Below are 49,004 nucleotides of genomic sequence, written 5' to 3'. Positions count from 1 at the left end.
GCCCCGGTTTCCCGGGGTTATCCCAAAGCCTAGGGCAGGTTGCTCACGTGTTACTCACCCGTTCGCCGCTCGAGTACCCCGAAGGGCCTTTCCGCTCGACTTGCATGTGTTAAGCACGCCGCCAGCGTTCGTCCTGAGCCAGGATCAAACTCTCCAACAAAAACTTGTTGAACAATCGTCCCGGCAACAAAAGTGTTGCCAAAGGAATCCCAACCAACCAGACACACCGAAGCATGCCCAGCCAGTCCGGGGTATAAATCATAATTGGCACTGGCTTATCAAGCACCCTGTTGAGTTCTCAAAGAACAACCACACACCATCCGGAACCCTCACCAGGCGCCATCCGGGGCAATCCGTTCCCACTCCCGCCGCTCTCGCGCCGGGCACTTCTACTACGTTACCTCACCGTTTCCGCCGTGTCAAACCGCTCTGTGGCGCTTTGTCGTGCTTCTATCCGGTTTGAGGCACCACAAATCCAGCTGGCGTCTCCGCCATCCGTCTCGTGGGTTTTGACAGGCCGGCCGCTGCGGTCTCCCGCTCGCTCGCCCGGTGCCCTGCCGGTCGTCAACCTTACCCGGCCGGTTCCGCCCCGCCAAATCGACCCCTCGGTCGACCGGTGGAGCACCACCCGGATCCCGGACCCGGAAGAGTCAGCCCCTCCGGTCCCGGCGCCATTCGCGAACCGAACTCTTCGGGCTTGCCCCGTTTCGTCCGTTCCGCGCTGGCAGAGAGAAAGTTACGCGTCCAGCGGTTTGATCGTCAAATCCGCTGGACGCGTCCCACGTCACATCATTGCCGTACGACTATCTGTGCAGCTCAACCCCGGCGAACGACCGCTTGCCCCGGCGCAGGACGAGAAACCGGCCGTGCAACAGGGACTCCGGGTCGACCACCGCGTCGGTCTCGGTGACGCGGTCGTTGTTGACGTACGCGCCCCCCTCGGCGATGACCCTCCGGGCCTCCTTCATGCTCGTGACCAGCCCGGACTCGCGGAACAGGCCGGCGACGTCCGGCAGCTCGTCGAGCTGGACCAGCCCGGCCTCGGTGAGGGCGGCGCGCAGGGTCGGCTCGGCCAGCTCCGTCAGGGACCCGCGACCGAAGAGCGCCCGGCTCGCGGCGACCGCCTGGGCGGTCTCACTCTCGCCGTGCACCATCGTGGTCAGTTCCTCGGCCAGCGCACGCTGGGCCTCACGTGCCGCCGGGCGCTCGACCGTGGCCTTCTCCAGCGCCTCGATCTCCTCCCGGGAGCGGAAGCTGAAGTAGCGCAGGTACCGGTCGACGTCCTTGTCGTCGACGTTGACCCAGAACTGGTAGAAGGCGTACGGGCTGGTCATGGCGGGGTCGAGCCAGACCGCGCCACCCTCGGTCTTGCCGAACTTCGTCCCGTCGGCCTTGGTCACCAACGGGGTGGTGAAGGCCTGCACCGGACCGGCACCGCGCCGTCGGACGTAGTCGACCCCGGCGGTGATGTTCCCCCACTGGTCGGAGCCGCCGAACTGCAACTGGCAGCCGTGGCGGCGATGCAGCTCGTAGAAGTCGTTGGCCTGGAGGAGCTGGTAGCTGAACTCGGTGAAGCTGATCCCGCTCTCCAGGCGGGCCTTGACCACCTCGCGGGCGAGCATCCGGTTGACCGGGAAGTGCTTGCCCACGTCCCGGAAGAAGTCGACCACCGACATCCGGCCGGTCCAGTCCAGGTTGTTGACCAGTTGGGCCGCGTTGGCACCGGTGTAGGAGACGAAGGGCGCGAGCTGGTCGCGGATGCGCTGGACCCAGCCGCTCACCACCTCGGGCGGGTTGAGCGTCCGCTCGGCGCTCTCCTTCGGGTCACCGATCTGCCCGGTCGCACCGCCGACCAGCAGCAGCGGCCGGTGCCCGGCGAGTTGCAGCCGGCGTGCGGTGACGACCTGCATCAGGTGGCCGACGTGCAGGCTCGGCGCGGTCGGGTCGAAACCGACGTAGTAGGTGGCGCCCCCGCCGTCGAGCAGAGCGCGCAGCTCGTCGGGGTCGGTGGAGTCCTGGATGATGCCCCGCCACCGCAGGTCGTCGGTCAGGTTTTCCCGGTTGGGCGACGGGAGGCTGCTATCGGTCACGGTCACCGATTGTCCCCCATCGCCGGGGCCGCCACGTAGCGGGTTTCCTCGGGGACCGGCCCGCTAGGCTGGCTCGTCGCATCGACCGAGGAGGACACCGTGGAGCAGCCGGACCTGAACGGTGGGCTCGTCGCCCTGCTCGGGCTGACGTTCGACGAGATGAGCGCCGACCGGGTGGTGATCCGCTGGCGGGTCCGGCCGGAGCTGCACCAGCCGTACGGCATCCAGCACGGCGGGGTGTACTGCGCGGCGGTGGAGACGGCGGCGAGCGTCGGCGGTTCGCTCTGGTGGGGTGACCGGGGCCGGGTGGTCGGGGTGTCCAACCAGACGGACTTCCTGCGCGCGGTGCGCGAGGGTGAGCTGACCGCGGTGGGCACCCCGGTGCACCGGGGACGCAGCCAGCAGCTCTGGCAGGTGGAGGTCACCGACGACGCCGGGCGCCTGGTCGCCCGGGGGCAGGTCCGGTTGCAGAACCTCGCCGCGGCCTGACCAGGCGCGGGCGCCGACGGTCGGTCAGCAAGCCGCCGGCGGGTCGGGGTCGAAGGCGGCGCGGAGCAGGCGGAACGCCCGGTCGGCCTCGGCCAGCGCGTCCGGGTACGCCTGGTCGGCCGCCACGCCGTCGACCAGGCGCCGCCAGTTGTGGCGGGCCAGCACGCGGTGGGTCGCGACCACCTGGGCCGCCGCCAGGCGGGCGGTTCGGCGCGACCGGGGCGGGAGCGGTTGCGGGCCAGGGTGGTGCAGCAGGTGCAGCAGCACGCCGAGACGCGGGACACGCCCGGCCCGGCGTGGGGCGGGGACCTGCTCGCCCCCGCCGAGCGGGCGGCGATCCGGTGGCCCCGGCCGCGGAGCCCCCGGACGGCGCCCTGGACCGAGGCGGACCTGGTGCTGGTCGACGAGGCCGCCGGACTGCTCGACCGGCCGGCCGGCTACGGACACGTGGTGGTCGACGAGGCGCAGGACCGTCTCTACGTGGTGCTCACCCGGGCGGTCTCCCGGCTGGACGTCCTGCACGCCGCACCGCTGCCCGCGGGGCTGCCGGTTGAGAGACGCGGGTCAGCGCTGGGCGGGATCCAGGGCCGGCTCGGCGTCGGCGGGCCGGACCGGCCGCTCGCCGGGGCGTACCCGCACCCGGGAGATGGCGTGGTGGTCGACGTCGGCGACCTCCAGCCGCCAACCGTCGATGGTCACGTGCTCCCCCGCCTCGGTGGGGATGTGCCCCAGGCAGGCCAGCACCAGCCCGGCGACCGTGGTGTAGTCCCCGTCGGGTCGGCCGGGCAGCTCGACGCCCACGTCGGCCAGGTCGTGCACCGGGAAGGTGCCGGGCAGCAGGAGCGTGCCGTCCGGTTCGGGGTGCACCGCGCGCACGTCCCGGTCGGTCTCGTCGTAGATCTCGCCGACGATCTCCTCCAGGATGTCCTCCAGCGTGACGATCCCCTCGACCGCGCCCCGCTCGTCCACCACCAGCGCGATGTGCTGGCGTTCCGCCTTGAACTGGCGCAACGCGTCGACCACCGGCAGCGAGTCCGGCAGCAGCATCGGCGGGCGGACGCACTCGTCGACCGGCCGGTCGGCCGGTACCCCCACCAGGTCGCGCAGGTGGATCACGCCGACCGCGTCGTCCAGGCCGCCGTGCCGGACCACCGGTGCCCGGGAGTGCCCGGAGGCGGCGAGCACCAGCCGGGCAGCCTCCGCGGTGGTGCCGCTGTCCAGGCAGAAGACCTGCAACCGGGGGACGAGCACCGCGCGCAGCCGCCGGTCGGCGATCTCCACCGCGCCGGCGATGATGGTCTGCTGCTCCTTGGTGAAACCGTGGTTGCCGGCGACGATGTCCCGCAGCTCGTCCGGGCTGATCTCGTCGCGTTGCGGCTTCGGGTCGACGCCGAGGAGGCGCACGACCAGGTCGCTGGTGGCGCCGAGCGCCCAGACCGCCGGGCGGGAGAAGCTGGCGATCACGTCCAGCGGGCGGGCGACGAGCAGCGCCCACCGTTCCGACCGCTGCATCGCGACCCGTTTCGGGGCCAGTTCGCCGAAGACCAGGGTGACGAAGGTCAACGCCAGGGTGACCAGCACGATCGCCGCCGTCTCGGCGGCCCCGCCGAGGAAGCCGAGCAGCGGTACGAGTGGCCGGGCCAGCGAGACGGCCGCCGCCGCGGAGGCGAGGAACCCGGCCAGGGTGATGCCGATCTGGATGGTGGCCAGGAACCGGTTCGGGTCGCGGGCGAGCTTCGCCAGCACCCGGCCGGAGCGGCTGCTGCGCTCCAGGCGTTGCACCTGGCTCTCCCGCAACGAGACCAGGGCCATCTCGCTGCCCGAGAAGACCGCGTTCAGCACGACCAGGACTCCGACCAGGGCCAGTTGGCTCCAGTAGCTCTGCACGCCGAGAATCTCCTCACGCAGCCCGCGCCGGCACAGCGGCGCCGCGGACCGGTGGTCCCGGTCAGCGTACGCGTGTCTTTGCCCCGTGGCCGGGGCGGCGAATCATCGCCCGGCGTCGTTCCCGGCCGGCAGGTCGAGCACGTACGAGTCGCCCTCCGGGCGGAAGCCGAGCCGGTGGTAGTACGGGGCGACCATGCCCGGCGGGCTGACCACCCGCTGGTACCCCCGGTCGGTGAACAGGGTGCTGCGGCGGAAGACGAACTCTCCCGGGGTCAGGTCGCGGAAGCGCTGGGTGACGTAGTCCAGGTCGATCTGGGCGACGTCGTTCCCCTCCGCGTGGGAGAGCACCACCCCGACCACCTCGTCGGAGCGGAGCACCAGGAACGCCTCGCCCCGGGCGCGTTGGTCGTCCCAGCGGAAGTCCGGGTTGAACCGGGCGATGTCCCGGGCGTGCACCCGCAGCGTGTGGGCGAGGAACTCGTCCCGGACGCCGACCTGCACCACCTGGTACGTCTGCTCGTCGTGCCGGGTGGCGAGCATTTTCCGCAGGTACCAGACGTTGATCACGGCGAGCACCACGTTGAGCCCGACCATGGGCCAGACCGACAGCGCGGCGTTGTACCAGATCAGGACCAGGCAGCCGACGAGGTTGAGCGCGCGCAGCCGCAGGATGCGCGCCTGGAGCAGGGACCAGACCAGCAGCGCCGATCCGGTCCACCCGATCATGTCCAGCCAGTTCACGCCGCGAGGGTAGCCGTGCCGGGCGGCGGTGTCGCGCGGTACCCGGGGCGGCGGCCCCGTCGGTGCCGGGCGGACACGGGCTGGTGACAGGGGGTGAGCCTGCGTGCCGATCGTCCCGACCGGCGCGGGACGGAGGTCCCGAACCCGGCGGTCCTGCGCCCCTGACCGTCGGCGGCGCGAGCGACCAGGCTGGGGACGGAAGCGAGAAAAGGGAGGCCCCACGATGCGCGCCACTGTCGTCACCGCGTTCGACCGTCCGCTGGAGCTGCGTGAGCTGCCGGTGCCGGAGCCGGGCCCCGGGGAGATCCTGGTCCGGATCGAGGCGAGCGGTCTCTGCCACACCGACATCCACGCCGCCCGGGGTGACTGGCCGGTCAAGCCGAACCCGCCGTTCGTCCCCGGCCACGAGGGTGTCGGCCTCGTCGAGCGGGTCGGCGAGGGGGTCACCGAGCACGCCGTCGGCGACCGGGTGGCCCTGCCCTGGCTCGGCTGGGCCTGTGGGAGCTGCGAGTACTGCGTCACCGGCTGGGAGACGCTGTGCGAGGCGCAGCGCAACACCGGGTACGCCATCGACGGCGCGCACGCCGAGTACGCGGTGGCGTCGGCCCGGTACGCGGTGCGCGTGCCCGACGGGGTCGACCCGGTCGAGGCGGCCCCGCTGACCTGTGCGGGGGTCACCACGTACAAGGCGGTCAAGGTGGCCGGGGTGCGACCGGGCGACCGGGTCGCGATCTTCGGCATCGGTGGCCTCGGGCACCTCGCCCAGCAGTACGCCCAACTGTTCGGCGGCGAGACGGTGGCGGTCGACGTGACCGACGACAAGCTGACACTGGCCACCTCGCTCGGCGCGGCGCACACCGTCGACGCGGCCGGCACCGACCCGGTCGCCGCGATCACCGCGCTCGGCGGGGTGGACGTGGCGATCGTCCTGGCCGCCAGCCCCACCGTGATCGAGCAGGCGCACCGCTGCCTGCGCCGCGGCGGTCGGCTGGTGCTGGTGTCGCTGCCGAAGGAGAACGACATCACCCTGCCGGTCTTCGAGACGGTGCTGAAGGGGATCACGGTGATCGGCTCGATCGTCGGCACCCGCGCCGACCTGGCCGAGGTGTTCCGGCTGCACGCCGCCGGACGGACCCGGGTGGTCCTGGAGACCCGCAAGCTCGACGAGATCAACGACGCGATCGAGGACGTGCTCGCCGGTCGGGTCGCCGCCCGGCTGGTGCTCCAGCCCTGACCACGGTCGTCGCCGCCCGGGAGCGGGCGGCCGGCGGCGAGCCGGGGCGCGGATGCCGCAGCGCTGGGGCGGGACGGCGCGGTCGATCGGACGCGTGACGAGAACGGGTGGAGGTCGGGGGTGGGCCAGGTGACGGTAGGGAACCGGACGGTGGCGGCGCGTCCGCCGTCGGGTCCGGTGGGTCTCGGCGCGGCGGAGGCCGCCGAACGGCTCCGCGTCGAGGGACCGAACTCGGTGGCCGCGCCGGTCCGCCGGCACCTGGTCACCCGGGTCGCCCGTCAGCTCGTCGACCCCCTGGTAGCGCTGCTGCTGGCCGCGGCGGTGGTCACCGCCCTGCTCGGCGACCTGCCGGACACCGTGGTGATCGTGCTGGTGGTGCTGGTCAACACCGTGATCGGCGTGGTCCAGGAGGTCCGCGCGGACAAGGCCATCGCCGCCCTGGACCAGTTGGCCGCCCCCACCGCCCGGGTGGTCCGCGACGGTGTCGACCTGGTCGTCCCCGCCGTCGACCTGGTCCGGGGCGACCTGGTCCGGGTCGAGGCCGGCGATGTCGTCCCGGCCGACCTGCTGCTCGGGGAGAGCAGCCGGCTACACCTGGACGAGTCGGCGCTGACCGGCGAGTCGGTACCCGTCGTGCGGGACGTCGGCGAGGAGGTGGCGGCCGGCACGGTGGTCACCACCGGGCGGGGCACCGGCACCGTCGTACGCACCGGCGCGGCGAGCGCCCTGGGCCGGGTCACCGCCCTGGTGGCGGCCACCCGGCCGGCGGCGACGCCGCTGCAACGCCGGTTGGTCGCGTTGGGCCGGGTCCTCGGCCTCGCCGCGGTGACCCTCTCCGCGCTGGTCTTCGGCGTCGGCGTCCTCGGTGGACAGCCGGTGGTGGAGATGGCGATCACGGCGGTGAGCCTGGTGGTCGCGGCGGTGCCCGAATCCCTGCCGGCGGTGGTGACCCTGGCCCTGGCCCTGGGTGCCCGGCGGATGGCCGGTGCCCGGGCGATCCCGCGACGGCTGCACGCGGTGGAGACCCTCGGCTCGGTCACCGTGATCGCGTCCGACAAGACCGGCACGCTCACCGAGGGACGGATGTCCGTGCAGCAGGCGGTCACGCCGGACGGCGCGGGCTACGCGGTCAGCGGCACCGGGTACGCGCCGCACGGCGAGGTGCGGCGCGACGGCGCGCGGGTGGACATACCGGACGAGCTGCGCCGGCTGGCCCGCGCCGGGCTGCTCTGCAACGACGCCGCCCTGCTCCCGCCGGAGCCGGACCGGCCCGAGTGGGGTGCGGTGGGCGACCCGCTGGAGGCGGCGCTGGTGGCGTTCGCGGCCCGCTGCGGACTGGACCCGCTGACCACCCGGACGGCCTGGCCCCGCGTGGCCGAGCACCCCTTCGACCAGGCGAACCGGCGGATGACCACGGTGCACCGGACCTGCGAGGGCCGGTACCTGGTGGTGTGCAAGGGTGCGCCGGAGAACGTCCTGACCCGTCCGGTGGTCGACGCCACCGACGACGAGCTGGCCGAGCTGACCGATGCCGCGCACCAGCTGGCCGGCGCCGGGCTGCGGGTGCTGGCGGTGGCGACCGCGCTGGTCACCGAGCTGCCCGATCCGGCCGACCCGGCCGGTCTGCGGCCCGCCGGTCTGGTCGCCGTCGGCGACCCGCTGCGCGCCGGGGCGGCCGACATCGCGGACCGCTTCGACGCGGCCGGGGTGCGGTTGCTGCTGATCACCGGCGACCACCCGGCGACGGCGGCGGCGATCGGCGGGCAGCTCGGGCTCTGGCGCGACGGGGACCCGCTGGTGCGGGGGGACGACGACGACCTGACCGACGTCCACCCGGCCGCGCGGGTCTTCGCCCGTACGCAGCCCGACCAGAAGCTCGACATCATCGCCGGCCTCCAGGCCGCCGGCCACGTGGTCGCCATGACCGGGGACGGCGTCAACGACGCGCCGGCGCTGCGCCGGGCCGACATCGGGGTGGCCATGGGCGGCGGCACCGAGGTCGCCCGGCAGGCCTCCGACCTGGTGCTGGTCGACGACAACCTGACCACCGTCGCCGCCGCGATCGGCGAGGGCCGCCGGATCTACGACAACATCCGCCGGTTCCTGCGGTACGCGCTCTCCGGCGGGGTGGCCGAGGTCGCGGTGATGCTGCTCGGGCCGCTGTTCGGGCTGCCCGTGCCGCTGCTGCCGGCGCAGATCCTCTGGATCAACCTGCTCACCCACGGGCTGCCCGGGGTGGCGCTGGGCGCGGAGCCGGCCGAGCCGGGCACCCTGCGTCGCGCGCCGCGCTCTCCGCAGGAGTCGGTGCTCGGCGGTGGCCTCGGCCGGGCCATCCTGCTCACCGGCGCGCTGATCGCCGCCGTGGCGCTGGCCGCCGGGGTGGCCGCCGCGGCGCTGGACCGGCCCTGGCAGTCGGTGGTCTTCGTGGTCCTCGGGCTGGCCCAGCTCGGCGTCGCCCTGGCGGTGCGGGCGCCACGTCCCGAGGGCCGGGGACACGGCAACCCGGGACTGCTCGCCGCCGTGCTCCTGTCGGCGCTGCTCCAGGTCGCCGGGGTGCTGCTGCCGCCGCTGCGGGAGTTGCTCGGCACCGCGCCGCTCGGCCCGGTCGACCTGCTCGCCTGCGTCGCGGTGAGCGCGCTGCCCGGCATGGTCCTCCGCCTGCTCCGCCGGCCCGCCGAGGCCGTCGTCGGCCGCGGGACCAACGGCCCCCGGGCCGGGACGTCGGCCTCTCCCCGCTGACCTGCCCGAACGGCCAGACTGGGACCGGACGAAGGAGGACAGCATGAGCAACAGGTCAGGTGCCCCGGTGGTGGTGGGAGTCGACGGCTCGCCCTCGGCACTGGACGCGGTACGGCTGGCGGCCCGGGAGGCGGCGACCCGGAACCGTCCGCTGCGGGTGGTGCACGCCTTCGTCTGGCCACTGCTGGGCGTACCGCTGGGTCCGGCACCGGACGCCCCGTCGGAGGGCGGGCTGCGGCACCAGGCGGAACGCATTGTCACCGAGGCGGTCGCCGAGGCCGGCAAGGTCGATCCGGAGGTGCCGGTGACCGGGGTGGTGGTCGACGGCGCGCCGACGGCGGTGCTGCTGGCCGAAGCCCGGGACGCCGCGCTGGTGGTGCTCGGCAGCCGGGGACTCGGCGGGTTCGCCGGCCTGTTGCTCGGCTCGTCGGCCGTGCAGGTCAGCTCGCACGCCGCCTGCCCGGTGCTGGTGGTCCGGGGCGAGCCCCGGGCGGACGGTCCGGTGGTGGTGGGCGTCGACGGTTCCGACCTGTCGGACCTGGCGGTCGCCTTCGCCGTGGAGGAGGCCGCGCGACGCGGGACGGAGCTGGTGGCGGTGCACGCCTGGCAGCACCCGACCCCGCTGGGCCCCGGTGACATGCTGCCGTTGGCGTACGACCTGGACGCGCTGGCCGACGACGAGGAGCGGGTGCTGGTCGAGGCGGTCGCCGGGTGGGCGGAGCGGTACCCGGAGGTGCCGATCCGGCGGCGGCTGGTCCGGGGCGCCCCGGCGCGGGCGCTGGTGGAGGAGTCGGAGACGGCCCAGCTGGTGGTGGTCGGGGCGCGTGGCCGGGGCGGCCTGGCCGGCCTGCTGCTCGGCTCGGTCAGCCACGCGGTGCTGCACCACACCCGGTGCCCGGTGGCCATCGTCCGGCACCAGGACGCCCCGTGAGTCGTACCGGCCACGGCAGTCCGTCCGGTACCGGTCGGGACGACACGGGCGACACCCGACCGGTTCCCGGCGGGCTTCCGCGTGGCGTGTCGGCGACCCGGGTGTCGGATAGGGCAGGGTACGTCCAGGACGAGGTGACGGACCGGGAACGGGAGGACCGATGAACCGACCTGTCGTGGTGGGGGTGGACGGATCACCGGCGAGCCTGGTCGCGGCGGCGCACGCCGCGCAGGTTGCGGCGCAGCGGTCCCGCCCGTTGCACCTGGTGCACGGCTATCTGCACCCGCTCGGCTACGGCGTGCCGATCAACCCGTACGACGTGGGTCTGCCGGAGCCGAGCGAGGAAGCCCGGAAGATGCTCGACGAGACCGCGGCCGACCTGCGCGGACGCTGGCCGGGGCTGACCGTCGAGGCACGCCAGGTGGCCGGTGGTCCGGGTGCCACGCTGGTCGAGGAGTCCCGCCGTGCCGAGCTGGTGGTGGTCGGCAGCCGAGGGCTCGGCGGCTTCGCCGGGCTGCTGCTCGGCTCGGTCAGCACCCAGGTCGCCGGGCACGCGCAGTGCCCGGTGCTGGTGGTCCGGCCCACCGACCGGCCGGTCCCGGCCGCCGGCCCGGTGCTGGTCGGGGTGGACGGCTCCGAGCTGGCCGAGCTGGCCGTCGGACACGCCGCCGAGGAGGCCGCCCGTCGGGGTGTACCCCTGGTGTTGGCGCACGTCGTCCCGCCCGACGCGCCGTCGGCGGACGACTCCGCCGGGGACGTGGGGACGGCCGACCGTCTGCTGACGGAGACGGCCGGGGCGGTGCGCCGCCGACATCCCGAGCTGACCGTCTCCACACGTGCCCTGTCGGCGGCCAAGCCCGCGCCGGCGCTCGTCGAGGCCAGCGCGGACGCCGCGCTGGTGGTGGTCGGGAGCCGGGGCCGGGGCGGCTTCGCCGGACTGCTGCTCGGCTCGGTCAGCCAGGCCCTGGTACAGCACGCGCAGTGCCCGGTGCTGGTCGCCCACCCGGACGCCCACGCCGCCGGCTGAGCCGCTGGCGGGCGTTCACCCGCGGCGTCGGGGCACGTGGCGGCGGTAGCCGCTGACCGTCGGGTCGCCGGTGATCCAGAAGCGCCACGGCACGTCGTGGGCGGCGGCCACGCCGACGCGCGGCCCCGCCGAGACCGACGACGGATCGACCGGACGGGTCGGCGGCGTCAGCAGGAGCGGGCCGGTCCCGTCGACCATGGAGGTGCCGTTCGCCTCGGCGCCGATGCCGAGCGCCACGCCCAGCCGGGCCGGGCCGCGCGCCAGATCGCGGTCCGGCACGTCACCGCGCCGCTTGCGGGCGAGTTCCGCCCCTTCGACGACCGCACCGGCGCGCAGCAGGACCGCCGCCGCCTCGCCCTCGGCGCCACAGACGATGTTGAAGCACCAGTGCGCACCGAACACGAAGTAGGCGTAGGCCATGCCGGCGGGCCCGAACATGATGCCGGTACGCGGAGTCGGCCCTCGGTGGGCATGGGAGGCGGGGTCCTCCCCCGTGCCGGCGTACGCCTCGACCTCGCTCAGCCGGATCGTGACCCCGTTGGCGGAGACCTCCCAGCCGAGGAGCGACCGGGCGACCGCCGGTATCTGCGCGGCAGGTGCGGTCAACCAGGAGTAGTCCACGTTGACCAGGAAACCCGGTGGGGGCCGGGAGCGCAAAACGGGCACCGGTGACCGCTGAACGCACGGACACGAGACGGGCGGGGCGCCGCGACGAGCGTGGTGACGTCGGTCAGGGGTGCGGGTCGCCGGTGCCCGCCGGGCCACCGGCACCGCCGTCCGGGGCGGGCGGGGCAGACCTGCGCTCCCGCCGGCCCCGGGCCAACTCGGTACCGAGGGCGTCCAGCCGTTGCTCCCAGAACCCCCGGTAACGCGCCAGCCACCGGTCGACCTCGGCCAGCGGGGTCGGGTCGACCGCGTAGAGCCGCCGGGTCCCCTGGGCGCGCACGGTGGCGAAGCCGTTCTCCCGCAGCACCCGCAGATGCTGGGAGACCGCCGGCTGGGAGATGCCGAACTCCGCCTGGACGACCGCACCGACCTCGCCGGCCGGGCGCTCGCCGTCGGCGAGCAACTCCAGGATCCGCCGGCGGACCGGGTCGCCCAGGACGTCGAAAGCGTGCACGACACCTCCACCTCCCGCACGCGCGCCCGACGACGGTACCGGGTGGTCAGCCGGCCGGCTGCTGGAGGCTGACCAGGTTGCCGCAGGTGTCGTCGAAGATCGTCGAGACGACCGGGCCGGTCGGCGTCGGGGGCATGGTGAACCGCACGCCGAGGGCGACGAGCCGGTCGTGTTCCCGCTGGATGTCGTCGGTACGCATGATGAGCACGGGTAGCCCGGCCGCACGCAGCCCCTGCTGGTAGGTCTTGGCGATCGGGTTGCCGTTCGGTTCCAGCAGCAACTCGACCCCGTCGGGCTGGTCGGGGGCGACCACGGTCAGCCAGCGCGCCCCGCCGCCCAGGGGGACGTCGTGGCGGACCACGAAGCCCAGCAGGTCGGTGTAGAACCGCAGCGCCTTCTCCTGGTCGTCGACGAAAACGCTGGTCACGGCGACTTTGATCACTGGCACGTCCTTTCGTCGGGATGACTCGGGGAAGTCTTTCAGCCTTCGGTTATATAAGTCAAGGTTTATAGGAATGAACATTTCGTTGACAACATCCTATTGGCATGCTGGTATGGCGGCATGACCGACAAGCCGTCCCCGTTCAGTCCCCCGCATCCCGGTGCCGAGCGCGCCCGCCGCGACCACACCGCGCTCTTCCGGATCACCGAGCGGCACGCCGACACCGACGAGCGGCGACGGCGGCACGCCCACGCCTACGTGCCCGAGCCCTACGAGGCGGTCAGCCTGGTGCTCGCGCTGGCCGCCGGCGCGGCCGAGGCGGCACCCGGCGAGGAACCGGTCGACCACGCCGACCTGATGGCCGCGCTGACCCTCGTGCCTCGGGTCCGCGCCGACGTCGACACCCTGGAGGCCGGGCTGCTCTCGCTGGCCCGCAGCCGGGGGATGACCTGGCAGGAGATCGCCTTCGGTCTCGGCCTGGGCAGTGCCCAGGCGGCCCGGCAACGCTTCGAGCGGGTCGCCGGCCGGACCGGGACCTCCGCCGGCTGACCGCCGGATGTCACCCCGGCGTGGTAGGCATGCCGGTGTCCCTTCCCGCGCACGTGAGGTCCGCCGGACGGGTCGGGAGGGAGCGACGCGATGACCCGCGACGAGATGCTGGCGTACTGCCTGGGCAAACCGGGTGCCTGGGAGGACCGCCCCTGGGAGGACGACATGGTGGTCAAGGTCGGCAGCCGGATCTTCGCCTTCCTCGGGGGCCCGGACGCGGCGACCGTCGGGGTCAAGTGCGGCCCGGACCGTGACGTCGCCGACGAGTGGCTGCTCCGGTACCCGGAGGACGCCCGGCCCTCCGCCTACATCGGCCGGTCCGGCTGGAACACGCTGCGCCTCGACGGCGCGATCGCCGACGACGAGCTACGCGAGGCGGTCGACGCCTCGTACGACACGATCGTGGCCAAGCTGCCGAAACGCGAGCGGCCGGCCGCGTCCTGACCGGCGTCGCGGCGCGCGGGTGTCCCCGCGCGCCGCGACGGTCACGCTCAGCGGGGGACGACCGTCTCGGCGGCCCACTCCCGCCAGCCGGCCAGCTGGTCGGCGGCGATGGCGAGCTGGTCGGCGACCGGGCCGGGGCCGGTCGAACCGGGCGTGGTCCGCGCCGCCAGCGCCGAGCGGACCGAGAGCACGTCCCGCACCGACGGGTCGAGGTGTGCGCTGACCGCCGCCAGGTCGGCGTCGGAGACCTCGTCGAGGGCGCACTCCCGGGCCACGCAGAGCGCGACGAGGCGGCCGGTGATCTCGTGTGCCTCGCGGAACGGGACGTTGCGCCGGACCAGCCAGTCGGCGACCTCGGTGGCCAGCGAGAACCCGACCGGTGCGGCGGCGACCAGCCGGTCGACGCGTACCGTCATCGTGGAGATCATCCCGGCGAGGGCCGGCAGCAGCAGTTCCAGGGTGTCGACCGCGTCGAAGGCGGGCTCCTTGTCCTCCTGCATGTCCCGGTCGTAGGTCATCGGCAGGCCCTTGAGCATGGTCAGCACGCTCATCAGCCCGCCGACCAGGCGGCCGGACTTGCCCCGGGCCAGCTCGGCGATGTCCGCGTTCTTCTTCTGCGGCATGATCGACGAGCCGGTGGCGAAGGCGTCGTCCAGCTCCACCCAGCCGAACTCGTGCGACGTCCAGAGCACCACCTCCTCGCCGAGGCGGGACAGGTGCACCCCGATCATCGCGGTGACGAAGAGGAACTCGGCGACGAAGTCCCGGTCGGCGACCGCGTCCATCGAGTTCGCGAACGAGGTGCGGAAGCCCAGCTCCTTGGAGACGGCCACCGGGTCCAGCGGCAGGCCGGAACCGGCGAGCGCGCCCGCGCCGAGCGGACTGACCGCCGTCCGGTGGTCCCAGTCGCGCAGGCGCTCCAGGTCGCGCAGGAGCGGCTGCACGTGGGCCAGCAGCCAGTGCCCGAAGGTGACCGGCTGGGCGTGCTGGAGGTGGGTCATCCCCGGTGCGGCGGTGTCCACGTGCCGTCCGGCCTGCTCGACGAGGGCCTCCGCCAGCTCGACCAGCCGCGCGGCCACCCCCCGGGCGTGGTCACGCAGGTAGAGCCGCAGGTCGGTGGCGACCTGGTCGTTGCGGGACCGGCCGGCGCGCAGCTTGCCGCCCAGGGTGCCCAGGCGTTCCAGCAGGCCCCGCTCCAGGGCGGTGTGCACGTCCTCGTCGTCGACGGTGGGGCGGAACGCCCCGGAGGCGCAGGCCGCCTCCAGGTCGTCGAGGGCGGCGAGGATCCGCCCCAGTTCATCCGGGTCGAGCAGGCCGGCGCCGGCCAGGACCCGGGCGTGCGCCCGGGAGCCGGCGATGTCGTACGGGGCCAGGCGCCAGTCGAACTGCACGCTCACCGACAGCCGGGCCAGGGCCTCCGACGGGCCACCGGCGAACCGGCCGCCCCAGAGGCTCGTCCGGTTGGTCGCGGCGCTGTTCTCGGTCAGACTCTTGTCGTCCACCCCGCCCATTGTGGTGGTCACCGCCGTCAGCCGCCCAGCCGGGCGTCCCGGGCCGCGGCCATCCTGCTCGGCAGGCCCCACAGCTGCACGAAGCCCTTCGCCAGGGACTGGTCGAAGGTGTCACCGGTGTCGTAGGTGGCCAGGCCGAAGTCGTAGAGGCTGGCCTCGGAGCGCCGGCCGGTGACGGTGGCCCGCCCGCCGTGCAGGGTGAGCCGCACCTCGCCGGAGACCTGCTGCTGGGCGTCGTCGATGAAGGCGTCCAGGGCGCGCTTGAGCGGGGAGAACCAGAGGCCGTCGTAGACCAGCTCGCCCCAGCGCTGGTCGACGCCGCGCTTGAACCGGGCCAGGTCCCGCTCGACGGTGACCGCCTCCAGTTCCTGGTGGGCGGTGATCAGGGCGATCGCGCCCGGGGCCTCGTACACCTCGCGGCTCTTGATGCCGACGAGCCGGTCCTCGACCATGTCCAGCCGGCCGACCCCCTGCGCGCCGGCCCGCCGGTTCAGCTCACCGATCGCCTGGTACGGGGTGACGGTCTCCCCGTCGATCGCCACCGGCACGCCGGCGTCGAAGGTGATGACCACCTCGTCGGCGTCGCGCGGCTCCGCCGGGTCGGAGGTGTACGAGTAGAGGTCCTCGATCGGACCGTTCCAGATGTCCTCCAGGAAGCCGGTCTCCACCGCCCGGCCCCAGAGGTTCTGGTCGATCGAGTACGGCGACTTCGCCGACACGTCGATCGGCAGTCCCTTCTCCTCGGCGAAGGCGATCGCCTTGTCCCGGGTCCAGGCGAAGTCCCGAGCCGGGGCGATGATCTTCAGGTCCGGGGCGAGCGCGGCCAGGCCGACCTCGAAGCGGACCTGGTCGTTGCCCTTGCCGGTGCAGCCGTGCGAGACGATGGTGCCGCCGTGCGTGCGGGCCGCCGCGACCAGGTGCTTGACGATCAGCGGCCGGCTGAGCGCGGAGACCAGCGGATAGCGGTCCATGTAGAGGGCGTTGGCCCGCATCGCCGGCAGGCAGTACTCGGCGGCGAACTCGTCGCGCGCGTCGACCACCTCGGACTCCACCGCGCCGCAGTCCAGCGCGCGCTGCCGGATGGCGTCGAGGTCCTCGCCGCCCTGCCCGACGTCGACCGCGACCGCGATCACCTCGGCGCCGGTCTGCTCGGCCAGGTAGGGAATGGCGACGGAGGTGTCCAGTCCTCCGGAGTACGCCAGGACGACCCGCTCGGTCATGATGTGGTGCTCCCTTCAACGTTCTCTTCCCGGCGGGACCAGGCACTGAGCTTCTCGCCCAGCGCGGCCCCGCCGACGGCCTCGCGGGCCACGACGAGGATGGTGTCGTCGCCGGCGATGGTGCCGACGACCTCGGGCAGGCCCGCTCGGTCCAACGCGCTGGCCAGGTAGTGCGCCGCACCCGGAGGGGTGCGCAGGACGGTGATGTTGCCGCTGGCGTCCACCCCGTTGAGCAGTTCGCGCAGCAGCCGGACCAGCCGGGCCGGCGCCGCCTCCGCGTCGCGCAGCGCCCGGTGGCCGTCCTCGGGGATCAGGTAGACGCCCCGGCCGTCGCCGGCGCGCACGGTCACCGCGCCCAGTTCCTTCAGGTCCCGCGACAGGGTCGCCTGGGTGACCTGGACGCCGTCGGCGGCGAGCAGGTCGGCCAGTTCGGTCTGCGAGTGCACGGGTGTGTCGCGGATCAACTCGACGATGCGGGCGTGCCGGGCGGCACGGGTCGACGGGGCGGTCATGACGGGGGTGCCTCCAGGAGAAACGTCAGCAGCGCCTTCTGGGCGTGCAGGCGATTCTCCGCCTGGTCGAAGACCGCGCTCTGCGGGCCGTCGAGCACCTCGTCGGTGATCTCCTCGCCCCGGTGCGCCGGCAGGCAGTGCAGCACGATCGCGTCCGGCGCGGCGTGCCCGAGCAGTTCCTTGTCGACCTGGTACGGCAGGAACGGGGTGATCCGGTCCAGCCCGTCCTCCTCCTGCCCCATCGAGGTCCAGGTGTCGGTGGCGACCACGTCGGCGTCGGCCACCGCGGCGACCGGATCGGTCAGCGCCCGTACCGAGCCGCCGGTGCCGGCGGCGATCTCGGCCGCCCGGGCCAGGACGGCCGGGTCCGGGGCGAAGCCCTCCGGCCCGGCGACCCGGACGTGCATCCCGGCGGTCGCCCCGGCCAGCAGGTACGAGTGGGCGAGGTTGTTCGCCGCGTCCCCCACGTACGCCAGGGTCCGCCCGGCGGTGCCGCCGCACCGCTCCCGGACGGTGAGCAGGTCGGCCAGGAGCTGGCAGGGGTGGAAACCGTCGGTGAGCGCGTTGACCACCGGCACGGTGGCCGCCTCGGCGACCTCGGCGATCCGGTCGTCGCCGTGGGTGCGCAGCACGATCGCCGCCACGTACCGGGAGAGCACCCGGCCCGCGTCGGCGAGGGTCTCGCCCCGGCCGAAGTGGGTGACCTGGGTGTCCACCACCAGCGGGTGACCGCCCAGCTCGGCGATGCCGACGTCGAAGGAGAACCGGGTGCGCAGGCTCTGCTTGTCGAAGAGCACCGCCACCGAGCGGGGCCCGGCCAGGGGCCGGTACCCGAACCGGTCGGCCTTCATCCGGGCCGCCAGGTCCAGTACGCCCGCCTGCTCGGCGGGGGTCAGGTCGTCGTCCCGCAACAGGTGCCGGGTCATGGGAGCGTCTCCGGAGTGGTGGTCGGGACGGTGGCGGGGCTCGACGCGGCGGCCGGGACCGCCGCCGCGTCGAGGGCTGCGGGCAGGGCGGCGAGGAAGGCGTCGACCTGCTCGGCGGTGAGGATGAGCGGCGGGGTCAGCCGGACGACGTCCGGTTGCACCGGGTTGGCCAGGAACCCGGCGGCCCGCAGCGCCTCGGTGACCGGCTTCGACACCGGCGCGGCGAGCACCACGCCGAGCAGCAGGCCCGCGCCGCGTACCCCGGTGACCAGGGGGTGGTTGAGCGCCTCGACCCCCCGGCGGAGCCGTTCGCCGACCCGCTTCACATGGTCGAGCAGCCCCTCGCTGGCGATGGTGGAGACCACCGCGAGCGCCGCGGCGCAGCTGACCGGGTTGCCGCCGAAGGTGGTGCCGTGCGAGCCGGGGCCGAGCAGGTCGGCGGCCCGGCCGAAGGCCAGGCAGGCCCCGATCGGCAGCCCGCCGCCGAGCCCCTTGGCCAGGGTGACCAGGTCGGGCTCGATCCCCTCGGCCTGGTGCGCGAACCAGTGGCCGGTCCGGCCGACGCCGGTCTGCACCTCGTCGAGCACCAGCAGCGCGCCGTGCCGGGCGGTGACCCGCCGGGCCTCGGCGAGGTAGCCGACGGGCGGTACGACGACGCCGTTCTCCCCCTGGACCGGTTCGAGGATCACCATGGCCGTGGCGTCGGTGACCGCCGCGGCGAGCGCTGCCGCGTCGCCGTACGGGACGTGGGTGACGTCGCCGGGCAGCGGGCGGAACGGGTCGGCCTTGGCCGGCTGACCGGTGAGCGCCAACGCACCCATGGTGCGGCCGTGGAAGCCGCCCTCGGTGGCGACCACGTGGGTGCGCCCGGTGAGCCGGGAGAGCTTGAACGCCGCCTCGTTGGCCTCCGCGCCGGAGTTGGCGAAGAAGACCCGGCCCGGCCGGCCGGCGAGGGCGAGCAGCAGCTCGGCCAGGGCCACCGGTGGTTCGGCGACGAACAGGTTGGAGACGTGACCCAGGGTGGCGATCTGCTTCGACACGGCGGCCACCACCGCCGGGTGGGCGTGCCCGAGCGCGTTGACCGCGATCCCGCCGACCAGGTCGACGTACTCCCGGCCCGCCTCGTCGACCACGACGGCGCCGCTGCCGGCGACCAGCCCGAGCGGTGGGGTGCCGTAGTTGTCCATCATCGCCTGGGACCAACGTTCGACCAGCGTGCTCATGACGGGATCACCATCGTTCCGAACCCTTCCGAGGTGAACACCTCGAGCAGTGTGGAGTGGGCGACGCGGCCGTCCACCACGTGCGCGGCGGGGACGCCGCCGCGCACCGCCCGCAGGCACGCCTCCATCTTCGGGGCCATGCCGGACTCCAGCCGGGGCAGCAGCTCCGCCAGATCGTCGACGGTGATCTCGCTGACCAGGCTGGTGGTGTCCGGCCAGTCCGTGTAGAGACCGGGCACGTCGGTGAGGACGACCAGCTTGCGGGCCCGCAGGGCGACGGCGAGCGCGGCGGCGGCGGTGTCGGCGTTGAGGTTGTGCAGCACCCCGTCGGCGTCCGGCGCGACCGTCGAGATCACCGGTATCCGGCCGGCGGCGACCAGGTCGGTCACCGCGGAGACGTCGACCGACGCGACGTCCCCGACCAGGCCGATGTCGACCGGTTCCCCGTCGACGTACGCCGGCCGGCGCACGGCGGTGAAGAGCCGGGCGTCCTCGCCGGAGAGGCCGACCGCGAACGGGCCGTGGGCGTTGATCAGGCCGACGAGTTCCCGGCCGACCTGGCCGACCAGGACCATCCGGACGACCTCCATCGCCTCTGCGGTGGTGACCCGCAGGCCGCCCCGGAACTCGCTGGTGATGCCGAGCCGGTCGAGCATCGCGGAGATCTGCGGACCCCCGCCGTGCACCACCACCGGCTTCAGGCCGGCGTGGCGGAGGAACACCATGTCGGTGGCGAAGGCCCGCTGGAGTGCCGGGTCGACCATCGCGTTGCCGCCGTACTTGACGACCACGGTGGCCCCGGCGAAGCGGGCCAGCCAGGGCAGCGCCTCGATCAGCGTGGCGGCCTTGGCCTGGGCGCGGGTGAGATCGGTGGTCAGGTTCACCGTGCCACCTTTCCGTTCGCGACTGCGGGACTCCGCTCCGCTGCATTCCTCGCGCTCACGACGAGTAGGCCGAGTTCTCGTGCACGTACGCGTGGGACAGGTCGTTGGTCCAGACGGTGGCCTGGTCGCCGCCGGCGTGCAGGTCGATCCGGATGGTGACGTCGCGACCGGTCAGGTCGACCTTCGAGCGGTCCTCGGCGGCGGCCCCGCCCCGGCACACCCAGACGCCGTTGACGGCGACGTCGACGCCGTCCGGCTCGAAGGCGGCGGCGGTGGTGCCGACGGCGGCGAGGATCCGTCCCCAGTTCGGGTCGTTGCCGAACAGCGCGGTCTTGACCAGGTTGTTCCGCGCGACCGCGCGGCCCACCTCGACCGCGTCGTCGGAGTCGGCCGCGCCGACCACCTCGATGGCGATCTGCTTGGTGGCGCCCTCGGCGTCGGCGAGGAGCTGCTGGGCCAGGTCGTGGCAGGCGGCGGTGACCGCGGCGGTCAGCTCCGCTTCGGTCGGCTCGATACCGGAGGCGCCGCTGGCCAGCAGGAGCACGGTGTCGTTGGTGGACATGCAACCGTCCGAGTCGACCCGGTCGAAGGTGACCCGGCAGGCGGCGCGCAGCGCGGCGTCGAGCGCGTCGGGGCCGGCGACCGCGTCGGTGGTGAGCACGCAGAGCATGGTCGCCATGGCCGGGGCGAGCATGCCCGCGCCCTTGGCCATCCCGCCGACGGTCCAGCCGGTGCCCCGGATGACCGTGGTCTTCGGTCGGGTGTCGGTGGTCATGATCGCCTCGGCGGCGTCGTCCCCACCGTCCCGGGAAAGTCCCCGGATCGCCGCCCGCACCCCGGTGAGCAGCTTCGGCATCGGCAGCCGCTCGCCGATCAGCCCGGTGGAGCAGACCGCCACGTCGCCCGCGCCGAGCCGCAGGCGAGGGCTGGCCGAGGTGAGCGCGGCGGCGGTGTGCTCGGCGGTGGCGTGGGTGTCCTGGAAGCCGGCCGGGCCGGTGCACGCGTTCGCGCCGCCCGAGTTGAGCACCACCGCGCGGACCACGCCGCCCCGGACGACCTGCTGGCTCCAGAGCACGGGGGCGGCCTTGACCCGGTTGGCGGTGAACACCCCGGCCACGGTGGCGTCGGGACCGTCGTTGACGACGAGGGCGATGTCGGAGGCGCCGCTGGTCTTGAGCCCGGCGGCGACGCCGGACGCCCGGAACCCCCGGGGCGCGGTGACGGTCATGGCGCGATCCCCCAGACGGAGAGGCCGGTGGTCTCGGGCAGGCCGAGCATCAGGTTGGCGCACTGCACCGCCTGGCCGGCCGCGCCCTTGCCGAGGTTGTCGATCGCGCTGACCACGATCACCCGACCGGTGTCGACGTCCCGGGTGGCCTGGAGGTGACAGGAGTTGGAGCCGAGCGTGGCGGCGGTGTGCGGCCAGCGCCCCTCGGGCAGCAGATGCACGAAGGGCTCGTCCGCGTACGCCTCGGCGAGCACCGCGCGCGGGTCCACGTCGGCGGTGGCCGGCACGGCGGTGACCGTGGCGAGGATGCCGCGCGGCATCGGCGCGAGGACCGGGGTGAAGCTCAGCCCGGTCGCGCCGCTGGCCTGCTTGATCTCGGGCACGTGCTGGTGCGCGCCGACCTTGTAGGGCGAGAGGTCGCCCATCACCTCGCTGCCCAGCAGGTGGGACTTGGCCGCCCGGCCGGCGCCGGAGGTGCCGGAGGCGGCGACCACGACCACGTCGGCGGGCGAGACCGCCCCGGCGGCGACCAGCGGCGCGAGCGCGAGGGTGGTGGCCACCGCGTAGCAGCCGGTGGCGGCGACCCGGTCGGCGGCGGCGATCGCCGCGCGCTGGCCGGGCAGCTCGGGCAGGCCGTAGACCCAGGTCCCGGCGTGCGGGCCGCCGTAGTACCGCTGCCAGGCGGCGGCGTCGGCCAGCCGGTGGTCGGCCCCGAGGTCGACCACCTTGGCCGTGGGGGGCAGCGTGGCGGCCAGCGCCGCCGACTCGCCGTGCGGCAGGGCCAGGAAGACCAGGTCCGCGTCGGCCAGGGCCGCCGGGTCGGTGACGGCGAGGGTCAGGTCCAGCCCGGCCAACTGCGGGTGTACGGCGACGACCGGCTGGCCCGCCTGGCTGTGCGCGGTGGCGGCGACGAGGTCGAACTCCGGGTGCCCCGCGATCAGGCGCAGCAGCTCGCCACCGGCGTAGCCGCTCGCCCCCGCGACCGCGATTCGGATACCCATACCCACCTCCGCATGACTATGCATTCAGGCTAGCAGGGGCGAGATCCGGATCGCAAATTCATACGGAGCACTGCATGAACCACCACACGCGGATGCGGGACGCACGGTGGGCAGCCGAGGCGGCAGGCGGCGGTTGGGGACGGCGGCCCTCCGGCACTCGGAGGACGTACCCCTGGTCGGTCAGGATGTCGGCGGCGTCTTTCTCGTAGGAGACCGCCGACGCCAGGAACCGGACGGCGAGGTCGGCCGGCTGACCGGGGAGCGAATCCTGTCGAATGGCGAGATCGTCCGGATGCGTCGAGGGAGGGCAGCACCACGTGGCCATCGAATACCGTCTGGTCCTCGCCGGCGACCTCGCCGCCGAGCAGCTCGCCGATCGGGCCTTTCCGTGCCCGGCCGACCGGGCGGCGTTCACGCCGTACGGCGCAGGGCTGGGAGCGGATCTCCACGACCGGTACGGGTTCACGGTCAGCGTCACGGTCGGCCGCAACGGCTACGTCGGCGCGGAGGCCGACGACGGGCAGTGGGAGTGGGAACCGGACCCCTACGCCCGGCTCAGCCTCCGGATGGACAAGGAGACCCTGGTCGAGCAGGGCATCCCGAACATGCTCGACGTGGTGACCCGGGTGCTCCGCTCCACCACGCAGGACGCCGCCCTCGTGGCCAACGCCGACCATCTGCTGCTGGTCCGCAAGCACGGCGTCGTCCGCAAGCACCACCGGTCCATGTGGTGGGACCACTACCCCTTCGCCAACCCGGCCATCCCCGGCTGACCGGCTCGGGTGCCTGCAGGGGCCCCCTGCTCCGCAAAAAGCGGTAACAAGGGACCCCTGCTACCACCTCAGGCGCCGCGCAGGGTCGCGCCGAAGCGGGATGCCGCAGTGGCGACCGCCGCGTCGCGGGCGGCCACCGCCTCCTCGACGGTCAGGGTGCGGTCGGGGGCCCGGAAAGTGAGCTTGTACGCCAGGGACTTGCGTCCCTCACCGAGCTGCGCCGAGGCGTACACGTCGAACAGCCGGACCGACTCCAGCAGTTCGCCGGCCCCCTCGACGAGGGCTTGACGCACCTCGTCGGCCGGGACGGTGTCGTCCACCACCAGCGCCACGTCGATCAGCGCGGGCGGGAATCCGGAGACGGTCGGCGCCGGGACGATCCCGGCCACCGGCACCGCGTCCAGGTTCAGCTCCATCGCGGCGGTCCGCCGGGGCAGTTCCAGCATGGCCAGCACCGACGGGTGCAGCTCACCGGCGTACCCGACGACGGTGTCGTCGACCAGCAGCTGCGCGCAGCGCCCCGGGTGCCAGGGGGCGTACCCGGCGGCGCGCACGCCCACCCGGTGCGCGTCGATCCCGGCGGCGGCGAGCACCGTCCGGCCGGCCTCGACGGCGTCCGCCCAGCTCGCCGGTCGCCCGGCCCCCCACCAGCCGGCCGGTTCGACGTCCCCGGCCAGCACGACGGCCACGTGCCGGGGCTGGGCCGGCAGGGTCGCGTCGGCGGCGGCGAACTCGGCGTCGGAGGGACGCTGCTCGACCCCCATCGCCGGCGACGGGCCGGCGTCCGGACGCGGGTGGAAGACCAGCCCGGTCTCGTAGAGGGCCAGGTCCCGGTGACCCCGGCCGATGTTGCGCTTCAAGATGCCCAGCAGCGGGCCGAGCAGCGTGGTGCGCAGCAGCGGCTCCTCCTCCGACAGCGGGTTGGCCAGCCGCACCGCGACCCGACGCGGGTCGTCGGCGGGCAGGCCGAGTTGGTCGGCGAGGTCAGGGGTGACGAACGGGTGCGCGAGCACCTCGACGTACCCCTGCTCGGCCAGGGCCCGGGCGACCGCCCGGTGCCGCCGCTGGGCGGGGGTGAGCCCTCGACCGGGCGGAGCGGGCGGCAGGACCGACGGGACGCGGTCGTACCCGTCGAGGCGGACCACCTCCTCGACCAGGTCCGCCGGGTCGGTCAGGTCGGGTCGCCAGGTCGGCGGGACGACGCTGAGCACGGCTGAGCCACCGGCGGCCACCCCGACCGTGCCCGGGTCCTCCCCGAGCCGGTCGACGCCCTGGGTCACGGTGCAGCCGACCTGCTCCAGCAGGGCGACCACCCGGGCCGGCGGGTAGTCCACGCCGACCCGCCGGGTCGGCAGGTCGGCCGGCAGGCTCACCGGGGTGGACGGCCGGACGTGGTCGATGTCGAGGATCTCCGCGTCGGCGGTGCCGCCGCCGTACTCGGTGAGCAGCCGCACCGCCCGCTCGATGGCGACCAGCGGCAGCGCCGGGTCGACGCCGCGTTCCCACCGCTTCGCCGCCTCGCTGAACAGCTTGTGCCGGCGGGCGGTGCGCCCGACCATCACCGCGTCCCAGTGCGCGGCCTCGAAGAGCACGGTGGTGGTGCCGGCGACCACCTCGCTGGTCTCGCCGCCCATCACCGCGGCAAGGGAGATCGGACCGGTCTCGTCGCAGATGACCATGTCCTCCCCGGCCAGGCTGCGGGTCGCCCCGTCCAGCGTGGTGAGCTTCTCCCCCGGCTCGGCCCGGCGTACCACAAGTGCGCCGACGAGCCGGTCGGCGTCGAAGGCGTGCATCGGCTGGCCCAGCTCGAGCATCACGTAGTTGGTGATGTCGACCGGCAGCGAGATGCTGCGGATGCCGGCGACGGTGAGCCGGCGGCCCATCCACTCCGGGGTCCGGGCGGTCGGGTCGACGCCCCGGACCATCCGGGCGACGAACCGGTCGCAGCCCACCGGGTCACGCACCTCCACCGGGTACGCCGGACGCGACGTCCCGCCGGGCGCGGGCACCAGCCCCGGATCGCGGAACGGCACCCCGAAGGCGTGCGACAGCTCGCGGGCGACGCCCCGGACCGACATCTGGTAGCCCCGGTCAGGAGTGATCTCCAGCTCGACGACCACGTCGTCGAGCCCGACCACCGGGCGCGCGTCGTCGCCGGGCTTGGCCGGGTTGTCGGCGTCCAGCACGATGATGCCCGAGTGGTCGTCGCCGAGGCCCAGCTCCTTCGCCGAGCAGATCATGCCGTGGGAGTTACGGCCGTACGTCTTCCGGGCGCCGATGGCGAACCCACCGGGGAGCACGCCACCGGGGAGGATCACCACGACCCGGTCGCCCGGGGCGAAGTTGCGCGCCCCGCAGACGATCTCCTGCAACTCGCCGGTGCCGTTGGCGTCGCCGACGTCGACCAGGCAGAACCGGATCGGCTTCTTGAAGCCGGTGAGCTCCTCGATCTCGCGGACCTCACCGACGACCAGCGACCCGGTGACCGTGGCCCGCAGGTCCACCAGGGACTCGACCTCGATGCCGAGGTCGACCAGGGCCTGCTCCAGGTCGGCCGGGTCGAGGTCGGCGGGCAGGTCGACGTACTCCCGCAGCCAACTGACTGAAACTCGCATGCCTCTAGACCACCGTCTCCGTGTCTCGTTCCCGCATTCCCGCTACGCCCCGGTGCCGAACGCGCGGGTGAACCGCACGTCGCCCTCGGCCATGTCCCGCAGATCGCTGACCCCGTGCCGGAACATAACGGTCCGGTCGATGCCCATGCCGAACGCGAACCCGGAGTAGACCTCCGGGTCGATGCCGCAGGCCCGCAGCACCCGCGGGTTGACCATGCCGCAGCCGCCCCACTCGACCCAGCGCGGCCCGTCCCGGTGCTCCGGGAACCAGACGTCGAACTCGGCGGACGGCTCGGTGAACGGGAAGTAGTGCGGCCGGAAGCGGGTCCTCGCGCCCTCGCCGAACATCGCCCGGGCGAAGTGGTCGAGGGTGCCGCGCAGGTGGGCCATGGTGATGCCCCGGTCGACCACGAGCCCCTCGACCTGGTGGAAGACCGGCGAGTGGGTGGCGTCGAGTTCGTCGGTGCGGTACACCCGGCCGGGCACCACCACGTAGATCGGAGGCTTGCGGGTGAGCATGGACCGGGCCTGCACCGGCGAGGTGTGCGTCCGCAGCACCTGCCCCTGGCCGGGAGCGTCGGTGCCGGTGACGTGGAAGGTGTCCATCAGTCCCCGGGCGGGGTGGTCGGGGCCGATGTTGAGCGCGTCGAAGTTGGTCCACTCCAGCTCGACCTCGGGGCCCTCGGCCACCTCGTAGCCCATCCCGACGAAGAGGTCGCTGATCTGCTCCATCAGGGTGCTGATCGGGTGGCGCGCGCCCCGGGGCCGCCGGTCGTAGGGAAGGGTGACGTCCACCCGCTCCTCGACGAGCACCCGCGCGGCCCGCTCCCGCTCCAGGATCTCCAGCCGGGCGGCGTAGGCCGTCTCGATGCCCCGGCGGGCCTCGTTGACCCGCTTGCCGGCGTCGGACTTCGCGGCCGGCGGCAGGGCGCCGATCTCCCGGCGGGCCAGCGATACCGGGGACCGGTCACCGAGGTGCGCGGGGCGCAGCGCGGTCAACGCGTCCGGGTCGGCGGCGTCGGCGAACGCCTTCTCGGCATCGGCCACGGCGGCGGCCAGGGCGGCCGGGTCGAGCAGGGCGACCTGCTTCGGGTCGTACGGATCGTTGCGATAGGTCATGGCGTACGGGCACTCCCTCACGGCGGCGCCGCCCTCCCGGGACGGCCAGGCGAGTCTACGGACGCACGGCTGTGCCGCAGCCCGCCGGTGGGAGGGACGCGCGGAGCAGTCAGGCCCGCCGCCCGCCGACACCGGCGGGCTGGCTAAACGAACGCCGAGGCGCGTTCACGGGCGGACGCTCTCCTTCGCGGAGGATCCCCGCACGGGGGATCGCTGTGCTTTCGCTGAAGCGTACAGGCAGACGGCAGCCGCCGCAGCCAGGTTCAGGCTCTCCGCGCGGCCGTGCAACGGCACCCGGACCCGGGCGTCGGCGGCGTCGGTCAGCTCCCCGGGCAGGCCGTGCGCCTCGGAGCCGAAGAGCCATGCGGTGGGGGCGGCGAGCCGGCCGGCGTCGGCGAGGTCGTCGAGGTCGCTGTCGCCGTACCCGGTGGTGGCCAGGACGGTGAGTCCGGCGGCGCGGAGCGCGCCGACCACCTCGCCGGGGTCGGTGGCGCGGACCACGTCGACGTGGAAGAGGCTCCCGGCGGAGGCCCGCACGCACTTGCCGTTGTACGGGTCGACGGTGTCCCCGGCGAAGACCACCACCTGCGCCCCGGCGGCGTCGGCGGTGCGCAGCACGGTGCCGGCGTTCCCGGGATCCCGGATGCCAGCGAGCACCGCGACCAGCCGGGGAGCCGTGGCGAGCGCCCGGTCGAGGGGGACGTCCAGGTGGCGGCAGACCGCGACCAGCCCCTGCGGGGCGACGGTCTCGGCGAGGACGCCGATCGCCTCCTCGGTGACCTCGGAGACCGGCACGTCGGCCGTGGCGGCACGGGCGGCGAGGTCGCGGTGGCGGTCGAGGGCGGCCGGGGTGCCGAAGAGTTCGACCACCAGGCCGGGCCGGGTCAGGGCCTCCCGGACGGCCTGCGGCCCCTCGGCGAGGAAGCGTCCGGTGGCGTCCCGGTCACGGCGGCGGTGCAGCCGACGGGCGGCGGCCACCCGGGGGGTGCGTGGGGTGAACGGACCCGGGACGGCGTCGAGGCGCCTCCCGTGCGCAGGTGATGGCATGGGAGACGCCTCGATGACCGGATGCGGTGGATCAGGCGGCCTGAGCCGCCGCGCCACCGGTGCCCTCGGCCGCCACGGCGGCGCGGGCGACCTCGACGATGGCGGCGAACGCCGTCGCGTCGTTGACGGCCAGGTCGGCCAGGATCTTGCGGTCGACCTCGACGCCGGCCAGCCGGAGCCCCTGGATCAGCCGGTTGTAGGTCATCCCGTTGGCACGGGCACCGGCGTTGATCCGCTGGATCCAGAGCTGCCGGAAGTCGCCCTTGCGGTCACGACGGTCCCGGTAGGCGTACTGCATCGAGTGCAGCACCTGCTCCTTGGCCTTGCGGTACAGGCGGGAGCGCTGGCCGCGGTAACCGCTCGCGGTCTCCAGCAGGGTACGACGCTTCTTCTGGGCGTTCACAGCCCGCTTGACGCGTGCCATTCAACTACTCCTTACTAGTGGTCAAGTGGCGCGCGTCAGCGGCCGAGCAGCTTCTTGATTCGCTTGACGTCAGCCTTGGCCAGCTCGACCGTGCCGGTCAGCCGCCGGGTCTGGGTGGAGGGCTTCTTCTCCAGGTTGTGGCGCAGCCCGGCCTGCTGGGCAACGATCTTGCCCTTGCCGGTCACCTTGACCCGCTTGCCCATACCCGTGTGGCTCTTCATCTTCGGCATGTGAAACGTCTCTCCCCTGTTACTCGCCGGTCGTACCGGCGGGCTCGGCCGCTTCGGCCGGTGGTGCCTCGGCGGCACCGGCCTCCCGCTCCCGCGGTGCGCCGGTCCGGGCTGCCGTGGCGGCGGCCTTGGTGGCACGGTGCGGAGCGAGAACCATGATCATGTTTCGACCGTCCTGCTTCGGAGCGGCCTCGACGTACCCCAGTTCCGAGATCTCCGACTCGAGCCGGCGCAGGAGCCGGTAACCCAGCTCCGGGCGGCTCTGCTCGCGACCACGGAACATGATCGTCACCTTGACCTTGTCGCCGGCCTTGAGGAACCGCACCACGTGACCCTTCTTGGTCTCGTAGTCGTGCGGGTCGATCTTCGGCCGGAGCTTCATCTCCTTGATGACGGTCTGCTGCTGGTTACGCCGCGCTTCGCGCGCCTTGAGTGCGCTCTCGTACTTGAACTTGCCGAAGTCCATGAGCTTGCACACCGGCGGGCGCGCCATCGGCGCAACCTCGACCAGGTCCAGGTCGACGTCCGCGGCCAGCTGCAGGGCGCGCTCCAGCGGGACGATGCCCACCTGCTCACCCTCAGGGCCGACCAGTCGGACCTCACGTGCCCGGATCTGCTCGTTCACGCGTGGTTCGACGCTGATGGGGCCTCCTCGAGTCCGTTCTCCTGTTGGCCGACCCCGTGGTCCCCGGATGGGAACCGACCCGGAAAGCAGAAGGCCCCGGCGCATGCCAGGGCCCGCTCGACCGGTCGGCACGATCACATGATCGCGCATCCGGCACCGGGATGCACCCGGAACCGGTGACCGGACCCGGCCGCCGTCGCGGGCGACTCGGGTGGGAGCAGGCGCTCCACTTCAGGGCTGCTCACATTTACACACGGGCAGCCTGGTCGACAGAGTCACACTACACCCCCGTCGGGGTACCGCCCAAATCGCCCCGCCGGCCGAGGGCTCAGCCCTGGGCCAGGGTGGCCTGGCGGGCCCGGTGCAGCCGGCGCAGGGCGCGCACCCCGTCCACCGCCAGCTCCTTGTCCGCCGCCTGGAGGGCCACCATCGGCAGCAGGTCGTCGTCGTACAGCTCCAGGCTCGCCCAGGGCGCCCCCCGATCGAACCGGACGTTGCGGACGACCTCCCAGGGCAGCTCGTACGAGCCGATGATGTTGCGCACCCGGACGCCGTGCGCGTCGGCCTCGACCCGTGGTCGGGTGAAGAGCAGGGCACCGAGCGCGAAGAGAACGCCCAGGCCGATCATGGCCAGCTGGTCACCCCGCTGGAAGGTTCCGTAGCCGAACCCGGTCGGGCCGTGCAGCGAGGTGGCCACCAGGCTGAAGACCACCACCAGGGCGACGGCCGAGGACCAGCAGACCACCCGGATCCGGCGGGGACGCAGGCGCACCAGGTCGGAATCGCTCACCCCACCAGTCTGCCATCCGACTGCGGCGCCACCCGCGCAGCCGTGCACCGCGTCGGGCGATCAGTGTCGCCGGTCCGTCGCCGGGGGACGGTCCCCGGCGGCCACGGCACCGGTCCCGGGCCCCGCACCCACCGTCGGCCGCGTCCCGCGCACTCGCCCACCCCGGCCGGCCACCACGGCGGCGAGCAGGGTGAGCACCGCGCCGGCCAGCACCGGCAGCCGCAGCCCCGCGCCGCCGGGCAGCAGCGCGTCGAGGAGCAGGGAACCGCCGAGCTGCCCGCCGACCAGCACCAGACCGGTGCGCAGCACGCCGACCGACCGCACCCCGACCAGCAGGGCGACCACGATGGTCACCCCGAGCAGCCCGCCGGTCCAGAGGTACCAGTCGGCTGGCCAGCTCGCCGGGGGTCGGAGGAGGCTGCCGGCGACCGCCGCGGCGGTGAACACCCCCGCCGTGCTCACCGCGAAGTTGACCGCGGTGCTGGCGCCGGTGCCGACGGCGGCGGCGACCCGGCCGTTGAGCGCGGACTGGAGAGCCACCCCCAGTCCACCGGCCACGGCGAGCAGGACCGGACCGACGGCCAGCTCCCCCACCGGACGACCGAGCTGGGCCAGGGTGACCGCCGCCAGGCCGAGCAGCGCGCCGGCCACCCGGGGGCCGGTCAACGGCAGCCGCCCCACCGGGGCGAGACCGGCCCGGTCCGCGGCGAGCCCGCCGAGGCTGCCCCCGGCGACCTGGGCGATGGTGAAGGCCGCCACCCCGAGCACCGGTACGACGTACGTGGCGACCACGACGATCGTCGCGCCCCCCAACCCACCCAGGTACGACCACCAGGGCAGCCGGGCGGCGCGCAGGCCACGCAGCCCGGTCCGGATCGACGGCCAGGTCAGCAGGGCGAGCAGGACGAGCACGCTGCCGCCGAGGTTGTTGACGACCGCGCCGAGCACCGGGTCACCGGCCCGCTCCCCGAACTCGGCGTTGATCACGCCCTGGGCCGCCGAGGCCACCCCGCCCAGCGCCACCAGGGCGAGGGCGACCGTCGGCGGCAGCGATCTCACAGCCGGCAGGCGTGAATGTTGGTGACCAGGATGGCCCGCGCGCCCACCTCGTACAGCTCGTCCATGATCCGGTGCACCTCGTCGCGGGCCACCATGGCCTGCACGGCGACCCAGCCCTCCCGGTGCAGCGGGGAGATGGTCGGCGACTCGATGCCCGGGGTGAGCGCACTGGCCCGCTCCAGCAGGTTCGCCGGCACGTCGTAGGCGAGCATCACGTACCGGCGGGCGACCAGGACCCCGTGCAGCCGGTGCAGCAGCTGGTCGGCCTGGGCGCAGCCGGGGGCACCGGTGCGGCGGACCAGCACCGCCGCCGAGCGCAGCAGCGGCTCTCCGAAGACCACCAGACCGGCCTGGCGCAGGGTGGCCCCGGTGGAGACGACGTCGGCGACCACGTCGGCGACCCCCAGCCGGACGGCGTTCTCCACCGCCCCGTCGAGGCGGATCACCTCGGCCTGCACACCCAGGTCGGCGAGGTACCGCTCGACCAGGCCCGGGTAGGCGGTGGCGACGCGGTGCCCGCCCAGCTTCTGCACCGAGTCGATGTCGTCGGGGCGGGCGGCGAACCGGAAGGTGGCCCGGCCGAAGTTCAGGTCGACCACCTCCTCGGCCGGCGCGCCGGAGTCGATCAGCAGATCCCGGCCGGTGATGCCGAGGTCGAGGTCACCGGAACCGACGTAGGTGGCGATGTCCTTCGGACGCAGGTAGAAGAACTCGACGTCGTTGCCCTCGTCCCGGCAGACCAGGTCCTTGGCGTCGGTACGCTGGCGGTAGCCCGCCTCGCGCAGCATCTGGGCGGCCGGTTCGGCCAGGGTGCCCTTGTTGGGAACGGCGACACGCAGCATGACGGAGTGCTCCTTATCTCGATCGTGACGCAACCGGTCGGGTGGGGCACTCACAGATGTCGGTAGACGTCCTCGAGGTCGAGACCACTGGCGAGCATCAGCACCTGGACCTGGTAGAGCAGCTGGGAGATCTCCTCGGCGGTCCGCTCCGGCCCCTCGTGCTCGGCGGCCATCCACGACTCGGCCGCCTCCTCGACGACCTTCTTGCCGATGAAGTGGACACCCCGCTCGAGCGCGGCGACCGTGCCCGACCCCGGGGTGCCGGCGGCGGCCTTGGCCTGCAGCTCGGCGAACAACTCCTCGAACGTCTTCACGGGAGCCGATTCTTCCAGCCGCGCCGGCCGACCGGGTGGCCCGGGTCCCGGGCGGGTCGCCTCGGCCCCGCCGGGACCCGTACCGCCGTCAGCCGGGCGGGGTCGGCCGCCGACCCCGAGCCGTCAGCGGCCGAACCCGAGCCGGTGGCCGTTGGCGGCGTCCAGCCCTCGGATGGCCAGCGCCGCGTCCAGGGCGGCGACCGTGGCCGACCAGCCCTTGTCCTCCGCCGAGCCGGGCAGCCCGGCCCGGTCCCGGGCCTGCTCGACGGTGTCGACGGTGAGCACCCCGTGGGCGACCGGCTTTCCCTCGTCCAGGGCGACCCGGGTCAGCCCGTCGGTCACCGACCGGCAGACGTAGTCGAAGTGGGCGGTCGCGCCGCGCACCACCACGCCGAGGGCGACCACCACGTCGCAGCGGCGGGCCAGCGCCTGCGCCACCACCGGCAGTTCGACCGAGCCGGCGACCCGGGCGACCACGGCCCGGGCCCCGCACGCCTCGGCGGCCGCCACCGCCCGGTCGCACATGTGGTCGGTGAGGTCGCCGTGCCAGCGGGCCGCGACCACGCCCACGGTCAGGCCGGCCGCGTCCACCACGCTCGCCCCGGGTTCGCCGAATCCCGCCATCTCAGGCTCCGATCTCGTCGGCCGTGGCCACCCGGCGCAGCGGCGTCTCGGTGACCTCGTCCAGTTCGTCGAGGAGGTGTCCCATCCGGTCCCGCTTGGTCCGCAGGTAACGCACGTTCTCCGGGTGCGGACGGATGGGAAGTCCCTCCCGGCCGGAGATGGTCAGGCCGTAGCCCTCCAGTCCGGCCCGCTTGGCCGGGTTGTTGGTCAGCAGCCGCATCGAGCGGACCCCGAGGTCGTAGAGGACCTGCGCGCCGGTGCCGTAGTCGCGGGCGTCGGCCGGCAGCCCCAGGTCGAGGTTGGCGTCGACGGTGTCCCGCCCGAGGTCCTGGAGCTGGTACGCCTGGAGCTTGTGCAGCAGGCCGATGCCGCGCCCCTCGTGGCCCCGGACGTAGAGCACCACGCCCCGCCCCTCCTGCGCGACCCGGGCCAGGGCGGCGTCGAGCTGCGGACCGCAGTCGCAGCGCAGCGAGCCGAGGACGTCCCCGGTCAGGCACTCCGAGTGCACCCGCACCAGCACGTCCCGGCCGTCGCCGATCTCGCCCATGACCAGGGCGACGTGCTCCGCGCCGTCGTGCTCGCTGCGGTAGCCCAGCGCCCGGAAGACTCCGTGCGCGGTGGGCATCCGGGCCTCGGCGACCCGCTCGACCTGCTTCTCCGTCCGCCGCCGGTGGGCGATCAGGTCGGCGATGGTGATCAGGGTGAGGGAGTGCTCCGCGCAGAACTTCTCCAGGTCCGGCAGGCGCATCATGGTGCCGTCGTCGTTGACCAGTTCGCAGAGGACCCCGGCCGGGCGCAGCCCGGCCAGCCGGGTCAGGTCGACGGCCGCCTCGGTGTGCCCGGGTCGGCGCAGCACCCCGCCCTCCCGCGCGCGCAGCGGCACCACGTGCCCGGGGCGGGCCAGGTCGGCCGGGCTGGTCGCGGCGTCGGCGAGCAGCCGGATGGTGTGTGCGCGGTCGGCCGCGGAGATCCCGGTGCTGACCCCCTCCCGGGCGTCCACGGTGACCGTGTAGGCGGTGCCGCGCCGGTCCTGGTTGGTGTGGTGCATCGGCGGCAGGTCCAGCCGGTCGCACTCGCCCTCGGTCAGCGGCACGCAGATGTAGCCGGAGGTGTGGCGGACCATGAACGCGACCAGTTCCGGGGTGGCCTTCTCGGCCGCGAAGATCAGGTCGCCCTCGTTCTCCCGGTCGGCGTCGTCCACCACGACGACCGGCCGGCCGGCGGCGACATCCGCCACCGCCTGCTCGATGGTTCCGAACGTGGTCATACCGCAGCCTCCAGGTAGCTGTGCGGAACGGGATCGTGGGGCGCCCGCGCGGTCCTCGCCGAGGTGCGCCACCAGCTGGCGAAGCCCCAGGCGCAGAAGAGCCCGTAGAACAGGTACATCGCGGCGGAGGGGTAGAAGCCACCGCGCAGCAGCAGGGGCACACCCACCGCGTCCACCGCGATCCAGACCAGCCAGAACTCGACCCAGCCGCGGGCCATGCCGTAGGTGGCGAGCAGGCTGCCGACCAGGATCCAGGCGTCCGGCAGCGGCCCCCAGGACCCGAGCGCGGCGAGCACCGGGTACGCCACGGCGGTGCCGAGCACGGCCACCGCCAGCATCCGCAGCCGCTCCCGGCCGGTGGCCCAGCGGGGGACGACCGCCGCGCCGTCCGGCGCGCCGCCGAGCCGGCGGGTACGCGACCACCGCCACCAGCCGTAGCAGCTCACCGCGAAGAAGAAGACCTGCCGGCCGGCCTGCCCGTAGAGGTCGTGCGCCTGCGGGGTGGTGAAGACCCCGCCGAGGAAGACGGTCAGCAGCAGGGCGTTGCCGACCATGCCGACCGGCCAGGCCCAGACCAGTCGGCGCAGCCCCAGCAGCGCCGAGGCCAGCCCGAAGACGTTGCCGACGACCTCCCGGACCAGCACCGGTGAGCCGGCCACCTCGACCTGGGCGGTGAGCAGCCACGCCAGCGGCCCCATCAGCGGGCTCCGCCGGTGAACCGGTCGCCGAGCAGTCGCTCGACGTACTTGGCGAGCACGTCCACCTCGAGGTTGACCGGGTCACCGGGGCGCCGTACCCCGAGGGTGGTCAACGCGAGGGTGGTCGGGATCAGCCCGACGGCGAACCAGTCGTCGCCGACGGACGCGACGGTCAGCGAGACCCCGTCGACGGTGATCGAGCCCTTCTCCACCACGTACCGGGCCAGGCCGGCGGGGAGGCGGAAACGGACCGTCTCCCACTTCTCGGCCGGTTCCCGGTCGAGCAGCTCGCCGACCCCGTCGACATGCCCCTGCACCAGGTGTCCGCCGAGCCGGCTGCCGAGCGCGGCGGCCCGCTCCAGGTTGACCCGGTCACCGGGGCGCAGCGCGCCCAGCGCGGAGCGACGCAGGGTCTCCCCCATCACGTCGGCGGTGAAGACGTCCCCGTCGACCTCGACCACGGTCAGGCAGACGCCGTTGACCGCGATGGAGTCGCCGTGCCGGGCGTCCGAGACGACCAGCGGGCCGCGGACGGCGACCAGCGCCGAGTCGTCCCCGGTCTCGGTCACCCGGACGACCTCGCCCAGCTCCTCGACGATGCCGGTGAACATGTCAGCCCTCCCTCTTCCGGGGCAGCGCGGTGATCCGCAGGTCGGGTCCGACCTGCGTGCTGTCGACGATCTCCAGGTCGATGGCCTCGTCGATGGTGTGCACGCCGGCGTCGCGGACCGCGGACGGCCCCGCCCCGAGCAGCCGGGGCGCGAGATAGCCGACGACCCGGTCGACCAGGCCGGCGGCGAGGAAGCCACCGGCGAGGCGGGGTCCCCCCTCCAGCAGGACCGCCCGGACCCCGCGCCGGTGCAGCGTGGTGAGCAGGGCCGGCAGGTCGACCCGGCCGTCCGGGCCCGCGCCGACCTCGGCGGCGGTGGCGATCCAGGTGTCGGCGGCGGCGTCGCGGACCCGGGCGTCGAGGGGGGTACGCCCCGCGCTGTCCACCACCACCCGCAGCGGCTGCCGGATGGCGAGAGTGCCGTCGCGCAGGTTGCGCACGGTCAGCCGGGGGTCGTCGGCCAGTACGGTGCCGACCCCGACGACGATCGCGTCCACGGTGCCGCGCAGCGCGTGCACGTCCATCCGGGCCGCCTCGGAGGTGATCCACATGCTGGTGCCGTCCTCGGCGGCCGAGCGCCCGTCGAGCGTGGCGGCGTACTTCCAGATCACGTACGGCCGGCCCCGGCGCGTCGAGGTGAGCCAGGCGATGTTGCCGGCCTCGGCCTCGTCGGCGCGTACCCCCAGCTCGACGGAGACACCGGCGGCCCGCAACGTGCTCGCGCCGCCGGAGGCGACCGGGTTGGGGTCGGGCACGGCGACGACCACCCGGGCCACCCCGGCCCGGATCAGCGCGTGGGTGCAGGGGCCGGTGCGGCCGGTGTGGTCGCAGGGTTCCAGGGTCACCACGGCGGTGCCGCCCTTCGCCCGGTCGCCGGCCTGTGCCAGCGCGACGATCTCGGCGTGCGGCCCCCCGGCGTAGGCGTGGAAGCCCTCCCCGACGATCTCGCCGTCCGGGTCGAGAAGCACGCACCCGACCACCGGATTGGGGCTGGTGGTGCCCAGGCCCCGGGCGGCCAACGCGATCGCGCGTCGCATCGCCTCGTCGGTGGAGACGCCGGCCATCGCCTGCCCCTGCTCTCTCGCGCGGGTCGACACGCGGGCGGGGTGGGAGGCGGGCATGCGGCGGCGGAGCCGGGAACGGCGGAGCCGACCCGGCAGGCCCGGAGGGCAGCCGACAGCGATGGCCGGCACCGGGCCTGTCCGTCCCGCGCGCTGTCTCCCATCCGGACTGTCTGGGCGCGGGATTGCCCGCCCCCAACCGTCGGCCCCGGAATCTCACCAGGTCCACCGGGCGGCCGAGGCCGACCGGGTCGCGGGCTGACCACGGCTCGGGCCGTGGATCACCGCCGGTTCGGAATTACACCGAGTCCCGCCAGCGCGTGGTGGGTACGTGGGAAGTCTTACACGTCGACCGGGGGTGTCCGCCACCCCGGCGAGCTACCTCACAGCTTCGGAGGGTTTCCCGTGGGGCGGTCGGGGAGGCCCCGCCGCCGGTCCACCGCCACGTACGACCCGGGCTGGCTCTTGGCCACCGTCTTCATCTCGGAGGCGACCGCGATCGCCTCGAGGGGGTCGGTGAAGCGCTTCCGGCTGTCGGAGAGGGAGACCCCGATGGAGAGGGTGACCAGGGCGGCCCTACGGATGTTGCCGCGCCGGTCCTTCAGTTCGACGTAGCCGCGTTCGGCGTCGACGGGGTCGTACAACTTGTCGGCGGAGGTCTCGAAGTCGACCACCGCGCGGGAGGTGAGCGGGCGTACCTGCTCGGGGGTGCAGACGATCACGAAGTCGTCGCCGCCGACGTGGCCGAGGAAGGCCGGCGGGAGTCCGAGCGACACCACCGCCCGGTGCAGGCTGCGGGCCAGCGCCGAGATGAAGTCGTCACCGCGGACGAAACCGTACCGGTCGTTGACGCTCTTGAACCGGTCGATGTCGATGTAGCCGACGGCGTAGTCGGTGCCGCTGCGCACCCGGTCGCTGATCTCCCGGCGGATCCGGCTGTTGCCCGGCAGCCCGGTCAGCGGGGAGACCTCGCGGAACTCCTTGTTACGGCGCAGGGTGGAGCTGACCCGGGCCACCAGCTCGGCGGTGTCGAACGGCTTGACCAGGTAGTCGTCGGCCCCAGCGCTGAGGCCGTGCACCTTGTCGACGGTCATCCCCTTGGCGGTCAGCATGATCACCGGCAGGGCGGAGGTCATCGGGTCGGCGCGCAGCCGTCGGGTCAGCTCCAGGCCGTCGATGCGGGGCATCATCAGGTCCACCACGGCCAGGTCGGGACGGGCTCGCTCGATCACCTCGAGCGCCTCCTGCCCGTCGGCGGCGTGGATCACCTCGAAGCCGTGCAGCCGGAGGTTGAACTCGACGAACCGGGCGATGTCCTCGTCGTCGTCGACGACGAGGATGACATCGGGGCGCTCACCGGCGGGCTCCACGGGTCAGACCCCGGCTGCCGCGCGTCCCGCCAGGGCACGCAGGCGACGTACCGCCTCGGCCGGGTCGTCGGCGCCGTAGACGGCCGTGCCGGCGACGAACGCGTCCGCGCCGGCCTCGGCGGCCTGCGCGATGGTGTCTGCGGCGATCCCCCCGTCCACCTCGATGCGCAGTTCCAGGTGACCGGCGGCGACGTGCCGGCGGGCGGTGCGGACCTTGTCGAGCAGCTGCGGGATGAACCGCTGCCCGCCGAACCCGGCCTTGATCGTCATGATCAGCAGGGTGTCGAAGCTGGGCAGGATCTCCAGGTACGGCTCGATCGGGGTGTCCCGGTCGATGGCCAGGCCGGCCTTCGCCCCGGCCGAGCGCAGGTCCCGCGCCAGCTCGACCGGGTTGTCGCAGGCCTCGGCGTGGAAGGTGACGTTGTACGCCCCGGCGTCGGCGTACCCGGGGGCCCAGCGCCGTGGATCGGTGATCATGAGGTGCACGTCGAACGGCAGCGCGGTCACCGCCCGCAGGCTCTGCACCACGGGCAGCCCGATGGTCAGGTTGGGCACGAAGTGGTTGTCCATCACGTCCACGTGCAGCCAGTCCGCGGCGTCTTCCACGGCGCGCACCTCGTCGGCGAGGCGGGCGAAATCGGCGGCGAGGATGCTGGGCGCGATGATCGGGGGCGGTACGGTCACCCGGCCAGTGTACGAACGCACCCGACACTCCCTGGCACCGCGCCACCACCGACCACCTCGCGGGACCGGCCGGCACCACCCACCGTCCGACCGGGACGGTCGGTACGCGCGACCGAGAACGGTGCCGTAGGCTCCCGCGCCGTGGCCCGCCCGGCACCGGGACGGGCGGAGGCCGGAAGGGCGGATCGATGCGGCGGTGGTGGAGGGCGTGTGCCCTGGGCGGGGTGGCGGCACTCGCCCTGGCCGGCTGCGCATCGGCCGGGAAGGCCACCGCCGGCGACCAGACGAAGCAGCCCTCACCCGGACCGGCGGTCTTCCAGCCGCAGGACGACACCTGCCATCCCTTCGACCAGGAGATCCTCGACGCGCTCGGCTTCCGGTCCCGGGCACTCGTCCACCACCCCTACGAGCCGGAGTGGCGCAACGGCGACCGGGGCGTGCGGTGTTTCCTGTGGCGGGAGAAGCCGCTGACCCGGTCGGTCCGGGACGGCGGGACGACGGCCCTCCCCGTCCGGATCGGCTGAGCGCCCGGTCCGCCGGCACCGTGCCGCACCGCACGGTGACCGCTCGTCACCTCGTCCCCGGGCCGGCGTCACCGACCGTCCCACGGGGACGGTCGGTCCCCGCGCGACTGGTACGGGTGCCGTATGCTCCTGCGCCGTGGCCCGCCCCGAACGCCGGGGCGGCGTCGACGGACGGTACGGGGAGGACGGGTCATGCGACGGTGGTTGAGGGCGTGCGCTCTGGGTGGGGTGGCGGCGCTGGCGCTGGCCGGCTGCGGCGTGCCGGAGGGCACCGACGGCAACCTCGTCGACGACTGGGCGGGCCTGGCCGCGCCGAAGATCTTCCAGCCGGCACCCGAGACGTGCCACCCGGACGAGACGGAGGTCGGCTACCTCAGCTCGTACGGCCCGGTGCCCTGCGACCAGTCCCACGAGACGGAGACGGTGCACGTGGGCACGCTGCCCGCCGAGCACAGCGACCGCGCCACGCCCCCACCGGCCGGATCACCGGCCCGGCTGGCCGCGTACGGCGAGTGTGAGAAGGCGGCGAACCGGACGCTCGGCGCGGACTGGCGCTCGGGCCGGATCGCCCTGCACACCATCTTCCCGTCCGAGTACGGCTGGAAGGGCGGCGCGCGGTGGTTCCGCTGCGACGTCGCCGAGGTCAACCGCCTCGACGGTCCGGTCGTGAAGCCCCGGACGGGCAGCCTCAAGGGCGCGCTGGCCGCCGACTCCCCGCTCGCCCACCGCTGCTTCAACGTCAAGCTGGCCAACGACAAGGTCGACGACATGGCCGAGGTGGCCTGCACGACCCGGCACGACGCCGAGTTCGTCGGCGTCTACCCGGACACCGTCGACGACCACGCCGAACTGGTCAAGGGCAGCACGCGCGTCCACCGGCGGTGCCAGGCGATGGTCGCCAAGTACGCGAAGGTGCCCGACGACAGCAACCTCAAGTACCGGACCGGGACGATCTACTACCACCCCTCGCAGGAGGAGTGGAAGGACGGCAACCGCGGGATCCAGTGCTTCCTCTGGCTCAGTGACCGCAGCCTGAAGCGCTCGGTCAAGGGCGGCGGCACCAAGGCCCTGCCGATCCGCTACGCCTGACCGGACACCGCCGGTCCGACGCTCCCCGCGATCCGGAGCGTCGGGCCGGCACACCCGTTCCGGCGCACGGACCGACCCATCCGACCCGGCACCGGTCCGCCGGGGCGTTCCCGGAAGCCGGGGTGGGACCATCGGCCCCACCCCGATCGACGACCGGGTCAGCCGCGCCGCAGCACCGCGAGGAACATCGCGTCCGTGCCGTGCCGGTGCGGCCAGAGCTGCACCGTCGGCCCGGCCCCCAGGCCCGGCATACCCGCTGGCAGGAGCGGCCGGGCATCGACGAAGTCCACCGGCGCCCCGCAGCGCCGGGCCGCCTCGGTGACCGTCACGTGCGTCTCCACCACGTGCGGCGAGCAGGTGACGTAGGCGACCAGCCCGCCGGGACGCGTCGCGCGCAGGCCGGCGGTGAGCAGCTCCCGCTGGAGCCGGGTCAGCGGCGGCAGGTCCGACGGCTGGCGGCGCCAGCGCGACTCCGGCCGGCGACGCAGCGATCCGAGGCCGGTGCAGGGGGCGTCCACCAGCACCCGGTCGAAGTGCTCCTCCGGCAGCTTCGAGTCGGAGCCGACCGTCCGGCCGTCGGTGTGCAGCACGCTCACCGGCAGTCCACGGGTGGCCTGCTCGACCAGACGGGCCCGGTGCTCGGCCACCTCGACCGCGGTCACCCGCGCGTCGCGCTGGGCCGCGAGCGCGCCCAGCAAACCGGTCTTGCCGCCCGGGCCGGCGCAGAGGTCCAGCCAGCGGCCGTCCGCCCCGTCCAACGGGGCGGCGGTCAGCGCCGCCGCCACGAGCTGTGAGCCCTCGTCCTGCACGTGCGCCCGACCCTGCGCCAGCGCCGGCAGGTCACCCGGCGCGCCGCCGGACATGTACACCGCGTACGGCGAGAAGGCTCCCGGCGCGCCGCCGACCTCGTCGGCCAGCTCCGCCGGGTCGGCCCGCCCCGGCCGCGCGCACAGGTGCACCGGCGGGGGTTGGTTGTCCTCGATCAGCAGCCGGGTCGTCTCACCCAGGTCACCGCCGAGCGCCTCGGAGAAGGCCCGGACGATCCACTGCGGGTGGCTGTGGGCCAGCGCCAGGTGCCCGACCGGGTCGTCCGCCATCGACGGGGCGATCCGGTCGATCCAGGCGTCGGCGTCCCGGCCGGCGACCTCGCGCAACACCGCGTTGGCGAACCCGGTCGCGCCCGGACCGACCGCCCGGACCAGGTCCACCGTGGCGGAGACCGCCGCGTGGGCCGGCACCCGGGTGTGCAGGAGCTGGTACGCGCCGAGCCGCAGCGCGTCGCGCACCGGCGGGTCGATACGGTCCACGTCCCGGCCGGCGGCGTCGGTGAGGATGGCGTCCAGGGTGCCCAGCGCGCGCAGGGTGCCGTAGGTCAGCTCGGTGGCGAAGGCCGCGTCCCGGCCGTACAGCCCCGCGTCCCGCAGGATGGCCGGCAACACCAGGTTGGCGTACGCGTCGTCGCGGTGCACCGCCGCCACCGCCTCGTACGCGGCGTGACGCGGCCGGTCCACGACGTCGTGGCGGCCGGGCCGCCCGCCACCGCGCCGGTCGACCCCGCCCCGGCCGTCCCGTGGATCACGTCGGCGGTCGCCGCGCCCGGGCTCGACGCCCGGACCGGACCGGCGCGGCCGTGGGTACTCGGTCCGTTCCTCCGGCCCGGTCACGCGAACTCCTCGCCGGTGTCGACCCGGACGCCCCGCGCCCAGTCGGTGGCCGGCATCGGCTTCTTGCCGGCGGCGCGTACCTCGCCGAGCGACACCGGGGTGGTGGCCGTGCCGGCCAGCACCCGCCTGCGTTCCACGAGCAGTTCGCCGGGCTTCAGCTCCGCAGCGTCGGGCACCGGCCGCACCGGGCCGAGTTTGACCCGGTCGCCCCGGAAGGTCGTCCACGCGCCGGGGGCCGGGGTGCAGGCCCGGATCCGCCGGTCCACCGCGAACGCCGGCTCGGCCCAGCGGACCTGGGCGTCCTCGACGGTCAGCTTCGGGGCCAGGGACACCCCGTCGGCCGGCTGCGCAACGGCGCGGGCGGTGCCGTCGGCGATCGCGTCGAGCACCGCCACCAGCAGGCCCGCGCCCGACACGGCGAGCCGCTCCAGCAGGTCGCCGGAGGTGTCCTGCGGCCCGATCCGGTCGGTGAGGGTGCCGTAGACCGGGCCGGTGTCCAGCCCCTCCTCCAGTTGGAAGACGCTCGCGCCGGTCAGCTCGTCACCGTGCAGCACCGCGTGCTGCACGGGGGCCGCGCCCCGCCAGGCGGGCAGCAGCGAGAAGTGCAGGTTGATCCAGCCGTGCCGGGGGATCTCCAGCGCGGCCGGCGGCACCAGCGCGCCGTAGGCGACCACCGGGACGCAGTCCGGGGCGAGTGCGCGGAGCCGGTCGAGGAACTCCGGTTCGCGCGGGCGGGCCGGGGTGAGCACCTCGACGCCGTGCGCGTCGGCCCACGCGCCGACCGGGGAGCGGGACAGCCCGCGTCCGCGTCCGGCCGGGGCGTCCGGGCGGGTGACCACGGCGACCAGCTCGTGCCCGGAGGCGGCGACCGCCTCCAGGGCGGGGACGGCGACGGCCGGCGTGCCGGCGAAGACCAGGCGCACGGTCACCGCCCCAGACCGAACGGGCTGGCGGCCCCGTGCGGGTTCACCTTGACCACCGGCGGCGCGGCGGCGTCGTACCACTCGGCCTGGCGGATCGCCTTCATCGCCTCCTTGCGCCCGGCGGCGTCCAGCCGGTCGATGAAGAGGACCCCGTCGAGGTGGTCGGTCTCGTGCTGCACACAGCGCGCCATCAGGCCGGTGCCGACGATCTGCATCGGGTCGCCGTAGGCGTTGAACCCCTTGGCGATCACGTTCTGCCGGCGCTTGGTGTCGAAGTAGAGCCCGGGGATGGAGAGGCAGCCCTCGGGGCCGTCCTGCTCCTCGGAATCCGGGAACTCCAGCACCGGGTTGACCAGGTGCCCGAGGACGTCGTCGACGTCGAAGGTGAACACGCGCAGGCCCACCCCGAGCTGCGGGGCGGCGAGACCGGCCCCGCCCTGCTCCCGCATCGTGTCGGTCAGGTCGGCGACGAGCTTGCGCAGCTCGACGTCGAAGTCGACCACCGGATCGGCCGGCGTGCGCAGCACCGGATCCCCGAACAGACGGATGGGCTGGACGGTCACGCGGGGTGGCTCCTTCGTCGACGGGACGGAACTCGTGCCGTACCAGTCTACGGAGTGCCCGAGCCGGCTCCGGTCGGCGTACCGCGTTCCCCGGCCGGCACGGGCACCACCACCCGGTGATGCTGATCGGCGTCCACGGTCACCGGCAGCGTGGCGTAGCCGCGCAGGGTCAGCCGGGTCCGGTGCCGGGGCTCGCCGGCCAGTGCCAGGCCGGGCAGCTCGCGCAGCAGCAGTGGGAAGGCGACCTGCGCCTCCAGTCGGGCCAGCGCCGCCCCCAGGCAGTAGTGCGGTCCCCCGCCGAAGGAGAGCGGCTGGTTGTGCGGCCGGGTCGGGTCGAAGCGGCTCGGCTCGGCGAACCGCTCCGGATCGCGGTTGCCCGCGCCGAGGAGCAGCAGCACCCGGCCACCGGCCGGCACCGGCACCCCGCCCGGGGTGACCGGGACGGTGGCCTTCCGGCTGGTGACCTGCACCGGGGAGTCGATGCGCAGCAGTTCCTCCACGTACTCCCCGGCGAGGGCGGGGTCGTCGCGCAGGGCGGCGGCGTGCCGGGGGTGCCGCAGCAGCACCACCAACCCGTTGCCGAGCAGGTTGGTGGTGGTCTCGAAGCCGGCGGCCAGGAGGATCACCAGGTTGGCCAGGAGTTCGTCGCCGGTGAGCCGCCCGGCCTCGGCGTCGTGCGCCTGGACCAGCGCGGTGGTCAGGTCGTCGGCGGGGGCCCGGCGACGGGCCTCGACCAGGTCCCGGAAGTAGTCGCGCAGCGCCACCGCGCCCCGGTCGGCGACGGCCAGCTCCGCGTCGGAGATCTCCGGCTCCAGGACGGCGGCGAAGTCGACGGTCCACCCCCGGAAGGCCTCCCGGTCAGCCTCCGGTACGCCGAGCAGGGCGCAGATCACCCCGATCGGCAGCGGATAGGCGAACTCGTCCATCACGTCGAGGGTCGCGCCGTCCCGGCCCCGCCGCGCCATCTCCGCGACCAGCGCGGTCGCCTGGGCGGTGACCACGTCGCGCATGGCGGCGACCCGGCGGGGGGTGAAGGCCCCGGCGACGAGTTGCCGCATCCGGCCGTGGTCGGGCGGGTTGGCCCGCAGCATCGAGCCCGTGAGGGAGGCGACGGCAGGGCTCTCCGCCCAGCCGGCCACCGGGTGCTGCGTCAGCTCCTCGTGGGTCACCTCGTAGCGGGGATCGCGGAGCACCTCGTCGATGGCGGCGTACCCGGTGGCCACGTACAGGCCCGGGGCGATCTCGACGACCGGCCCGTGGGCGCGCAGCCGCTCGTACGCCGGATAGGGGTCGACACGTCCCTGCGGGGAGAACAGATAAGCCATCGCATCGGCAGCGTCCACGGCGAACCTCCATCGACGGGCGTACGGGAGATCCATCATGCCCCGATCACCCTCGGCGGCGATAGCGTGACGCGCAGCGAATGCGACTCCGGTCAGTGCCCCACGGCCGGGTCGCCGGCCAGCACCGCGTCGGGAGCCAGCAGGACGTGCTCCGGCAGCGCGAGCTCGATCTTGTGGGCCGCCTCCCAGTCGTGCACCGTGCCGGCCCGGACCTGCCGGGTGAAGTACTCGGCCGCGGTGAGGCCGCCGACGACCGGCTCCTCGGCCTCGGCCACCAGCCGGCCGGGCACCAGGGTGAAGCCGTTCTGGAGCGCGGCGCTGAGCCGGCGGTGACCGTCGACGACGAAGAAGTACTCCCCGGAGTACCCGATGCTCAGCGGCTCCAGCGCCTGGTCACCGGCGGCACCGACCGCCTCGACGAGGTCGCTCTCCCAGAGCCCGCGCAGGTTGTGCACGTCCTCCGTGGGGTAGACCCGGGCCGGGTCGAGCAGCAGCAGCGGCGGGGCGTCGCGGAGCACGTCGGTGGCGAGGCGTCCCTCGTACGCGTCGATGATGTGCGCGATCACCTCGGTCGGAGCGGCCCGGGTGGTGTCACAGACCAGGTCGTAGTTGCGCAGTCGGGCCTTGTCCACGCCGTAGCGGACCAGGAAGCGGTTCCGTTCGCTGTCGCTGCGCTCCTTGAGCCTGGCCTTCGCCTCCTCCAGCGAGGTGTAGCTCTCCGCCGGGCCGGAGGGGCGCAGCAACACACGTCGGGCCGCCTCCCCCGGTTCGGTGATCATGTGCACCTTGAGCGCGTCGGTGAAGAAGTGCCAGGCCAGCCGGGAGTCCATCACCAGCGGCTCGCCGGAGGCGGCGATGTCCCGCTGGAGCTGGTCGACGTAGCCGTCGACGGCCTGGTCCAGCTCGGCGTGCAGGTTGAGCTGGAGCGCGGTCATCTGCCGCTCCTGGGCCATCTGCCGGTAGAGGTCGCCGACGCTGACCCGCCGCATGCCGAGCCGCTCGGCGATCTCGACGGAGACGGTGCTCTTGCCGCTGCCGAGATCACCGTTGAAGACGATCGATTGACGGACGGTCACGACTGATCCACCTCTGATCACCGGCTGGTTGACATCATCGATTCGGCGTCGCCTCGACGCGCTCCGGCCGTCGTCGCGCCGCGCCGGCACGGGCAGTGAGGGGCGATGCTACCACGGGCCCGCCAGGACTTTCCCGGCGAACACCCCCGTACCGGCGGAGGTCAGAACAGCTCCAGCGGATCGACCTGCACCCGCACCGGGTCGGCGGCCTTGCGGGCGGCGCGGACCCCGGCCGCGGCGTGCAGCGCCTCCGCGAGCGCGGACGCCCGCGACCGGGGCACCCGGACCAGCATCCGTTCCCGGTCGTCGTCGGCCGGGACCGGACCGAGCACCTCGGCCTGCTCGGGGAGGCGGGCCTCGGCGAGCAGCTCGGCCACGGCCGGCGCGGTGCCGGTCACGCTGGCCATCCGTACCGCCGGTGGGAATCCCAGTTCCCGCCGCTCGGCCAGCTCCCGCGCGGCGAACCAGGCCGGGTCCCAGCGCAGCAGGGCCTGCACCGGGGCGAGCCCGCCGTCGGCGACCACCACCACCCGTCCGCCGGCCGTCGCCGGCCGGGCCAGCGCCGCCGCGTGGAGCCACCGCCGCAGCGCCTCCTCCCCGGCCCGCAGGTCGGCCCGGGTGAGCAGGGCCCAGGAGTCCAGCAGCAGCACCGCGCCGAAGCCGCCCTCGGCGACCGGCTCGGCACCGGGGGTCGCCACCACCACTGACGCGCCGCCGGGCACCCGGGCGAGCACCTCCTCGCGCCCGGAGGTGCGCACCGGCACCCCGGGAAAGGCGCGGCCCAGTTCCTCGGCGGTCCGTCGGGCGCCGACCACCGCGGCCCGCAGCCGCCGGCCGCCGCACTCGGGGCAGGCGTACGCGGCGCTGACCCGGCCGCACCAGCGGCAGGCCGGCATCCCCCGGGCCGACGGCAGCGCGAGCGGCCCGGCGCAGTGCGGGCACCGCGCCGGGGCCCGGCAGTCGGCGCAGGAGACCGCCGGCAGGTAGCCACGCCGGGGCACCTGGACCAACACCGGGGTGTCGGCCCGCAACGCGTCCCGCGCGGTGGTCCAGGCCAGGCTGGGCAGCCGGGCGGTCGCGGCGGCCGGGTCGCGGGCCAGCTGCGGGTCGTCGCCGGTCGGCGCGACGCCCGGGGTACGCGCCCGGAGGGTGGCCCGGTCCGCGACCACCTCCCGCGCCCAGCCGGTCTCCACCAGCAGTTGCGCCTCGGCGGTCCGGGTGTACCCGCCGACCAGGGCGGCGGCCCCGCCGAGCTGGGCGCGGGTGAGCAGCACCTCGCGGGCGTGCGGGTACGGCGCCCGGGGCTCGGCGTGCAGGTCGTCGCCGTCGTCCCAGATCGCCACCAGACCGAGCCGCTCCACCGGGGCGAACATCGCCGCGCGGGTGCCGATGACCACCGGTACCCGGCCCCGGCGGGCGGCGAGGAAGGCCCGGTAGCGGCGGGCCGGACCGAGGGCGGCGGAGAGCCGGACGTGCCGGTCCGGGCCGAGCACCCCGGTCAGCGCCGCGTCGAGCCGGTCCAGGTCGCGGGCGTCGGCGACCACCGCGACCACGCCGCGTCCGCCGCGCACCGTGGCCGCCGCGGCCTCGGCGATGCGGTCCGGCCAGTCCTCTCCCGGCAGCGCGGACCAGACCGCGCGCGGGGCCCGGCCGTCGGCGAGCGCCCGCAGGAAACCCGGCCCGGCCGGGTACGCGCCCCAGCCGTCCGCACCGACCGGCGGATCGGGGACGACGGGGGGACCCGGCACGGCCGGCACGATGGTCCCGGCCGGGGCTCCGTCGACCGGGGCGCTTTCGGCCCGGGCCGCGTCGGTCGGGACGTCGGCGGTCGGGACGTCGGCGGTCGCGGGCTCGTCGGGCAAGGTCTCCTTCTCGACCCGGGCGTGCCGGGGCGGTACGGCGAGGCGGAGCACGTCGGCGAGGCTGCCGGCGTACCGGTCGGCGACCGCCCGGGCCAGGTCGGCGATCTCGGGGGCCAGCACCGGTTCGGGCGAGACGACCTTCTCCAGGTACGCCAGCCGGCCGGCGTGCCCGGACCGCTCGGCACGTTCCAGCAGCCAGCCGTCGACGAGTTGACCGGCGAAGCGCACCTTGACCCGGGTGCCGGGCACCGCCGACGCGGCCAGTTCGGCGGGGACCAGGTAGTCGAAGGGCCGGTCCAGATGGGCCAGGGGCACGTCCACGCAGACACGAGCGACCGGCGACCCGTCAGCGGGTCGCCGGTCGGTGTGCCTGCTGGGGGTCAGGCTCCTGCGGCCGACTTGAGGTCGGCGGCCCGGTCGGTGCTCTCCCAGGTCAACTCGGGCAGCTCGCGGCCGAAGTGGCCGTAGGCGGCGGTCTGCCGGTAGATCGGGCGGAGCAGGTTCAGGTCCCGGATGATCGCCGCGGGACGCAGGTCGAACACCTCGTTCACGGCCTTCTCGATCCGCTCGACCGGCACGTTCTCCGTCCCGAACGTCTCGATGAACAGACTCACCGGATGCGCCTTACCGATCGCATAGGCGACCTGCGTCTCACACCGTTCCGCGAGGCCGGCGGCGACGACGTTCTTCGCCACCCACCGCATCGCATAGGCGGCGGACCGGTCCACCTTCGACGGGTCCTTACCCGAGAACGCCCCACCACCATGCCGGGCGTACCCACCGTAGGTGTCCACGATGATCTTCCGACCCGTCAGACCGGCGTCACCCATCGGCCCACCGATCTCGAACCGACCCGTCGGGTTCACCAACAACCGGTACCCGTCGGTGTCCAGACCGAGGCCCTCGACCTCCGGCGCGATCACATGCTCCCGCACGTCCGGCGTCAACAACGACTCCAGACTGATGTCCGCCGCGTGCTGCGACGAGACCACCACCGTGTTCAGACGGACCGGACGCAGACCCTCGTACTCGATGGTCACCTGCGTCTTACCATCCGGCCGCAGATACGGGATCGTCCCGTCCTTCCGCACCGCCGACAACCGCCGGGCGAGGCGGTGGGCGAGGGCGATCGGCAGCGGCATCAGCTCCGGCGTCTCCGAACACGCGAACCCGAACATCATCCCCTGGTCACCGGCACCCTGCGCATCCAACGCAGACTCCGACGACCCCGTCCGCAACTCGAACGCGTTGTCCACACCCTGCGCGATGTCCGGCGACTGCGCCCCGATCGACACACTCACCCCACACGACGCCCCGTCGAACCCCTTACGCGACGAGTCGTACCCGATCCCCAGGATCGTCTCCCGCACGATCGACGGGATATCCGCATACGCCTTCGTGGTCACCTCACCCGCGACGTGCACCTGCCCCGTCGTGATCAACGTCTCCACCGCGACCCGCGAACGCGGATCCTGACTCAACAACGCATCCAGAATCCCATCACTGATCTGATCAGCGATCTTGTCCGGGTGGCCCTCCGTGACCGACTCGGACGTGAACAGGCGGCGTGTCACGGCACTCCTAAGATGTGAAGGGTCGTTCCGCGGCAG

Annotated in this window: 49 protein-coding genes, 1 rRNA gene and 1 riboswitch (1 of these 51 only partly in view); of the genes, 10 read left to right on the top strand and 40 right to left on the bottom strand. The window is 73.9% G+C overall.

The window, feature by feature from the left end; all coding sequences use genetic code 11:
- Positions 1-160, bottom strand: a 16S ribosomal RNA gene (locus IGA62_RS23800); it reaches 1,355 nt to the left of the window's first position.
- 643 nt (positions 161-803) lie between these two features.
- The gene (gene tyrS, locus IGA62_RS23795) at positions 804-2,090 is read right to left on the bottom strand and encodes a tyrosine--tRNA ligase (protein ID WP_145818784.1); all 1,287 of its coding nucleotides are present in this window, start codon (positions 2,088-2,090) and stop codon (positions 804-806) included.
- A gap of 99 nt (positions 2,091-2,189) precedes the next feature.
- Between tyrS and IGA62_RS23790 the strand changes: the two genes are divergently transcribed.
- Positions 2,190-2,579, top strand: coding sequence for a PaaI family thioesterase (locus IGA62_RS23790; RefSeq protein WP_145818785.1), 390 nt, complete (start codon positions 2,190-2,192; stop codon positions 2,577-2,579).
- Between the two features lie 24 nt (positions 2,580-2,603).
- Here IGA62_RS23790 and IGA62_RS23785 read toward each other — a convergent pair whose 3' ends face one another.
- From IGA62_RS23785 to IGA62_RS23775, 3 genes are all read right to left on the bottom strand, one after another.
- Complete coding sequence (locus IGA62_RS23785) at positions 2,604-2,846, bottom strand: hypothetical protein (RefSeq protein ID WP_145818786.1); 243 nt, start codon at positions 2,844-2,846, stop codon at positions 2,604-2,606.
- Between the two features lie 297 nt (positions 2,847-3,143).
- Positions 3,144-4,466, bottom strand: coding sequence for a hemolysin family protein (locus tag IGA62_RS23780; protein WP_145818787.1), 1,323 nt, complete (start codon positions 4,464-4,466; stop codon positions 3,144-3,146).
- Positions 4,467-4,568: 102 nt separating this feature from the next.
- Complete coding sequence (locus IGA62_RS23775; RefSeq protein WP_145818788.1) at positions 4,569-5,207, bottom strand: YgjV family protein; 639 nt, start codon at positions 5,205-5,207, stop codon at positions 4,569-4,571.
- A 223-nt stretch (positions 5,208-5,430) separates the two neighbouring features.
- On the opposite strand from IGA62_RS23775, the gene adhP reads away from it, so the two are divergent.
- The 4 genes from adhP (at position 5,431) to IGA62_RS23755 (ending at position 11,138) form a co-directional block, all read left to right on the top strand.
- The gene (gene adhP / locus IGA62_RS23770; protein ID WP_145818789.1) at positions 5,431-6,441 is read left to right on the top strand and encodes an alcohol dehydrogenase AdhP; all 1,011 of its coding nucleotides are present in this window, start codon (positions 5,431-5,433) and stop codon (positions 6,439-6,441) included.
- Positions 6,442-6,570: 129 nt separating this feature from the next.
- The gene (locus IGA62_RS23765) at positions 6,571-9,180 is read left to right on the top strand and encodes a cation-translocating P-type ATPase (protein ID WP_232624755.1); all 2,610 of its coding nucleotides are present in this window, start codon (positions 6,571-6,573) and stop codon (positions 9,178-9,180) included.
- Positions 9,181-9,223: 43 nt separating this feature from the next.
- The gene (locus IGA62_RS23760; protein WP_145818791.1) at positions 9,224-10,111 is read left to right on the top strand and encodes a universal stress protein; all 888 of its coding nucleotides are present in this window, start codon (positions 9,224-9,226) and stop codon (positions 10,109-10,111) included.
- A gap of 160 nt (positions 10,112-10,271) precedes the next feature.
- On the top strand, positions 10,272-11,138 hold the full coding sequence (locus IGA62_RS23755) for a universal stress protein (RefSeq protein ID WP_145818792.1): 867 nt from the start codon (positions 10,272-10,274) through the stop codon (positions 11,136-11,138).
- 15 nt (positions 11,139-11,153) lie between these two features.
- Here IGA62_RS23755 and IGA62_RS23750 read toward each other — a convergent pair whose 3' ends face one another.
- From IGA62_RS23750 to IGA62_RS23740, 3 genes are all read right to left on the bottom strand, one after another.
- On the bottom strand, positions 11,154-11,759 hold the full coding sequence (locus tag IGA62_RS23750; protein ID WP_145822041.1) for a DNA-3-methyladenine glycosylase: 606 nt from the start codon (positions 11,757-11,759) through the stop codon (positions 11,154-11,156).
- 109 nt (positions 11,760-11,868) lie between these two features.
- Positions 11,869-12,258 carry an ArsR/SmtB family transcription factor gene (locus tag IGA62_RS23745; protein ID WP_145818793.1) on the bottom strand — a complete coding sequence of 130 codons (390 nt, stop codon included), beginning with the start codon at positions 12,256-12,258 and terminating at the stop codon, positions 11,869-11,871.
- A gap of 46 nt (positions 12,259-12,304) precedes the next feature.
- Positions 12,305-12,697 carry a VOC family protein gene (locus tag IGA62_RS23740; RefSeq protein WP_145822042.1) on the bottom strand — a complete coding sequence of 131 codons (393 nt, stop codon included), beginning with the start codon at positions 12,695-12,697 and terminating at the stop codon, positions 12,305-12,307.
- Positions 12,698-12,820: 123 nt separating this feature from the next.
- On the opposite strand from IGA62_RS23740, the gene IGA62_RS23735 reads away from it, so the two are divergent.
- On the top strand, positions 12,821-13,249 hold the full coding sequence (locus tag IGA62_RS23735; RefSeq protein WP_145818794.1) for a DNA-binding protein: 429 nt from the start codon (positions 12,821-12,823) through the stop codon (positions 13,247-13,249).
- 90 nt (positions 13,250-13,339) lie between these two features.
- Entirely contained in the window at positions 13,340-13,693 is a 354-nt protein-coding gene (locus IGA62_RS23730; protein WP_145818795.1) for an MmcQ/YjbR family DNA-binding protein, read from the top strand.
- 47 nt (positions 13,694-13,740) lie between these two features.
- On the opposite strand, the gene argH is transcribed toward IGA62_RS23730, so the two are convergent.
- Genes argH through argC form a run of 8 tightly spaced genes read right to left on the bottom strand, consistent with a single transcriptional unit; the run spans position 13,741 to position 22,198 of the window.
- A complete protein-coding gene (gene argH / locus IGA62_RS23725; RefSeq protein ID WP_145822043.1) occupies positions 13,741-15,204 on the bottom strand; it encodes an argininosuccinate lyase in 1,464 nt (487 codons plus the stop codon).
- Positions 15,205-15,221: 17 nt separating this feature from the next.
- The gene (locus IGA62_RS23720) at positions 15,222-16,424 is read right to left on the bottom strand and encodes an argininosuccinate synthase (protein WP_145818796.1); all 1,203 of its coding nucleotides are present in this window, start codon (positions 16,422-16,424) and stop codon (positions 15,222-15,224) included.
- A complete protein-coding gene (locus tag IGA62_RS23715) occupies positions 16,421-16,936 on the bottom strand; it encodes an arginine repressor (RefSeq protein ID WP_145818797.1) in 516 nt (171 codons plus the stop codon). Before IGA62_RS23715 ends, IGA62_RS23720 begins: the two co-directional genes overlap by 4 nt.
- Positions 16,933-17,862, bottom strand: coding sequence for an ornithine carbamoyltransferase (gene argF / locus IGA62_RS23710; RefSeq protein WP_145818798.1), 930 nt, complete (start codon positions 17,860-17,862; stop codon positions 16,933-16,935). The genes IGA62_RS23715 and argF overlap by 4 nt, the downstream gene beginning before the upstream one ends.
- A complete protein-coding gene (locus tag IGA62_RS23705) occupies positions 17,859-19,085 on the bottom strand; it encodes an acetylornithine transaminase (RefSeq protein WP_145818799.1) in 1,227 nt (408 codons plus the stop codon). The genes argF and IGA62_RS23705 overlap by 4 nt, the downstream gene beginning before the upstream one ends.
- On the bottom strand, positions 19,082-19,969 hold the full coding sequence (argB, locus tag IGA62_RS23700) for an acetylglutamate kinase (protein WP_145818800.1): 888 nt from the start codon (positions 19,967-19,969) through the stop codon (positions 19,082-19,084). The genes IGA62_RS23705 and argB overlap by 4 nt, the downstream gene beginning before the upstream one ends.
- A gap of 55 nt (positions 19,970-20,024) precedes the next feature.
- Positions 20,025-21,197: a bifunctional glutamate N-acetyltransferase/amino-acid acetyltransferase ArgJ gene (gene argJ / locus IGA62_RS23695; RefSeq protein ID WP_145818801.1), complete on the bottom strand. Its 1,173-nt coding sequence runs from the start codon at positions 21,195-21,197 to the stop codon at positions 20,025-20,027.
- Positions 21,194-22,198 (bottom strand): N-acetyl-gamma-glutamyl-phosphate reductase, encoded by a 1,005-nt coding sequence (argC, locus tag IGA62_RS23690; RefSeq protein WP_145818802.1) that lies wholly within the window; start codon positions 22,196-22,198, stop codon positions 21,194-21,196. The genes argJ and argC overlap by 4 nt, the downstream gene beginning before the upstream one ends.
- A 317-nt stretch (positions 22,199-22,515) precedes the next feature.
- Between argC and IGA62_RS23685 the strand changes: the two genes are divergently transcribed.
- Complete coding sequence (locus IGA62_RS23685; protein WP_145818803.1) at positions 22,516-22,971, top strand: SitI3 family protein; 456 nt, start codon at positions 22,516-22,518, stop codon at positions 22,969-22,971.
- Positions 22,972-23,039: 68 nt separating this feature from the next.
- On the opposite strand, the gene pheT is transcribed toward IGA62_RS23685, so the two are convergent.
- From pheT to rpe, 17 genes are all read right to left on the bottom strand, one after another.
- Positions 23,040-25,586, bottom strand: coding sequence for a phenylalanine--tRNA ligase subunit beta (gene pheT, locus IGA62_RS23680; protein WP_145818804.1), 2,547 nt, complete (start codon positions 25,584-25,586; stop codon positions 23,040-23,042).
- 42 nt (positions 25,587-25,628) lie between these two features.
- Positions 25,629-26,705 carry a phenylalanine--tRNA ligase subunit alpha gene (pheS, locus tag IGA62_RS23675; protein WP_145818805.1) on the bottom strand — a complete coding sequence of 359 codons (1,077 nt, stop codon included), beginning with the start codon at positions 26,703-26,705 and terminating at the stop codon, positions 25,629-25,631.
- A gap of 165 nt (positions 26,706-26,870) precedes the next feature.
- A complete protein-coding gene (locus IGA62_RS23670) occupies positions 26,871-27,752 on the bottom strand; it encodes a TrmH family RNA methyltransferase (protein WP_145818806.1) in 882 nt (293 codons plus the stop codon).
- A gap of 31 nt (positions 27,753-27,783) precedes the next feature.
- Complete coding sequence (gene rplT, locus IGA62_RS23665; protein WP_088984921.1) at positions 27,784-28,176, bottom strand: 50S ribosomal protein L20; 393 nt, start codon at positions 28,174-28,176, stop codon at positions 27,784-27,786.
- A gap of 35 nt (positions 28,177-28,211) precedes the next feature.
- Complete coding sequence (gene rpmI, locus IGA62_RS23660; protein WP_026267805.1) at positions 28,212-28,406, bottom strand: 50S ribosomal protein L35; 195 nt, start codon at positions 28,404-28,406, stop codon at positions 28,212-28,214.
- A gap of 19 nt (positions 28,407-28,425) precedes the next feature.
- On the bottom strand, positions 28,426-29,031 hold the full coding sequence (gene infC, locus IGA62_RS23655) for a translation initiation factor IF-3 (protein WP_091462720.1): 606 nt from the start codon (positions 29,029-29,031) through the stop codon (positions 28,426-28,428).
- A gap of 328 nt (positions 29,032-29,359) precedes the next feature.
- Positions 29,360-29,821, bottom strand: coding sequence for a PH domain-containing protein (locus IGA62_RS23650; RefSeq protein ID WP_186499921.1), 462 nt, complete (start codon positions 29,819-29,821; stop codon positions 29,360-29,362).
- 60 nt (positions 29,822-29,881) lie between these two features.
- Positions 29,882-30,880 carry a DMT family transporter gene (locus tag IGA62_RS23645; RefSeq protein ID WP_145818807.1) on the bottom strand — a complete coding sequence of 333 codons (999 nt, stop codon included), beginning with the start codon at positions 30,878-30,880 and terminating at the stop codon, positions 29,882-29,884.
- On the bottom strand, positions 30,877-31,722 hold the full coding sequence (gene hisG / locus IGA62_RS23640) for an ATP phosphoribosyltransferase (RefSeq protein WP_091462722.1): 846 nt from the start codon (positions 31,720-31,722) through the stop codon (positions 30,877-30,879). The genes IGA62_RS23645 and hisG overlap by 4 nt, the downstream gene beginning before the upstream one ends.
- A 50-nt stretch (positions 31,723-31,772) precedes the next feature.
- Positions 31,773-32,036 (bottom strand): phosphoribosyl-ATP diphosphatase, encoded by a 264-nt coding sequence (locus IGA62_RS23635; protein ID WP_091462723.1) that lies wholly within the window; start codon positions 32,034-32,036, stop codon positions 31,773-31,775.
- A gap of 123 nt (positions 32,037-32,159) precedes the next feature.
- Entirely contained in the window at positions 32,160-32,660 is a 501-nt protein-coding gene (ribH, locus tag IGA62_RS23630; protein WP_145818808.1) for a 6,7-dimethyl-8-ribityllumazine synthase, read from the bottom strand.
- 1 nt (position 32,661) lies between these two features.
- On the bottom strand, positions 32,662-33,927 hold the full coding sequence (locus IGA62_RS23625) for a bifunctional 3,4-dihydroxy-2-butanone-4-phosphate synthase/GTP cyclohydrolase II (RefSeq protein WP_145818809.1): 1,266 nt from the start codon (positions 33,925-33,927) through the stop codon (positions 32,662-32,664).
- Positions 33,924-34,625: a nicotinamide riboside transporter PnuC gene (gene pnuC / locus IGA62_RS23620; RefSeq protein WP_145818810.1), complete on the bottom strand. Its 702-nt coding sequence runs from the start codon at positions 34,623-34,625 to the stop codon at positions 33,924-33,926. Before pnuC ends, IGA62_RS23625 begins: the two co-directional genes overlap by 4 nt.
- Positions 34,625-35,236 carry a riboflavin synthase gene (locus tag IGA62_RS23615; protein ID WP_190289202.1) on the bottom strand — a complete coding sequence of 204 codons (612 nt, stop codon included), beginning with the start codon at positions 35,234-35,236 and terminating at the stop codon, positions 34,625-34,627. Before IGA62_RS23615 ends, pnuC begins: the two co-directional genes overlap by 1 nt.
- A gap of 1 nt (position 35,237) precedes the next feature.
- Entirely contained in the window at positions 35,238-36,299 is a 1,062-nt protein-coding gene (gene ribD / locus IGA62_RS23610) for a bifunctional diaminohydroxyphosphoribosylaminopyrimidine deaminase/5-amino-6-(5-phosphoribosylamino)uracil reductase RibD (protein ID WP_190289304.1), read from the bottom strand.
- A gap of 145 nt (positions 36,300-36,444) precedes the next feature.
- A riboswitch (FMN riboswitch) is annotated at positions 36,445-36,618 on the bottom strand.
- Positions 36,619-36,679: 61 nt separating this feature from the next.
- The gene (locus IGA62_RS23605; RefSeq protein WP_091462729.1) at positions 36,680-37,666 is read right to left on the bottom strand and encodes a response regulator; all 987 of its coding nucleotides are present in this window, start codon (positions 37,664-37,666) and stop codon (positions 36,680-36,682) included.
- A 3-nt stretch (positions 37,667-37,669) separates the two neighbouring features.
- A complete protein-coding gene (gene rpe, locus IGA62_RS23600; protein WP_145818812.1) occupies positions 37,670-38,350 on the bottom strand; it encodes a ribulose-phosphate 3-epimerase in 681 nt (226 codons plus the stop codon).
- Between the two features lie 188 nt (positions 38,351-38,538).
- On the opposite strand from rpe, the gene IGA62_RS23595 reads away from it, so the two are divergent.
- Together IGA62_RS23595 and IGA62_RS23590 are read left to right on the top strand one after the other, a co-directional pair.
- Entirely contained in the window at positions 38,539-38,874 is a 336-nt protein-coding gene (locus tag IGA62_RS23595; RefSeq protein ID WP_145818813.1) for a hypothetical protein, read from the top strand.
- A gap of 192 nt (positions 38,875-39,066) precedes the next feature.
- Positions 39,067-39,963, top strand: a complete 897-nt coding sequence (locus IGA62_RS23590) for a septum formation family protein (RefSeq protein WP_145818814.1) — start codon at positions 39,067-39,069, stop codon at positions 39,961-39,963.
- A 158-nt stretch (positions 39,964-40,121) separates the two neighbouring features.
- Here IGA62_RS23590 and IGA62_RS23585 read toward each other — a convergent pair whose 3' ends face one another.
- The 7 genes from IGA62_RS23585 to metK form a co-directional block, all read right to left on the bottom strand.
- A complete protein-coding gene (locus IGA62_RS23585) occupies positions 40,122-41,627 on the bottom strand; it encodes an RsmB/NOP family class I SAM-dependent RNA methyltransferase (protein WP_145818815.1) in 1,506 nt (501 codons plus the stop codon).
- The gene (gene fmt, locus IGA62_RS23580; RefSeq protein WP_145822045.1) at positions 41,624-42,550 is read right to left on the bottom strand and encodes a methionyl-tRNA formyltransferase; all 927 of its coding nucleotides are present in this window, start codon (positions 42,548-42,550) and stop codon (positions 41,624-41,626) included. Before fmt ends, IGA62_RS23585 begins: the two co-directional genes overlap by 4 nt.
- Positions 42,551-42,552: 2 nt before the next feature.
- Positions 42,553-43,113 carry a peptide deformylase gene (gene def / locus IGA62_RS23575; RefSeq protein WP_145818816.1) on the bottom strand — a complete coding sequence of 187 codons (561 nt, stop codon included), beginning with the start codon at positions 43,111-43,113 and terminating at the stop codon, positions 42,553-42,555.
- 47 nt (positions 43,114-43,160) lie between these two features.
- Positions 43,161-44,456 carry a cytochrome P450 gene (locus tag IGA62_RS23570; protein WP_145818817.1) on the bottom strand — a complete coding sequence of 432 codons (1,296 nt, stop codon included), beginning with the start codon at positions 44,454-44,456 and terminating at the stop codon, positions 43,161-43,163.
- A 92-nt stretch (positions 44,457-44,548) separates the two neighbouring features.
- Positions 44,549-45,532, bottom strand: coding sequence for an AAA family ATPase (locus IGA62_RS23565; protein WP_145818818.1), 984 nt, complete (start codon positions 45,530-45,532; stop codon positions 44,549-44,551).
- A 161-nt stretch (positions 45,533-45,693) separates the two neighbouring features.
- On the bottom strand, positions 45,694-47,715 hold the full coding sequence (locus IGA62_RS23560) for a primosomal protein N' (protein ID WP_145818819.1): 2,022 nt from the start codon (positions 47,713-47,715) through the stop codon (positions 45,694-45,696).
- 59 nt (positions 47,716-47,774) lie between these two features.
- Entirely contained in the window at positions 47,775-48,968 is a 1,194-nt protein-coding gene (metK, locus tag IGA62_RS23555; protein ID WP_145818820.1) for a methionine adenosyltransferase, read from the bottom strand.
- Positions 48,969-49,004 lie beyond the last annotated feature (36 nt).

This window comes from Micromonospora sagamiensis, from assembly GCF_014680085.1.
GTDB lineage: Bacteria > Actinomycetota > Actinomycetes > Mycobacteriales > Micromonosporaceae > Micromonospora > Micromonospora inyonensis.
Note: the sequence above shows the minus strand (reverse complement) of the source record. Positions and strands in the feature narration are given on the sequence as shown.

What these genes read in the sequence shown, in the direction of transcription:
- IGA62_RS23735 (WP_145818794.1), top strand. Translation starts at nt 12,821, where the DNA reads ATGACCGACAAGCCGTCCCCGTTCAGTCCCCCGCATCCCGGTGCCGAG.
- ribD (WP_190289304.1), bottom strand. Translation starts at nt 36,299, where the DNA reads ATGGCCGGCGTCTCCACCGACGAGGCGATGCGACGCGCGATCGCGTTG.
- IGA62_RS23720 (WP_145818796.1), bottom strand. Translation starts at nt 16,424, where the DNA reads ATGACCGAGCGGGTCGTCCTGGCGTACTCCGGAGGACTGGACACCTCC.
- IGA62_RS23730 (WP_145818795.1), top strand. Translation starts at nt 13,340, where the DNA reads ATGACCCGCGACGAGATGCTGGCGTACTGCCTGGGCAAACCGGGTGCC.
- adhP (WP_145818789.1), top strand. Translation starts at nt 5,431, where the DNA reads ATGCGCGCCACTGTCGTCACCGCGTTCGACCGTCCGCTGGAGCTGCGT.
- argF (WP_145818798.1), bottom strand. Translation starts at nt 17,862, where the DNA reads ATGACCCGGCACCTGTTGCGGGACGACGACCTGACCCCCGCCGAGCAG.
- IGA62_RS23590 (WP_145818814.1), top strand. Translation starts at nt 39,067, where the DNA reads ATGCGACGGTGGTTGAGGGCGTGCGCTCTGGGTGGGGTGGCGGCGCTG.
- argJ (WP_145818801.1), bottom strand. Translation starts at nt 21,197, where the DNA reads ATGACCGTCACCGCGCCCCGGGGGTTCCGGGCGTCCGGCGTCGCCGCC.
- IGA62_RS23755 (WP_145818792.1), top strand. Translation starts at nt 10,272, where the DNA reads ATGAACCGACCTGTCGTGGTGGGGGTGGACGGATCACCGGCGAGCCTG.
- pnuC (WP_145818810.1), bottom strand. Translation starts at nt 34,625, where the DNA reads ATGGGGCCGCTGGCGTGGCTGCTCACCGCCCAGGTCGAGGTGGCCGGC.
- hisG (WP_091462722.1), bottom strand. Translation starts at nt 31,722, where the DNA reads ATGCTGCGTGTCGCCGTTCCCAACAAGGGCACCCTGGCCGAACCGGCC.
- rplT (WP_088984921.1), bottom strand. Translation starts at nt 28,176, where the DNA reads ATGGCACGCGTCAAGCGGGCTGTGAACGCCCAGAAGAAGCGTCGTACC.
- IGA62_RS23615 (WP_190289202.1), bottom strand. Translation starts at nt 35,236, where the DNA reads ATGTTCACCGGCATCGTCGAGGAGCTGGGCGAGGTCGTCCGGGTGACC.
- IGA62_RS23760 (WP_145818791.1), top strand. Translation starts at nt 9,224, where the DNA reads ATGAGCAACAGGTCAGGTGCCCCGGTGGTGGTGGGAGTCGACGGCTCG.
- ribH (WP_145818808.1), bottom strand. Translation starts at nt 32,660, where the DNA reads ATGGCGGGATTCGGCGAACCCGGGGCGAGCGTGGTGGACGCGGCCGGC.
- argH (WP_145822043.1), bottom strand. Translation starts at nt 15,204, where the DNA reads ATGGGCGGGGTGGACGACAAGAGTCTGACCGAGAACAGCGCCGCGACC.
- IGA62_RS23595 (WP_145818813.1), top strand. Translation starts at nt 38,539, where the DNA reads ATGCGGCGGTGGTGGAGGGCGTGTGCCCTGGGCGGGGTGGCGGCACTC.
- rpmI (WP_026267805.1), bottom strand. Translation starts at nt 28,406, where the DNA reads ATGCCGAAGATGAAGAGCCACACGGGTATGGGCAAGCGGGTCAAGGTG.
- pheT (WP_145818804.1), bottom strand. Translation starts at nt 25,586, where the DNA reads ATGCGAGTTTCAGTCAGTTGGCTGCGGGAGTACGTCGACCTGCCCGCC.
- IGA62_RS23625 (WP_145818809.1), bottom strand. Translation starts at nt 33,927, where the DNA reads ATGACCACGTTCGGAACCATCGAGCAGGCGGTGGCGGATGTCGCCGCC.
- IGA62_RS23670 (WP_145818806.1), bottom strand. Translation starts at nt 27,752, where the DNA reads ATGCCATCACCTGCGCACGGGAGGCGCCTCGACGCCGTCCCGGGTCCG.
- argC (WP_145818802.1), bottom strand. Translation starts at nt 22,198, where the DNA reads ATGGGTATCCGAATCGCGGTCGCGGGGGCGAGCGGCTACGCCGGTGGC.
- IGA62_RS23705 (WP_145818799.1), bottom strand. Translation starts at nt 19,085, where the DNA reads ATGAGCACGCTGGTCGAACGTTGGTCCCAGGCGATGATGGACAACTAC.
- IGA62_RS23715 (WP_145818797.1), bottom strand. Translation starts at nt 16,936, where the DNA reads ATGACCGCCCCGTCGACCCGTGCCGCCCGGCACGCCCGCATCGTCGAG.
- pheS (WP_145818805.1), bottom strand. Translation starts at nt 26,705, where the DNA reads ATGACCTATCGCAACGATCCGTACGACCCGAAGCAGGTCGCCCTGCTC.